Genomic DNA, 56,534 nt, shown 5'->3' with positions numbered 1-56,534 from the left:
CCCTTCCGCTGACCCAGCCACCCCGGACGGCCTATTCCCACCACAGCAGGCAACCACCCCGTCCTCTGGTGTGAACTTCGTTGCCCAGGCGGTGAGCTGCGCCGCAGCCCCGGCGATGGAAGCATGGTCCGAATGACCTCGGATCGATCTGGTGCGCACCCCCGTCCCCGGCGCCCGGCCTTTTTCAGTCCGGGGGTGATGGACACCTTCCCTGGAGACCCTGACCCGATCCAGCGCATCGAGGCGGCCCATCGCACCGCAGCCGCCCTGGTCGACCACGCTCGCGGCGGGGGAGACCCGGAAGCCACCGCCCGGATCGTGGCCCTGGCCGACATCTACGGCCTGGACGAGATCGCGGAGCTCTGGTCGGCCCGCCCCGCCGAAACCCTGCCCGGGGCGCTCTGGCGCATCTACGCCCTCCAGGCCGGCATCCGGCGCGACGCAGTAGGCATGGCCCGGGCCTTCGACATCGGGCGGCACCGCGCGCCGGTGCACGAGGCCGTAGCGGGGGTAGCAGATCCGCCGGGGCCGGCCGAGGTGCAGGACATGTCGGACGCGATCCTCGGCGGCGCCTTCACCGGCGACCTGGCCGACGCACTGGAGCGGGCGGCCGCGTTCTGCCACGTGGTGGCCACGGGCTGGGCCCTCCACGCCGACCTGGAGCCCTCCCTGGACGCCGACGCCACCCCCGGGAGCGAGCTGACCCGCAGGGCCGGGGGACTGGCCCGTACCGGCACGGAACTGGAGCTCGCGGCCAAGATGTGGCGCAACGGCGAACTGAGCTAGGGCAAGCCAACACGCCCCCGGGACGGGTCAGGGAACACCTGTCCGGCAAACATGAGTTAATAGACCTTGGTGACGCCCTTCGGGGTCTCACCGGGCGTCGGGCCGCGGTAGCCCCGGGTCCCACTTGAAGCCGCCTCGAGCGGCCGTTGCACCGAGAGGTGCTCCCGGTCCGGCGCCTCAAGAACCGCAGGTCGAGGGTGGTGCCACTACGGCATCACCCTCGATTTTTCTCATTTGATCCAAAAGCTCTGCAGCGCAGTGGATCACATCCGACACCGGGCTCCTGCCGGGCTCCTGACCTCGCGCTCCGCGGCCGGAATCATTACGATCCGGTCACGCATAGCCCCCAGTCCGTGACGTCTACTCTCCGTTGCCAAGAAGTCGTTCCATGAGGCCGTGAAAGGTCCCGAATCCGGTCGAGTCGGTCAGGATGGCTCACGGAGCGTGGTTTGCTTTTGCTCTCCCCGGGTGGCGTTCACTTGGAAGTCGTTCGCCGGTCGAGGTGCCTTTGCCTGATGTCGAAGGTTCGTTTGGCGCGCGTTAACCATCGTCCGCAGATCGCTTCACCTCGCCTGCCTACGGTCTGTGGCGGGCATCCAACCGTGCCCCGGCGCCGCGCCGATCGCAGCGCCTGCAGAACTGGCTGGGCTTCGATCCCGGCTCCATGAAAGGGAATCCTCTTGAAGCTCCCCAAGCACGTTGCACTGACCAGCGTGGCGCTGGCCGGCGCCCTGGCGCTGACCGCCTGTGGCTCGGACAACAACAGCGGCGAGGGTGACACCGGCTCTGACACGGGCAGCTCGGTCAGCGGCACCCTGAACGGCGAGGGCTCCTCGGCCCAGAAGAACGCCATCGACGAGGCCATCGCCAGCTTCAGCGCGAACAACCCGGACGCGACGGTCAACTACAACGCCACCGGCTCCGGCGACGGCGTGAAGAACTTCATCGCCAAGCAGGTCGACTTCGCCGGTTCCGACTCCGCGCTCAAGGACGAGGCCGTCGACGGCGTCGTCGAGACCGACCAGGCCGCCGAGCGTTGCGCCGGCAACCCGGCCTGGAACCTCCCGCTGGTGGCCGGCCCGATCGCGATCGCCTACAACCTGCCGGGCGTCGAGGGCCTCACCCTCGACCCGACCGTGCTGTCCGAGGTCATGCTCGGCAAGATCAAGAACTGGAACGACCCGAAGATCGCCGCCCTCAACGAGGGTGTCGAGCTGCCCAGCACCGCCATCTCGGTGTTCTTCCGTTCGGACGAGTCGGGCACCACCGACAACTTCCAGAAGTACCTGTCCGGTTCCGCCCCGGAGGCCTGGACCGCCGAGCCGTCGAAGGTGTGGCCGGGTACCGCCGGTGAGGGCCGGACCAAGTCCGACGGTGTCGCCCAGGGCGTGAAGAACGTCGAGGGTGGCATCACCTACGTCGAGTGGAGCTACGCCACCGACAACCAACTGGGTGTCGCCCAGATCGACAACGGCGCCGGTGCCGTCGAGCTGACCGGTGAGTCCGCGGGTAAGGCGCTGGCCGCCGCCGAGGTCGCCGGTGAGGGCAACGACCTCAAGCTGTCGCTGGACTACGCCACCAAGGAAGCGGGCACCTACCCGATCGTCATGGTGACGTACGAAATCGTCTGCTCCAAGGGCCTCGACGCCGACAAGACCACGCTGGTCAAGTCGTTCCTGAAGCACTTCGCCAGCGACGAGACCCAGGGCACCCTGGAGGAGGCCGGCTTCGCGCCGATCCCGGCCGAGATCGCCACCAAGGTCAACACGGCGATCGACGCGATCTCCTGAACCTGAGCTCCCAGCGTCACGTAGCACCACAGTAAGGACTGACGCCCCACGCCTCCGGTTCCGCCCATTCGTGGGTGGACCGGGGACGTGGGGCTGACGTTCGTTCGGATCGGGCACCTCAGAGCCGGTGGAAACGGCTTGGTACCGTCCCCCGTTCGTAAGCCCCCTAAACCCCCGAGGATCCGCGGATGTCCACCATCACCGGCCATTCCGAGCTAGACGCCGAACCTTCCGGCGACAAGGCCTCCACCGGTAGGCGGGGCGACCGCATCTTCGGCGGTCTCGCCACCGGTTCCGGCATCTTCGTCGTCGTCCTGGTCATCGCGGTCGGTGGCTTCCTGCTCAGCCAGGCCGTCCCCGCCCTGCTCAAGAACGATGCGAACTTCCTGTTCGACCGGGTCTGGGAGGTCAACGACAGCGGCATGCGCTTCGGTATCCCCGACCTGCTCTACGTCACCGTCGTCTCCTCACTGATGGCGATGATCATCGCCGTCCCGATCGCGGTCCTGGTGGCGCTGTTCCTGACCCAGTACGCACCGAAGCGTCTGGCCTCGCCGGCCGCCTACCTGGTCGACCTGCTGGCCGCAGTGCCCTCGATCGTGTACGGCATCTGGGGCTTCTACGTGTTCCGGCCGTACACCACGGGCTTCCAGGACTGGCTCGCCGAGCACTTCGGCTGGACCGTCCTGCTGGAGGGACCGGTCTCGCTCGGAACCGTGTTCCTGGCCTCGATCGTGCTGGCCATCATGATCCTGCCGATCATCACGGCGATCTCCCGTGAGGTCTTCGCCCAGACCCCTTCCACCCACAAGGAAGGTGCGCTGGCCCTCGGCGCCACCCGCTGGGAGATGATCCGCACCGCGGTGATCCCGTTCGGGACCCCCGGCGTGATCTCCGCCTCCATGCTCGGCCTGGGCCGGGCCCTGGGTGAGACCGTCGCGGTGATGATCATCGTCGGTACCAACCCGGGCATCTTCCGGTTCTCGCTCTTCGCCGGTGGCGAGACCTTCGCCTCGAAGATCGCGAACAACTCGGCCGAGTTCGGGTCCTCGTCCAAGGTGGGGGCCTTCATCGCGGCCGGTCTGATGCTGTTCATCCTCACCTTCCTGGTCAACGCCGCGGCCCGGGTCATCATCGAGCGCAGGAAGGCCTTCTCCGAGTGAGCACGCTGACGCAGGACACCGTGTCCCCCGCCCCGGCTTCGCCGATCGACAAGCCGAACACGATGCGGGCGGTCAAGGACAAGCTCGCCACCGTCGCGGTCTACACCGCGTTCCTGATCGCGGTCATCCCGCTGGTCTGGATCCTCTACACCGTGATCAGCAAGGGCGCCGGGGCGCTGCTGAACCCCGAGTGGTGGACCAACTCCCAGCGGGGGATCACCGCCCGCACCGTGGGTGGGGGTGCATACCACGCGATCATCGGCACGCTGATCCAGGCCGCCATCACCGCGGTGATCGCGGTGCCGATCGGGGTCTTCACCGCGATCTACCTGGTCGAGTACGGCCGGGGCAAACTGGCCCGCGCGGTCAGCTTCATGGTCGACATCCTGACCGGTGTGCCCTCGATCGTGGCCGCGCTGTTCATCTACACGCTGTGGGTGACCACCTTCGGCTTCGAGCGGGTCGCCTTCGCGGTCTGCCTGGCCCTGGTGCTGCTGATGATCCCGGTGGTCGTCCGCTCCACCGAGGAGATGCTCAAGCTGGTGCCGAACGAGCTGCGTGAGGCCTCCTACGCGCTCGGTGTGCCGAAGTGGAAGACGATCATGAAGGTGGTCCTGCCGACCGCCTTCAGCGGCATCGTCACCGGCGTCCTGCTCGGCCTGGCCCGGGTCATGGGTGAGACCGCCCCGCTGCTGATCCTCGGCCCGCCGTCCAAGGCGATCAACATGAACCCGTTCGAGGGGTTCATGGCGGCGCTGCCCACGATGATCAACGGTGAGCGCGACCAGGTGGTCCAGGCCGCCTACGACCGTTACTGGGGCGCTGCGCTGACGCTGATCATCCTGGTGATGGCGCTCAACATCGCCGGTCGCCTGATCTCCCGCTTCAACAAGGTCTCCCGCTAGGGCCACCGCCCCCTCCACGAGTTAGGAAGTGCATCTGATGGCCCAGCGCATCGATGTGAAGGACCTGAACGTCTACTACAGCGCGTTCAAGGCGGTCGAGGGCGTGTCGATGTCCGTCGACCCGCGCACCGTCACCGCGTTCATCGGCCCCTCGGGCTGCGGCAAGTCCACGTTCCTGCGCACCCTCAACCGCATGCACGAGGTCATCCCCGGCGGCCGGGTCGAGGGCAGCGTCCAGCTCAACGGCCGTGACCTGTACGGCAAGGACGTCGACCCGGTGGCCGTGCGGCGCACCGTGGGCATGGTGTTCCAGCGGCCGAACCCGTTCCCGACCATGTCGATCTTCGACAACGTGGCGGCCGGCATGCGGCTGAACGGCGAGAAGAACAAGAAGGTCCTGCAGGAGCGGGTGGAGAAGTCGCTGCGCGGCGCCAACCTCTGGAACGAGGTCAAGGACCGGCTGGCCAAGCCCGGTGCGGGCCTGTCCGGCGGTCAGCAGCAGCGTCTGTGCATCGCCCGGGCGATCGCCGTGCAGCCGCAGGTGCTGCTGATGGACGAGCCCTGCTCGGCCCTGGACCCGATCTCCACGATGGCCATCGAGGACCTGATCAACGAGCTCAAGACCGAGTTCACGATCGTCATCGTCACCCACAACATGCAGCAGGCCGCCCGGGTCAGCGACCGCACCGCGTTCTTCAACCTGGCCGCCACCGGCAAGCCGGGCAAGCTGATCGAGATCAACGACACCGACAAGATCTTCAGCAACCCGGCCGAGAAGGCGACCGAGGACTACATCTCGGGTCGCTTCGGCTGATCGGCGTCCCTGGCGCGCTGCTCGTCAGGAAAGATCACCAGCAACGGACGGTGCCGGCCCCTCGGGAGGGGACGGCACCGTCCGTCGTTTGCGGTTTAGGCGACGGGTGTCGTCCAAAGTCCTGTCCAGGGGGTGGAGGATCCGGGGCAGTGGCGGTGCAGCAGGAAATGCCAAAAGACTCCATTCTAAACAGCCGCTAACACCCGGCTGCATCGACTCCCGTGACCGTTAGTAATTCGTCGACCGCGTATAGACATCGAAATTCCCGTGAAGATCGATGAAATGTCGCCTTTGCCTTTGGGTATGACAGAACGTATTGCACAGTTGACCTTGTGTTGCTCCATTTGGGCACTTGCGAGCAAGGTGGGCGCGCCTTTACCGTGCTACAACAAATACTCCATTCGCGGCCTGCTGCGACCCTTTCGGTGGTATTTATCCATCTGAAGCTTGAGCTCTGCCCCGCGCCCGCCGAATCCCGTGCCCGGCCGCAAATGCTTGCTTCGGACAGTTCAGGTGACGCCGTTCCGATCAGGGAGTAGCGAAGATGCGAGGGCAGTTCGGTGGCTAGCGACATCATGGGCCGCCGTCAGATCATGCAGCAGCGGCTGGACCGGGTCCGGGATCTCGAGCTGGCCATCCGCGAGCAGGTCGCGATCATTGCCGACAGTGCCGGGATGACGGTCGAGCAGCTCGATTTCGACGGGTCCTTCCGCGCCTCACTGGCCTCGCTCGCCTCCCTGGCGGCGCGACGGCCCACGTTCGACGTCGTCCTCGCGCTGCCCACCGCTCCGGCCGGCGTACGGATCCAGCAGCTGCACAACCAGGTCCGGGTCCAGGTCATCGCGCACGAGGACGGCCCCTACCGGCCTGCCGAGGCCCCGCCCCAGCCCCCGGTGTCGATGACGATGCCGGCCCCGCAGAACCCGGTCTCACCGGTCAACGGCACACCGGTGCCGCCCGCCCCCGGCGCTCCCGGTCTGTTCGACACCGCCCCGGTCTCGATCACCCAGATCGCGGCCGCGACGACGCTGCCGCCCTCTCCTGCCGGTGAACCGGAAGAGGAGGACCTGGTGGCGTCCGACCTGGCGGCCCTGCTCTGGGAAGGCTTCTCCGACCCGCCGTACGACGAACGGGTCTGATCCACCCCGCTCCCGCACCTCCCCGTCCCCTGCCCGGGTCCACCCCCGCCCGGGCACCCATGCAACGCCCGATCCCGGCGCCTACCGGCGCAACAGGAGTTCATCGATGAAGATCGCACAGAAGCTCGGCCTACTGGTCGGTGCGCTCCTGGCGGCGGTTCTGGTCACGATCCTCGTACTGTCGGCCCAGCTGGCGTCGACCTCCAAGGAGTACCAGGACCTGATCGACGGCAACATCGAACAGCGTGAGGCCTCCCGCACCATGCTGGTCGAGTTCGGCAAGCAGGTGTCGGCCTTCCAGCAGATCCTGCTGCAGGCGCGTACCAAGGCCGACTACGACCGGCTGCGGGCCACCTACGACGAGCAGGTCGAGGAGGTCTCCCGCCTCAACGACGAGCTGCTGGCCAACGTCGAGGCCGAGGACCCGCGTCTGCGCACCATGCTGGTGCAGTTCCAGAGCACCCACGACGCCGTCAACACCCAGTACCGGGCCGCCTTGGACGCCTTCGTGCAGTCCGACTACCAGCGCAGCGAGCAGATCAGCACCTCGGTCGAGGGCCTGGACCAGTTCCCCAACGACCTGGTCAACGTCATCGCCGACTACCGGACCCGTTCCGCCGCCGAGCTGATCGCCGACCAGAACGCCTCCACCGACGCCCGGCTGACCCAGATCTACATCGGTGGGGTCCTGGTCTTCCTGCTCGCCACCGTCACCGCCTTCCTGATGGTGCGGGGCATCACCCGCCCGGTCCGCTACCTGACCGAGGCCGCCCTGGGCGCCGCCAACGAACGTCTGCCGCAGGCCGTGGCCGAGATCGGCAGCATGCCCGCCGACTCCCCGGCCCCCGAGCTGCCCAAGTTCAAGGTCACCACCCGCGACGAGCTGGCCACCCTGGCCAGCGCCCTGAACACGCTGCAGGACAGCGCCGTCGACCTGGCCCTGGAGCAGCGGCGTAACGAGCAGGCCAACGCCGAGACCCTGGTCAACCTGGGCCGCCGGAACCAGAGCCTGATGACCCGCATGCTCGGCTACGTGACCGAGCTGGAGCGTGACGAGTCCAACCCGAACGCCCTGGACAAGCTGTTCCGCCTGGACCACCTGACCACCCGTATCCGGCGTAACGCCGAGTCGCTGCTGGTTCTGGCCGGTGCCAAGCAGACCCGTACCTGGTCGCACCCGATCGCCATGCAGGACGTGCTGCGCGCCTCGCTCTCCGAGATCGAGGAGTACAACCGGGTCACCGTGCACCACATGGACCACGCCAAGGTCTCCGGCTCGGTCGCGGCCGACCTCACCCACATGCTGGCCGAGCTGCTGGAGAACGCCACCCGCTTCTCCCCGCGCGAGCGCCAGGTCCAGGTGGTCGGCCGGCTGATCCCGGGCGGCTACCAGTTCGACGTGATCGACGCCGGCCTGGGGATGAACGACGAGGACCTGCAGGAGGCCAACGACCGGATCTCGCAGGCCGGTCAGCGCCGTCCGGACGCCAAGGTCCTGGGCCTGCACGTGGTCGGCCGGATCGCCGGCCGCCGCGAGATGGTGGTCCGGCTGCTGCCCTCCGACCAGGTCGGCCTGACCGCGCAGGTGCTGGTGCCGGCCGCGGTGATCAGCGACGCCAAGCTGCCGGCCACGTTCCACGACGTGACCGAGGTGCCGATGCTCACCTCGGCGCCCGCCCCGGCCGCCAGCCCCGCCTCCGCCGCCCCGGCCTCGATGGCGCCCACGCCGCGGCGTAACGCGCCGGCCGCCGGCAGCCGCTCCGGGCAGAACCTTCCCGCGGTGCCGAGCCTGCCCGGCTCCGGCAACTCCTACCCCGAGCAGCCTGCGGCTGGGGTGGTTGCGCCCTTTCCCGCCGCTGCTGCAGCCGGATCAGCGCACAGTCCGGGAATGCCGCCCGTAAGCCCGGCGGCCGGCCCGAGCCGGCGGGTGCGCGGCGCCCAGCTCGGCGACCTGGCCCCGAACGCGGCCGACCAGGCCCCGCGCCCGGTCGACCCGAACCTGGTGCGCTCGCAGATGTCCTCGCTGCAGTCCGGCCAGGCCGCCGCCCGCCGCAGCCCCGCTCCGGCCACCGGCCCGATGCAGATGCCCGAGCTGCCGGCCCGGCCCTCGTCCGTGTCCCAGTCCGTGTCGCCGATGAAGCCGACGGGGCAGCAGAACCCGGGTCCGGTCCGCCGGGTCCGTGGGGCGCAGCTCGGAGACCTCGGTCCCGCCTCGGCGGACCAGGGTGCTCAGTCCGTCGATCCGAATCGCGTGAGGTCACAGATGTCTTCTCTTCAGTCCGGAGTGGAAGCCGCCCGCCGGGGGCCCGCCACCGAGGCTGAGGTCGCGCCGCAGCACCAGCAGCAGCACGCACCACAGGCACAACCGCAGAACCCGTCCGCCCCGGCGCCGGTCCGCCGGGTGCGCGGCGCACAGCTCCACGAGATCGAGACCGACACCGGCGGGGCCTTCCGGGGTCTTCCCCGCGACGCCCAGGGCATCGGCCGCCAGCTGTCCAACCTGCAGGCCGCCACCAACCGGGCCACGCAGGAGACCGGCCGGATCCACGCCACTGACGAAGACACCACTGGGAGCTACTGATGAGCCCGAACGGATACGGGGCCACGACGATGCTGAGTCCTGCCGCGCAGAACGTGAGCTGGATGCTCGACAACTTCGTCCGCGAGACCGCGGGCGTCGAGCAGATCATCGGGGTCTCCTCCGACGGTCTGCTGATGGCGATGTCGGTCCGGATGGAGCGGGGTGACGCCGACAAGCTGGGCGCCACCGTCTCCGGCCTGACCACGCTGGCCCAGAGCGCCAGCCGGCTGCTGAACAAGGGCGGCCTGACCCAGGTCATCATCGAGTTCTCCGGCGGTTACCTGCTCTGCTCGATGATCAACGGCCGGGCCTGCCTGGGCGTGGTCACCGCCCAGCAGTGCGACCTGGGCCTGGTCGGCTACGAGACCGCGATGCTGGTCGAGCGGGTCGGCGTGCTGCTGACCCCGGAGCTGATCACCGAGCTCAAGGCGAACCTGGCGCTGTGAGCGGTTACGACGACTACGAGGACGAGCCGCAGGAGAGTTTCGGCCGTCCCTTCCTCGGCCGGGAGATCCGCCTCGAGAGCGAGGAGCGGTTCCACAACACCGCTGACGACACCCCGGGCGGGCACAACCGGCCGTACCTGATCACCGGCGGCCGGACCGGGGGCGGCGCCGCCAACATCGGCATCGAGACCCTGCTGATCTACGAACGTCAGGTTCAGCCGGACCGCACCTGGTCCACCGAGATGATGATGATCGTGCGCGCCTGCGACCGCCCGGTCGCCTGCGCCGAGGTGGCGGCCCGGATCGGGCTGCCGATCGGGGTCGTCCAGGTTCTGGCCGGTGACCTGGTCGCCGCGGGGGTTCTTCAGCAGTCGGCGTCCTCGGCCTCGCTGGCCGACGACGTGGCCTTCATCGAGAGGTTGATTCACGGTGTCTCTGCACTCTGACGCCAGGCCGATGGGCCAGCCCCCGGCCAAGCGGCCGCCGATCCCGGTCAAGATCCTGATCTCCGGCGGCTTCGGCGTGGGTAAGACCACCACGGTCGGTGCGCTGTCCGAGATCGACCCGCTGAGCACCGAGGCGCCGATGACCTCGGCCTCGGTCGGGATCGACGACGCGGGCGTGGCCAGCCAGAAGACCACCACCACGGTGGCCATGGACTTCGGCCGGGTGACGATCGACGAGAGCATCATCCTCTACATGTTCGGCACGCCCGGGCAGGACCGCTTCGGCTTCATGTGGAACGACCTGGCCGACGGTGCCCTGGGCGGCGTGGTCCTGGTCGACCCGAGCCGGCTGGAGGACTGCTTCGTCGCGCTCGACTACTTCGAGAGCATCAAGCTCCCGTACGTGGTGGCGGTGAACTCGTTCGCGGGCCGCCCCACGATGACCCTCGACCAGGTGCGGCACGCGGTCAACGTCGATCCCGACGTCCCGGTCGTGGCCGTCGACGCGCGTGACCGCGAGCAGGTCAAGGCCGTGGTCCTGACCCTGCTGCGCCGGATCCTGGCCCGGGCCAAGGCCCGTAGCCAGCGCTGAGACCAGGAGACGAAGCAGTGCGGAAGATTCTCGCGGGCATGGTGAGCGCCGGTCTGGCGCTCGCCCTCACCGCCTGCGGCTCGGACGAGATCCCGGCCGACAGCGTGTACGCCAACCAGGGCGCCACCATCGGCATCTCGATGCCGACCACCACCTCGCCGCGCTGGGTCGCCGACAGCGACGCGATGATCGAGCAGTTCGAGGCGATGGGCTACAACACCGAGCGGGAGTACGCCGAGAACAAGCCCGAGGACCAGGCCAAACAGATCCAGGGGATGATCGACCGGGGCGACAAGCTGCTGGTGATCGCCGCGGTCGACGGTTCGGCGCTGACCGAGCAGCTGAAGGCCGCCGAGGCCAAGGGCATCCAGGTGATCGCCTACGACCGGCTGCTCACCGGTGAGTCGGAAGTGGACTACCAGGCCACCTTCGACAACGTCCGGGTCGGCCAGATGCAGGCCCAGTTGCTGGTGGACCGGCTGGATCTGGACGCGGACGACGACAAGACGTACAACATCGAGTGGTTCGCCGGTTCGTCGACCGACAACAACGCCCAGGACTTCTACGACGGCAACAAGGCGATCCTGCAGCCGTACCTGAGGTCCGGCAAGATCAAGATCGTCAGTGGTGAGCGCAGGTTCAACCAGATGACGACCAAGGACTACCTGCGGGAGGTCGCGCAGGAGCGGATGACCCGGCTCCTCGACGAGAACTACCAGAACCAGCAGGTCGACGCGGTCCTGTCGCCCTACGACGGTATGTCGCTGGGCATCATCGACGCCCTGAAGGAAGCCGGCTACGGCACCGACGACAAGCCGCTGCCGGTGGTCTCCGGCCAGGACGCCGAGCTCGACTCGGTGAAGTCGATCATCGCCGGTGAGCAGGCCGGGACGATCTTCAAGGACACCCGTGAGCTCGCCAAGGTGGCGGTGGAGCAGGGCAACGCGATGCTGACCGGCACCAAGCCGATCGTCAACGAGGAAGAGTTCTTCGAGAACGAGCTGGGCAAGGTACCCACGTACCTGCTGTACCCGGTCGCGATCGAGGCCTCGAACTACAAGACGCTGCTGGTCGACAGCGGCTACTACGAGGCCGAAGCCCTGATGTCCTAACCGGTCTCGGCCCGCAGTCGCTCCACCGCGACGATCTCGGCCGTCCCCTCCTCGGCCCCGGCGATGTGCGCGATCAGCGCCTCGCCGGTGCCGAGCCAGGGGTTGGCCGCGGGCAGGTCCTCCCGGGCGGCCGGGCTGCAGGCCTCGGCCAGCGTCCCGACCACCGACTCCAGCACCGGCCGGTGGGTGCAGATCAGCCAGCTCCCGGCCTGCCGGAAGATGATGTCCCGCAGCAGTTCCGGCACCCGCTCCGGATCGTTGCGCAGGCCCTGCTCGGACAGCAGCGGCAGCACCTCCACCCCCTGGTAGGGATCCGCCGCGGGATTTCGCACGCGCAGGTAGGGCAGCAGCGTCATCATGCATCGCGCCCAGGGCGAGCTCAGCACGTTGTCCGCGTTCCAGGCGGCCAGCAGCCCGGGCAGAGCGTTCGCCTGGGACCGGCCGACCGAGGTCAGCGGCCGGTCTCCTTCGGTACCGGGCCAGTTCGCCCTCGACCGGGCCTTGGCGTGGCGCAGGATGATCAGCGCCCGGGTGTCCAGCTCCCCGGCCACCGAGTACTGCAGCAGCGATTCCAGCGGGGGCAGGTCACTCGGCCGGGTCAGTCGTTTGCGGGCATCGGCCACCGGCAGCCAGGCGACCTCGGCGATCTCGTCGGCGTCGGCCGTCCGCACCGAGGTGTGCAGCACCTGCGCGGCCCAGTACGCCACCGTCTTGTCCCGCCCGTCCGGCAGGACGTAGCCGACCGAGGGCAAAGGACGTCCGAGCAACGGACGCACGCCGGTCTCCTCCTCGACCTCCCGCACGGCACACTCGGGCAGCGTCTCGCCGGGCTCGATCTTGCCCTTCGGCCACGACCAGTCGCCCCAGCGGGCGCTGCGGACCACGAGCACCTCGAGGACCCCCTCCCGGCGGCGCCAGCACAGGGCGCCGGCCGAGACCACCGCCGCGGGGGCCGGGGGAGCCGGAGAGGACGGGCGGCGGCTGCGGCGGGGGGCATGGGCCGGCTTGTGCGCCTTCCTCTTGCCCTTCGCCGAGCGGGGTGACGAGCGGGTGGGGCGGCGACTCACCCTGTGACTATGGCAGATCATCCCGGGCGGGGCGCGTCGGCCCCGGAGGCCGAAGATCACGGGGGCGCAGAGCGTTTCGGACCTATACGGAGGGGTCTGAACGGAAGGAGACCGGAACCTGTGCGGGCAGGCTCACATTGGGCAAACCTTGTTCAAAGTCGCGCATCGGCACAAAAAGTTGCGCAGATGGCTATGGTGGCGGATCGTGCGCAGGTTAGGTTCCGGGGCAGTTCTGCTGTCGGCCGGTGTAGCAGTCGGTGTCGTGGTCAGCGGTGGATTCCCCGCGGGGAACGGCTCCGCTGCAGTGGCAGCGCCACCCGCCGTCACCATCACCTCACCCGCACCGGCCACGCCCGCCGCGAGCGAGCCCGGCTTCTCATCGGCTGAAGCCGCGCCCACTCAGACCGGGACAGGCACCATCCCCGCCGAAGCCACCCCTGGCGAGACGCTGGAAGGCACCACTGCCGCCATCGGCGAGAAGGCCCGCCAGGCGGCCGAGCGCGCGGCCTCCACCGACAGCGGTGTCATCACCTTCGGCGGGCAGAGCCTGCCCGACCTGATCGTCGCCCCACCGGAGCGCACCGACGGCCCGCTCCGGCTCACCGTGGGCCTCGGCGACTCGATCACCTACCGGGCCGGTTCCTGGTTCCGCCGGGTCTGCGGCGCCGGTGTGCTGCACACCTGCCGCGACGCGGGCATCCGCGGCGACACCACGGCCGGCATGCTGGAACGCCTAGACACCGACGTGCTGGCGCTGAAGCCGCAGGTGGTCACCGTGATGGCGGGCACCAACGACATGAACTACGGCACCAGCACGGCCGAGACCATGAGCAACCTCGACCAGCTGGTCACTCGGATCGCCGACAGCGGCGCCCAGGTGGTGCTGTGCACGGTCGCGCCCCGGCACCGGACTCCGAAGCAGGCCCTGGCGCTGAACACCGCGATCCGCAAGTACGCCAAGGCCCACCGCGTGCCCCTGCTGGACACCTACACCGTGCTCGGCACCGCCCAGGGCCGCTTCAAGAAGGGCCTGACCAAGGACGGCGTGCACCCCAACGCTGCCGGCATGGCCGCGATGGCCACCTACGCCGAGGCCCGCCTGCCGAAACTGCTGGCCGCTCAGTCCTGAAGCCGCAGGCCCGATTTCCTCTGCTCGAGCAGCTGCAGCTCTTCGGCCGAGAACCGCGCCGCATCGTCCAGCTCGTCGGGCGCATAGATCCCGATCCCGCTCTCGACCGCGTTGACGATCACGCCGTCGTACGGCAGGAACTCCAGAACGACAGCGGCTTCCGGGGGCTGCTCGTCCTCCGGGATCCCGCTCGTCCGGACGAACTGCCCCGGCCTCAGCCAAGGCGGTGCCGGGTTGCGCGCCCAGGAGATCTCCGCCGCGGTCTTGCCGGTCAGCAACGTGGCCAGCGAATCAGCGGTGCGCCCGGTCTCTTCCATCTTGGCGAACGGCTCGCTGACCAGCGTCCGCCCCCGCGCACTCACCACCACCTGGTACTGCCGGTCGGCGGTGTAGCGGAACTCGGCCCTGATCCCGGTCATCAGTACTGGATCTGGCCGAACGGCACCCGGTCGTCGAAACGCTGGGAAAGCCGTCCGGCGTTGCGCCACAGCCGGGCCACGTAGTCCTTGTCCTCTTCCAGGACCAGGTTGCCCATCACCCGCAGCGCGATCGTCATCAGGTAGTTCGAGCGCATCCCGACCGGCCCGCCGAACTTCAGCACCCCGGGCACGGTGAGCAGCGTGGCCAGCCGGCGGGCGATCGAGAACGAGGTGCCGTAGTGCTCCTGCAGCGTGGCCGGCCAGGCCTTGTTCAGGTCGGCGTAGCTGCGCCCCGTACCCCGCCCGGTGCCGGCCCCGGCCGCGAACAGCTCGGCCACCAGCCGGCCGGTCTCCAGGCCGTAGTCGATACCCTCACCGTTCAGCGGGTTCACGCAGCCCGCGGCATCGCCGATCAGCGCCCAGTTGGACCCGGCCACACCACTCACCGCGCCACCCATCGGCAGCATCGCCGAGCGCACCGCCCGCGGCTCGCCCTCGAGTTCCCAGTCGTCGCGGCGCAGTCCGGCGTAGACGCCGATCAGGTCCTTGAGATGCACGTCGGCGGGCCGCTTTTCGGTGGCCAGCGCACCCACTCCGATGTTGACCTCGCCGTCGCCCAGCGGGAACACCCAGCCGTAGCCGGGCAGGAGCTCGTTCTGCGCCCCCCGCAGTTCCAGGTGCGAGGTGATCCACTCGTCCTCGCTGCGGCCGGACTTGATGTACGCCCGGGCGGCCACCCCGAAAGCGGTGTTCTGGTGCCATTCCCGGCCCAGCACCCGGCCCAGCTGGGAACGCACGCCGTCGGCCACCACCAGGCGGCGGCAGCCGATGGTGAAGTTGGGCTTGTCCTTCCCGCCGGCGAAGACCACGCCGATCACCCGGTTTCCGTCGCGCAGCACGTCGATCGCGCGGGCGTTCTCCACCCCGCGGGCGCCGGAGGCCAGGGCCTCTTCGCGGATCCGGTTGTCCAGAACGGTGCGCGGCACCGCCGAGCCCCGGCCCGGCAGCGATCCGCCCGGCCAGGGCAGCTGCAGCTCCTGGCCGAAACCGCAGGCGCGCAGGCCGCGGTTCACCGGGAAATCGGCCAGCCATTCGGACAGCCCGAGCCGGTCCAGCTCGGCGATCGCGCGGGGGGTCAGGCCGTCCCCACAGGTCTTGTCGCGGGGGAACGTCTCCTTGTCGGCCAGCACCACGTTGAGCCCTGAGCGGGCGGCCCAGGCCGCTGCGGCCGAACCAGCCGGGCCGGCCCCGACGACGAGCAGATCGGTGGACGTCGGCAGCTGGTCAGTCATGCCCTAAGTGTGCCCCCAACGCAGGCGTGAGCCTGCGTCGGGGGCACCCCGGTCAAGACAGACATAGGCGACGGTTCAAACGTCCCCAGTTGGCCCTTGACGTGACCTCAGCGGCGGCGCCCGGAACGCTTGGGCGGACGGCTGGCGATGATGTACGACTGCAGGTCGCGCAGCGGCTTGCCCTCGGCGTCGTGGTGATGCCGGGTCCACACGCCCTCGGCGTCCAGGTGCCAGGAGGCCGTCCCCGGGTCCATCGAGAGGATGAGCAGCTCGTCCAGCTCGGCGATGTCGCGCGGGTCGCGCAGCCGCAGCATCGCCTCGACCCGGCGATCCAGGTTGCGGTGCATCATGTCCGCGCTGCCGATGTAGACCACCGGCTCCCCGCCGCCGGCGAACCAGAACACCCGGGAGTGCTCCAGGAACCGGCCCAGGATGCTGCGCACCCGGATGTTCTCGCTCAGCCCGGGAACCCCCGGCCGGATCGCGCAGATGCCCCGGACCACCACGTCCACGTCCACCCCGGCCTGCGAGGCCCGGTAGAGCGCGTCGATGATCACCTCGTCGACGATCGAGTTGACCTTGACCTTCACCCCGGCCGGGCGCCCGGCCTCGTGGTTGGCGATCTCCCGCTCGATCCGGTCGACCAGACCGGTGCGCAGCGAGCGCGGTGCCACCAGCAGCCGCCGGTAGGCGGTCTTCGGGGCGTAGCCGGAGAGCTGGTTGAACAGCCGGCTGAGGTCCTCGCCGACCTGCGGATCACAGGTCAGCATGCCCAGGTCCTCGTACAGCCGGGCGGTCTTCGGGTTGTAGTTGCCCGTGCCCACGTGGCAGTAACGGTGCAGGCCGTCGGACTCCTGCCGGACCACCAGGCTGAGCTTGGCGTGCGTCTTCAGCCCGACGATCCCGTAGACCACGTGCACCCCGGCGCGCTCCAGCTTGCGCGCCCAGGAGATGTTGGCCTCCTCGTCGAACCGGGCCTTGATCTCGACCACGGCCAGCACCTGCTTGCCCGCCTGGGCCGCGTCGATCAGCGCGTCCACGATCGGCGAGTCACCCGAGGTGCGGTACAGCGTCTGCTTGATCGCCAGCACCCCCGGGTCGTCGGCGGCCTGTTCCAGGAACGCCTGCACGGTGGTGGAGAACGAGTCGTACGGGTGGTGCAGCAGCACGTCGCGGCGCTTGATCGCGTCGAAGATGTTGGTCGGCTTGGAGCTCTCGACCTCGGAGAGCTGGCGCGGGGTGGCGGCCACGTACTTGGGGTAGCGCAGTTCGGGGCGGTCCAGGTCGGCGACCAGGTTCAGCCCGCGCAGGTCCAGCGGCTCCGGCAGCGGGAACACCTCGGACTCGCTGACCCCCATCTCGCGCACCAGCAGGTCACGCATGTGAGGTCCGATGTCCTCGGCCACCTCGAGCCGGACCGGCGGGCCGAACTTGCGCCGCAGCAGCTCCTTCTCCAGCGCCTTGAGCAGGTTCTCGACGTCGTCCTCCTCGACCTCGAGATCCTCCTGGCGGGTCACCCGGAAGGTGTGGTGCTCCAGCACCTCCATGCCCGGGAACAGCTGGTCCAGGTGCGAGGCGATGATGTCTTCCAGCGGCACGAACCGGGCCCGCGGGAACTCCTCACCGTTCGGCTCGGAGTCGGCGTCCACGTTGACCAGGCGCGGCAGCAGCTGCGGCACCTTTACCCGGGCGAACATCTCCTTCTCGCTGACCGGGTTGCGCAGCACCACGGCCAGGTTCAGCGAGAGCCCGGAGATGTAGGGGAACGGGTGGGCCGGGTCGACCGCCAGCGGGGTCAGTACCGGGAACACCTGCTCGCGGAAGAACGTGTGCAGCCGGGCCTGTTCGGGCTCGGCCAGCTGTTCCCAGCGCACGATGGTGATGTTGGCCTCGGCCAGCGCCGGGGCGATCTCGGCGGCGAACACCTTGGCGTGCATGGCCTGCAGCTCGTGCGCCCGGGTGCGGATCCGGCCCAGCAGGTCGCGAGGCTCCAGCCCGCTGGCCGCGCGCACGGCCAGCCCGGTGGCGATCCGGCGCTTCAGCCCGGCCACCCGGACCATGAAGAACTCGTCCAGGTTGCTGGCGAAAATGGCCAGGAAACGGGCTCGTTCGAGCAGCGGCAGGTCCGGGTCCTGGGCGAGTTCCAGCACCCGCTCGTTGAACGCCAGCCAGCTCAGCTCGCGGTCCAGGAAGCGGCGCACCTGCGGCTGGTCGGCCTCGCGGATCAGTGAGGCCAGCCGGTCCTGGGTGTCCTGCGCGGCCGCCACCAGGGCGTTCGCCGAGGCGGAGCGGTTCTGTTCGGCGGTGGCGGTGAGATCTGGGGGAGTCACGTCGTCCTTACTGGCCACCACCTCGGCGGGGGCGATGGGTTCGTCGGGGGTCACCAGAGCATCGGGAAGATCAACAATTATGGACGTTTGCGGCCCGGAAAGCTCGCCGGTCACGTTGGTTCCGGCGAACCTCGGAGTCGGTGGTGCGGTCTCGTCGCTGGTGTAAATCTTTCCCGCAGCGTCCGTTTCGCCGTGAAGGGTCGCCGCGGTCGAGTCGGCCCCCTCGGTCGGGAGAGCGCTCTGCGGCGGCAGGGTTTCCTCTGTCGGGAGTGGTTCCTGCGCCGCGAGACTCTTCCTGGCCAGGGGTGTCTTCTTCACCGGCAGAGCTTTCTTCGCCGGTAGAGCCTTCTTTGCCGGCGGAGACTTCTTCACTGGCAGAGCCTTTTTGGCCGTGGCCTTCTTCGCGGTGGGGCGGCCGGCCGGTGCTGTCTTCTTGGCCGCGGTGCTCGTGGTGGCCGTGTTTGTGGTGGCGGTCTTCGTGGGGGAGGCCTTGACCGGGGTGGTCCCGGACTGTGCGGTCTTGATCGGTGTGGCTCGGGACGGTGTGGCCTTGCGCGGCTGACTGCTGCCCGCGACGGAGCCGTTCTCGACCAGACCGTTCTCGACCAGACCGTTCCCGACTGAGTTGTTTCCGGCGGAGCTGTCCTCGACCGGGCCGTTCTCGACCGAGTTGTTTCCGGCGGAGCTGTCCTCAACCGAGCTGTTCCCGACGGAGCCATTCCCGACGGAGCCGTTCGCGACTGAGATGTTCTCGACGGAGCCGTTCGCGACTGAGGTGTTCTCGACGGAGCCGTTCGCGACCGAGCTGTTCTCGACGGAGCCGTTCCTGACTGAGGTGTTCTCGACCGAGCCGTTCTCAACCGAGCCATTCCCGACTGAGCTGTTCTCGACGGAGCCGATCTCAACCAGACCGATTCCAACCGAGTTGTTCTCAGCCTGGCCGCTGTCCGCCCGACTGCTCTCGGTCGCCGACGTCTCGACCGACGCCGGACCGCCCACAGCACCCCCGCGAGCCGACGCGGCCTTCTTGGCCGCCGCCCGTTTCACCGGCGTGCCCGTGACCGGTTTCGCCGCAGCGCCGGTCGCCCGCTTCACCGGAGCACTCGCCGCGCGCTTCACAGCGGGACTCGAGGCCGAACCCTTGATCGCAGGACGTGAGGCCGGACCTTTGACCGTGGGACGTGAGGCTGAGCCTTTGACCGCAGGGCGTGAGGCTGAATCCTTGACCGCAGGGCGTGAGGCTGAGCCTTTGACCGCAGGGCGTGAGGTTGAGCCTTTGATCGCGGGACGTGAGGCTGAGCCTTTGACCGCAGGGCGTGAGGCTGAATCCTTGGCCGCAGGGCGTGAGGCTGAGCCTTTGATCGCGGGACGTGAGGCTGAGCCCTTGACCGCAGGGCGTGAGGCTGAACCCTTGACCGCGGGACCTGAGGCTGAACCCTTGACCGCGGGGCTCGAGGCAGTCGCCTTCTTCACCGCGGCCTTCTTCGCCGCGGGACCGGTGGCTGCCCGTTGACCGGCAGCGCCTGAAGTCGCAGTCTTCTTCGTCGCGGTGCCTGGTCCGGCAACCTTCTTCACCGCAGCTTTTCGCGGTGCCGCAGCCTTCTGCACCGGAGCACCGGCCGCCGCGTTCGCCCGGACCGCCGAAGCAGCCCTCGTGCCCGTGCTCTTGCCGGCTCCCTTCTCGGGAGCCGCAGCATCCTTGGCCGTCACCGGCTTGCGCAGGGTGGCCTCGGCCGAGCTCGCCAGGTCGGCGTTCCGACCAGCCCGGTTCTGACCGGCCCGGCTCTGACTGGCCTGACCATCTCGTCCACCTGGTCCGGCCGACGCCGCACCCGCGTCGGACTTCTTGGCGTCCTTCTTGCCGGAAGCCTTTCCAGAAGCCTTCCCCGACGTCTTGCCCGACCCGGTGGACACCGTGGCCGTCGCCTTACGGTCACCCTTGGCCGCAGCCACCCGCTTGACCGGAGCTCGCTCCGGCTCCGAGCCGCCGGCCGGTACCTGGGAACTCAGATCCGCCGAAGCGCCTGAGTCCACCGAAACACCCGAGTCCACCGAAACACCCGAGCCCTCGGACCCGGCGTCGGCGACCGCACGCGTCTCCAATTCTGGTTTGTCACGGGTGCTTGCGGTGGCCGGGGACGAGGTGGACGAGGGGGACGAGGCGGATTTCCGGGTGCGCGAACTGGCCGCGCTGGTCTTCCGGGTGGCCGCCGGTGAGGAGGAAGGGCCCGCCGAGCTGGTCATGTCCGCCATGCTCTCACTGTCCTGGTCTCGCGCTCGGTGTCCCGGTCTCGGCCAGTTTGCTGGCGAACGGCCGCCGGTACTGGTCAGGTGGTGCGATGAAACGGTGGTGCTGAGCGAAAGTCCACCCGCCTGCCTTGATTCGGCGTTGCGGGCCGGTAACTTCAGTGCTGGGCGCTCGCCGGGTAGGGGCCCTCGTGCACCACGTCGATGGCGAACTGCCCGAATCCGAGCCGGTGGTAAACCTTCAGCGCCGCCGCGTTGTCGGCCTCGACGTACAGCGTCACCGCCGGCAGCCCCAGCCCGGCCAGGTGCCGCAGCCCGGCCAGGGTCAGCGCGGTGCCCAGCCCGCCGCCGTGCCGGTCCGGATCCACGCCCACCACGTAGACCTCGCCGTGCCCTTCGGGATGCACCTTGGTCCAGTGGAAGCCGATCACCTCGCCGTCGGCCTCGGCCAGGAAGAACCCGGCCGGGTCGAACCAGGGCTCGGCCTTGCGGGCGTCCAGGTCGGCCTGGGTCATCCGGCCCTGCTCCGGGTGCCAGCTGAAGGCCCGGGAGTTCACCCGCAGCCAGGCCGCGTCGTCCGCGCCGGGCCGGAAGGTGCGCAGCTGCACGCCCTCGGGCAGGACCGGGTCGGGCAGACCGTCGAGCCCGTTGGTCGGCCGGCGCAGCTGCAGCAGTTCCCGCACCACCCGGTAACCCAGCTGGGCGCCGAGCGCACGGGCCGCGGGGTGGTCTCCGTGCGACCAGATCCGGGCCAGCGTGCTGCCCTCGGTGATCTTCTCGAGCAGTTCGCGTCCGATGCCCTGACCCCGATGTTCCGGTGCGATCACCGCTTCGGCGCCGACAACCGTCCTCTGCTCCTCGGGCTCTGCATCCTCGGTGTGGGCGTACCCGATCACCGCGCCGGACTCCTCGCGCACCACCAGATGCCGCCCGCCCGGGACGGCTGCGCCCATCGCCAGCAGCACCTGCTCGGAGACCGGGGCGACGGCGTCGGCGGCGGTGGCCGCATCCAGCACGGCGTGCACCGCCTGGGCGTCGGTCTCGGAAAGCTGGTCGAGGACGTCGATCTTCACGCGGGAGGTCACCGTTCGCAGCATAGGCGCTGGCCCTGAGACAGCACCCGGGCGATCAGGCCGCTCAGGCGTCGACGGTCTCCTCGACCCCGACCCGCTCGCGGCCGGGCGGGACGAACCGGTAACCGACGTTGCGGACCGTGCCGATCAGCGCGTCGTGCTCCGGGCCGAGCTTGGCCCGTAGCCGCCGCACGTGCACGTCCACCGTGCGGGTACCGCCGAAGTAGTCGTAGCCCCAGACCTCCTGCAGCAGCTGGGCGCGGGTGAAGACCCGGCCCGGGTGCTGGGCCAGGAACTTCAGCAGCTCGAACTCCTTGTAGGTGAGGTCGAGCGCGCGCCCACGGACCCGGGCGCTGTAGGTGACCTCGTCCACGATCAGGTCGCCGGCCCGGATCTCCGGCGTCTCCTCGGACTGCTGCGCCTCGGCCAGGCGACTGCGACCGGCAGCCAGCCGCAACCGGGCCTCGACCTCGGCCGGGCCGGCGGAGTCGAGCAGCACGTCGTCGGCGCCCCAGTCGGCCACCACCGCGGCCATCCCGCCCTCGGTGAGCACGAGCAGCAGCGGGGAGGACAGGCCGGTGGTGCGCAGGAGGCGGCACAGCGAGCGAGCGCCGGCCAGGTCACGGCGGCCGTCCACGATCACGGCATCGGCGGGGGGCGCGTCGACCAGGACAGCGGCCTCGGCGGGCAGCACCCGGATCTGGTGCGGCAGCAGGCCGAGCGCGGGAAGTACTTCTGCGGACGGGGCCAGGGCATTCGTCAGGAGAAGGAGTGATGCCATCTGTTGAACCTCCGCGTCGTCCGACCGACCGTGCAGGTGGCGAGCCCCCGTGTTGCCGCGTCTTTGCGGAGTGCAACCCGCTCAGGGTATGTGACGAGGCGTTGTTGTCACAGGGGTCATCCGGAATTTGTCACCACGCAACGTCACAGTTCAGCGACGTGCGCCCGAATCCGAACGTGAACGCGGCCTCACCGGGACGTTTCCGGGCGGTGTCTGCAGTGAATCCGGTTCGGCCGGGTCCCGCCAAGAGGGGTGAGATGTGACTCTCACGGCATCTTCGCCCTGCTCGGGCGGGCAGAAGAGGCGCTCGGAGGCGGGCTCTGGCCGGGGATCTGTCAGGATGCGGGCGTGACCGCCCCGCTTCCCGCCGGCCTGGCCCTCGTGGCCGCCGCCGTCCTCGCCGTGGCCGGTTACGCCGGAGGAACGGTGCTCGCGGCCGCTGCCGGCCTGACGGTTCTGGGCCTGGCGATCGGCTGGGGCGAGCTGCTGCGGCTGCCGCACCGGGCCGGCACCACCGTACTCGTTCTGGTACTCGGAGTAACCGGGTTGGTGGCCGGCGTCGTGGCGATCTCGCCCGAGGTCGACGTGGACCAGCCGCTGTCGGTGTTCTCCGGGGTGATGGCCGGGGCAGTGCTCAGCACCTTCGCCCACGAGCTGTTCCGCCGCGACGGCCGGCACAACCTGGTCGAGTCCGTCACCGGCACCCTGGCCGGCCAGTTCGTGGCCGTGCTGGCGGCCGGCTGGATCCTGGTCGGCGACACCCAGGCCGGATCGGCTGCGGTGGTGGTGGCAGCGGCCGGGACCGCGGTGGGCCGCCTGGTCCTGACCCTTCCGCTCGCCGCCTCGATGCTCACCTGGGTGGGGATGGGCGCCGGCCTGGTCGCCTCGGTGGTCGCGGCCGTGGTGGTGGGCGAGGTGCCGCTGGGTACTGCGGCCGCGGTCGGGCTCGCGGTCTCGGGCGTCGGCATCGCGGTGGATCGGCTGGTGGATGCGGAAGGTGCCTCGGCCGGCCTGCAACCGGCCACCCTGGCCCGGGCGGCCGCCCCGGTCGCCGCCGCCGGGACCGCGGCCTACGCCATCCTGCGCATCGGCATCGGCTGACGTCGTCTACTGAGGCCTCAGTACACGACGACCTGGGTACCGTCCCGCAGGATCCGCTCCACGTAGCTGGCCGCCCCGCCGATGGTGATCGGCTCGATCAGGTCGTCCAGCGAGATCCCGCGCCGGGTGGCCGCCTGCGTGCACACCCGGACCCGGCCCACCTCCAGCACGATCTCGAGCAGCTCGCTCAGCGGGGTGGTGTGATCGAGGGTGAGTTCGCCGGCCCGCCCGGGCAGACCCAGCCAGGCGGCCTCACCGCTCAGCCACACCTCGACCGGCACCCCACCGGCGCAGGCGGCGGCCGCCACGGTGAAGGCCTGGTTGCAGCGTTCCGGAGCGTCCGCCCCGACGGTGACCTCGATGACGAGCGAGTCGGCCATGCCCGGGACGCTACCGTCCGGCGAGCGCATACGATCGTGTCGTGGCGTTCCAACTAGACATCGACCTGCCCCCCGCGCTCGCCCCTGTGGCCTGGCTGATCGGCCGCTGGGAGGGTGCGGGCGTGATCGGCTACCCGACCATGGACGAGGCGCAGTTCGGCCAGGAGATCGAGTTCTCCCACGACGGCCGGCCCTTCCTGACCTACACCTCGCGGATGTGGCGGCTGGACGACGAGGGCAACCAGGTCGAGCCGCTGGCCACCGAGAGCGGCTTCTGGCGCCCGGTGCCCCCGCCGGCCGACGCCGAGGACGAGCCGGAGGACAACACCCCCTCCACCGACCTCGAGGTGCTGATCGTGCACCCGACCGGCATCTCGGAGATCTACCTGGGCCGGGCCAAGGGCCCTCGGATCGACCTGCAGACCGACCTGGTCGCCCGCACGGTCACGGCCAAGGAGTACACGGCCGCCACCCGGCTGTACGGCCTGGTGGAGTCCGACCTGCTCTGGGCCCTGGACATGGCCGCCGAGGGGCACCCGCTGCAGTCGCACGCCTCGGCCCGGCTCAAGCGGGTCTGAGCCGGATGGGGCAGGTGAGCGCCGAAGCACTGGACGCGGCCCTGCGCGAGCGTGGCCTACGGGCCACTCCGCAGCGCCGCTCCGTGCTCCGGGCGGTCACCGAACTCGGCCACGCCACCCCGGAGCAGGTCTGCGACTTCGTCCAGCAGTCGGGCTCCGAGGCCGGCGCGGTCAACCTCTCCACGGTCTACCGGGCCCTGGAGCTGATGGAGAAGATCGGCGTGGTCAGCCACACCCATCTGACCCACGGTTCGCCGACCTACCAGGTCGCCGACCACGTCAATCATCTGCACCTGGTCTGCCGGGACTGCGGAGCGATCACCGAGGCCGACCTGGAGCTGGCCCGGCCGCTGGCCGAGGCGGTGCGCGCCCGGTCCGGTTTCGACACCGACCTGGCCCACCTCTCGCTGCACGGCCGGTGCGCCGACTGCCTGGCCCGAGGGGAACAACAACCGTGAGCGAACCGCTGCAGACCAGCATGAGCGAATACCGCAGCCCCCTGCTGCAGCGCCCGGGCGCGGTCCCCGCCGAAGGCATCGACGAGGGCCTGGCCTGGCACTTCGGCAACCCGGTGGCGGAGCAGCGGCGGCTGGAGGCCGGTACCGCCAAGGCCGACCTGTCCAACCGCGGGGTGGTCCGGATCGAGGGCCCGGACCGGCTCACCTGGCTGCACTCGATGACCACGCAGCACCTGTCCGGCCTGGCCCCGTACACCTCCACCGAGGCGCTGCTGCTCACCCCGAACGGGCACGTCGAGCACGACCTGCACCTGGTGGACGACGGCACCGCCACCTGGATCACGCTGGAGCCGGGCGGCGCCCCGCAGTTGACTGCGTTCCTCAAGAAGATGCAGTTCATGCTGCGGGTCGAGGTCACCGACGTGAGCGCCGAGTGGGCAGTGATCGGTGAGCCGGCCGACCGCGAGGGCTCGGCCGAGGAAGGGCTGGCCTGGCGCGACCCGTGGCCCGAGGTGGCCAGCGGCGGCGCGCTCTACACGGCGGCCGAGATCGAGGTGGCCGGGCATCCGCGGTGGGCCTGGCGCGAGGTGCTGATCCCGCGCGCGGAGTTCGAGAAGCGGGTGGCCGAGGGCGAGTTCGACGACGCGGCGGGCACCTGGGCGGTGGACGCGCTGCGGGTGGCCGCCTGGCGTCCGCGGCAGGGGTTCGAGACCGACCACCGCACCATCCCGCACGAGCTCGACTGGCTGCGCACCGCCGTCCACCTGAACAAGGGCTGCTACCGCGGGCAGGAGACCATCGCCCGGGTGCACAACCTCGGTCGCCCGCCCCGCCGGCTGGTGATGCTGCACCTGGACGGCTCGATGAGCGAGCTGCCCGAGTCCGGCGCCCCGGTGCTGAACGGCTCGCGTGAGGTCGGCCGGGTCACCACCGCCGCCCGCCACCACGAACTCGGCCCGATCGCTCTGGCCGTGCTCAAGCGTTCCACCCCGGTGGATGTGCAGTTGCTGGCCGGAGGGGTCGAGGCGGCGCAGGAGATCGTGGTGGACGCGGCTGCGGGCCCGGCCGCGGACGTCCCCAAAATGCGTCGCCTTCCGCAGAGTTAGCCGCAAACTTTCCAGCAGAGGACGGGTGTCGGTGGCCGATTCTCCGGCCACCAGTCACGATGGCGGGATGAGCCGGACGCTGATCACCGTCGCTCCCACCGGCGCCGAGGTCGACAAGGCGAGCTGGCCACAGCTGCCGACCACCCTGACCGAACTGGTGGCCGAGGCCAAGGCCTGCGAGTCGGCGGGCGCGGCGATGATCCATGTGCACATCCGGGACGACGAACACCGCCCCACGCTGGACCTGGGCCGACTGCGCGAGACCGTTGCCGCGCTGCGGGAGAACACCGGGCTGATCGTGCAGCTGTCCACCGGCGGCAGCGTGCACGATCCGCTGGACGCCCGGCTGGCGGTGCTCGACGCCGCGCCCGACTCCTGCTCACTGACCTGCGGCACGGTCAATTTCGGGGACGACGTGTTCAGCAACCCCTGGCCGTTCATCACCGAGCTGTACCGCCGCACCCAGTTCGAGAAGGTGGTGCCGGAGTTCGAGCTGTTCGACCTCGGGCACGTGGCCACCCTGGAACGCCTGCTGGACAAATACGGCCTGCCCGCCGGCGGAAAGGTCCACGCCGACCTGGTTCTGGGCGTGCCCGGCGGCCTCCCGGCAACCGTCCCGGCCCTGGTCAACGCCGTGCAGGCGCTGCCCGAGGCGGTCACCTCCTGGTCCGCCACCGGGATCGGGCGCGGCCATCTGCCGATCCTCGCCGCCAGCCTGGCGATGGGCGGCCACGTGCGGGTCGGCCTGGAGGACAACCTGTTCTTCGCCCCGCGCCGGCCAGCCACCGCGAACGCCGAGCTGGTGGCCCGCGCCGCCGCGCTGGCCAACCATCTGCAGCGCCCGGCAATGAGCCCGGCCCAGGCCCGGGAACTCATCGGCCTGTGACCTGACTCATCGGGAACTCGCCGGAACAGGACCTACGGCAGCTTGCAAAGTGCTAACTGGAGCAAGCACAGTGGGCGGGTGGCAACCCTCAAAGTGCCCGACCGGGTGACCGACCTCGGGGCGTACGTCAAGGAGCAGCGCGAGAACGCGAAGCTGTCGCTGCGCCAGCTCGCCAACGTCGCCGGGGTGAGCAATCCCTACCTCAGCCAGATCGAGCGGGGGCTGCGCAAACCCTCGGCCGAAGTGCTCACCCAGATCGCCAAGGGCCTGCAGATCTCCGCCGAGGCGCTGTTCCAGCGGGCCGGCCTGCTGGAGGAGTCGGTCGGGGTCGAGGTCGAGGTGGCGATCCAGAGCGACGTGCGCCTGACCGCCCGGCAGAAGCGGGTCCTGCTCGACATCTACTCCACCTTCCGCGCCGAGAACGCCCGCGACGACGCGGACAGCGAGGCCCAGGCCGATGCCGTGGCCGCCGCGGTGGAGGGCACCGTGGTCCCGCTGATCGCCAAGAGCAAGGCCAAGAACGGCCTCAAGTCCCGCCGGCGCAGCACCGAGTCGTCAACCGCGTCGGCTTCACCGGCGGCGCAGGCCGAGTCGGTGGATGCGCACCCGGCCGGCACCGGGCGCCCGGGGGCAGCCCGGCGCAACGCCCGTAAGCGGGTCGGCGGCCAGCGTTCGGCGTCGCTACGCCAGGTCCGGACCGAGGACCAGAGCACCGACTGACATTCCAGCCGTCCGGCAGCGCCGCCGGGGGTTCGCCAGGAAGCACGAACGAACCGGCCCGCATCAGGAGGACACGATGACCACCACCGATCAGGAAAAGCGTCCCTCACTGCCCACCACCCCGCTGTTCGCGGTGGTCGGCGCCACCGACCTGGCCGTGCAGCAGGTGCGCGCCGCCGCGGCCGGGGCCTCGCAGGTGCAGCAGCGTTTCCAGTCCGACATCGAGGCCCGGCTGGCCGGTGTGGAGAAGCGGATCGGCGAGTTCGACCCGAAGACGCTGCGCAGCCAGGCCGAGGCCGCCTACGAGGAGCTGGCCCGCCGCGGCAAGGACCTGTTCGACCGGGTCTACACCCAGCCCGACAGTCAGGCCTTCGTCAGCCAGGCCGGCAACACCCTGAACAAGGGCAAGGCCGCTGTCACGGTCGCCCGCCGGGCCGCCGACGACACTGCCTCGGCGATCCGCGGCACCCTTTCCCTGGGCCGCGCCGAGGCCGGCAAGGCCGCCGAAGAGGAGCTCCGGCTCGACCAGGAAGCCGTGCAGAAGGCGGTGGAGGTCGGCGACGGGGGTAACCAGGTTCCCGGCGAGCCCACCGATCAGGCAGTCGCCCGCACCCGTACCTCGGCCCGCAAGACCGCTACTACGGCCCGCAAGAATGCCGCCGCCACCAAGACCGCGGCCAAGGGCACCCGCACCAGCGCCCGCAAGACCACCGCGGCCGGTACCCGGGCGGCCCGGTCGGCGGCCAAGAAGGTCGGCGAGTAGCGACCCGGCTCGTGATCAGGCTGCCCGGTTCGCCTGGTCACGAGGGGCTGGTCACGAGGAGCTGGGCCGGGCGGGCGAAGCCGCGTCCGCCCGGTGGCCCTGATCCTGAACCGCCTCTTGTGCCTGGCCAGGGCGACAGGGGAACCTACTCGCGTCCCAATCGTTGTCATCTCAGACCATCCTCCGGGGGGACCGGGGGCAACCTCGAGGCCCTAAGGTAGACGTATGAGCGCGCTGGGTAGTTTTCAGAACCTGCTGTCGCTGACCATCGGCGTCCTGGCTCTCGGCGTGATGGCCTTCGCCCTGGTCGACGCGTTGCGGCAGCGCACCGACGCCTTCACCGCGGCGGGCAAGCTGACCAAGCCGATCTGGCTGGCCATCCTCGGTGTCGCCACGGCGATCGGCGTGATCTTCGTCGGCTACCCGTTCAACGTGTTCAACCTGATCGCCTTCGTGGCCGCCGGTGTCTACCTGGCCGACGTGCGCCCGGCGATCAAGTCGATCACCGGCGGCGGCAACAGCGGGCCCTACGGCCGCTGGTAAGGCTCTCTGACAGCGCGACCTGAAAGCGCGACTCGTTGCGGAACGCGGTCGCGTGGTCACGCAAAGGCATCATCGAGCCGCTAGGCTCGCAGTAGTCACCGCGCTCGCCCGGCGGTGCGCATCCACGCAGATGGTGCCTGAGCAGCGCCGCTGAATGCCGGCGGGACAGGGAGGGCCGATGGCCGAGTACATGCCCGGAGGGCGCCGCCGGATCGACCGGGTGCTCGCTCCCGGTTATCTGGAGGGCATCGACGTCCTGGATCTCGAGGAGATCCGGGTGCGCCGCGCCGAGGCCGACCAGGAAGAGGTCGACCTCTCCTACGCTCGCCGGCTGCTGCAGGGCCGGATCGACCTGCTGCGCGCCGAGCAGAACCGGCGCAGCGGCGAGGGCTCCGACCAGCCGGTCTTCGGCAACCGCACCGACGAGGCGATCGCCGAGACGCTCAAGCGCATTCTCGGCGCCGAGAAGCGCACCGACCGGGGGCTGGGCCGGCACATGGCGGCCACCCCGAGCCGGGTCGGCGAACACCGCCGCGAGGCCGAGCGTGCAGTCTCCGACGTGGGCGTCTCCGACCTGGACATGCCCGACGCCGAGCTGAGCGCGGCGATCGAGAAGCTGGTCGGGATCGAGAGCAAGGTCTCTCGCTCGCGCAAGCAGGTGCAGCAGGTGGTCGACACCCTGACCGCCGAGGTGGCCCGGCGCTACCAGCTCGATCAGGTGAGCCTGGCCGACCGCTTCTGAAAAGCCCTACACCTAGGGACGGGGACCTCACCTTTGAAAGGTGAGGTCCCCGTCCCTAGTTGGTTGGCTTGGCACGTAGGGCCTGTCCTGTGGATCTTTGCCTAGTGCGGGGCCCCCGGGGCACCTCCTCGCTACGGCCCTGATCCACAGGACAGGCCCTAGGATCGGGCGCCGTGAGAGCAGTGGTGCAGCGAGCGTCCTCCGGCCGGGTCAGCGTGGACGGCGAGGTGGTCGGCGCGCTCGACGGGCCCGGCCTGGTCGTGCTGGTCGGGATCACCCACACCGACGGGCCGGATCAGGTCGCCACGATCGCCAAGAAGATCGCGACCCTGCGCATCCTGCACGACGAGAAGGCCGCGGTCGACGTCGCCGCCGGAGTGCTGCTGATCAGCCAGTTCACCCTCTACGCGGATACCGCCAAGGGCCGTCGCCCGTCCTGGAACCAGGCCGCCCCCGGCCCGGTGGCCGAACCGCTGATGGAGGCGCTCGCCGAGGCGGTGCGCGGTCACGGGCTGAAGGTCGAGACCGGCCGGTTCGGCGCGAACATGCAGGTCGAGCTGGTCAACGACGGGCCGGTCACGATCCTGCTCGAGGCCTGACGCTCTCCCAGGCCACGGTGATCTCGCCCAGCCGCCAGCGGGCCGAGGTGTCCAGCACCGGCCAGCCCTCCTGCTTCAGCGCCGCCACCGTGGCCAGCCAGCGCTGCCGAGCCCCGAACGAGCTCAGCGGCGAGTTCCGGGCCCAGGCCGCATCGAGCGCGTTCAGGTAGTCGTGCACCCGCTCACCAGGCACGTTGCGGTGGATCAGGGCCTTCGGCAGTCGCTCCGCCACGTCTGAGGGCTTGTCCATCCCGCCCAGCCGCAGCGAGATGCTCAGGCTGACCGGCCCTTCTTGCGCGCCGACCGCCACCCACGTCGAGCGCCGGCCGATCTCGTCGCACGTGCCGTCGACCAGCAACCCCTGCGGGGCCAGCCGCTGTTGCACCAACTGCCAGGCCGGGGGTACCTCGTCCTCCGCGTACTGCCGAAGCACGTTGAACGCCCGGACGATCACCGGCCGACGTCCGTCCAGCGGCAGCTCGAACCCGCCCACCCGAAAGCTCAGACCCGGCTTCTCCAGGGGCTTGGCCACCGCCACCCGGGCCGGGTCGATCTCGATGCCGACCACCTCGACGTCGGCCCGGACCACGCTCAGCCGATGATGCAGCTCCACCGCCGTGATCGGGCTGGCCCCGTACCCCAGGTCCACCACCAGCGGATCGGCCGCCTGCCGCAGCCGGGCGGCGGCCGGCCCGGCGAGCCAGCGGTCGACCCTGCGCAGACGATTGGGGTTGGTCGTGCCCCGGGTGATGGTGCCCTGCACGGCACCGCGGCGGGGCGGAGTCACGGGCTGCAGCCTAGCCAGCCGTTCCCGCGCTGCTGGTTGTCGCACCTGGCGGCTGGTTGTCGCAGTTGGCGGCCGCTGGTAGCAAATTGCAGCGCTGCAAGCCCCCTTTTCTGCGACTTACGGCCGCCAACTGCGACATCGGGCGAGGCTGCCCGGGCTGGGCGTGAACCCACGCCTGAACCCCGCCGCCAACCGCGACTTACCGCCGCCAGTTGTGACACCGGGCGAGGCGCCAGAGACGGGCGTGAACCCAGGCCGGGCCGGGCAGCGTGACAGGACCGTACGTCGACGTGACCGCGTGGTGACGATCACCCCGGCCAAAGTCGGGAAGAGCGGCCTGGGTCGGTGAGTTAGCTTCTTTCGGGGGTTTTTCAGGACCCTGCCGGAACCGAGCAAGGAGGACGCATGGGGCTGAGGCCGGACGGAACGCCCGGACGAGTCGCGATGGTCTCCGTGCACACCTCGCCGCTGGAGCAGCCGGGCACCGGTGATGCCGGGGGTCTCAACGTGTACGTGGTGGAGACCGCCAAGCGGCTGGCCCGCGCCGGCACCGAGGTGGAGATCTTCACCCGGGCCACGGCCGGAGACCTGCCCCCGGTGACCGAGATGCTGCCCGGCGTCCTGGTCCGCAACATCGTCGCCGGCCCCTACGACGGTCTGTCCAAGCACGATCTGCCCGGTCAGCTGTGTGCCTTCAGCGCCGGCGTGCTGCGCACCGAGGCTCGCCTGGCGGCCGGCTGGTACGACCTGATCCACTCGCACTACTGGCTCTCCGGGCAGGTCGGTTACCTGGCCGCGGAGCGCTGGAACGTGCCCCTGCTGCACACCATGCACACCATGGCCAAGGTGAAGAATCTGTCGCTGGCGGCGGACGACAAGCCCGAGCCGGCCGGCCGGGTGATCGGCGAGGAACAGGTGGTGGCCGCGGCCGACCGGCTGATCGCGAACACCGACCTGGAGGCGCGCGACCTGATCGGCCTGTACGACGCCGACCCGGAGCTGGTCACGGTGATCCCGCCGGGGGTAGACCTCGACACCTTCACTCCGGACGAGAAAGCGGGGGCGAGGCAGCGGCTGGGGTTGTCCCAGGACGCCGAGATCATTCTGTTCGTCGGCCGGATCCAGCCGCTGAAGGCCCCGGATGTTCTGCTCCGGGCGGTCGCCGAGCTGATCCGCCAGAACCCCGGCCGACGGGAGAACCTGGTCGTGGCCGTGCTGGGCGGGCCCAGCGGGTCCGGGCTGGAACGGCCGGAGGAGCTGCAGAAGCTGGCGGTGGAGGAGGGTATCGGCGACCTGGTGCAGTTCCACCCGCCGGTCGAGCGCCCGGTGCTGGCCGACTGGTACCGCGCCGCCGATCTGGTGGCGGTGCCGTCCTACAGCGAGTCCTTCGGGCTGGTCGCAGTAGAGGCTCAGGCCTGCGGTACCCCGGTGATCGCGGCACGGGTGGGCGGCCTGGCCACGGCGGTGCGCGACGGTCGTACCGGGCTCCTGGTCACCGGGCACGAGCCGAGCACCTGGGCCCAGGCACTGGACGACCTGTTGCGCGCGCCGCACGTACGGGCGCGGATGAGCCGGGCGGCGGTGCGGCACGCGAACATGTTCAGCTGGGACCACACCGTAGATGCCACCCTCGAGACGTACGCGGCCGCCTGTGCCGCTCACGCACGTCCCAAATTGGTGGTTGCCGCAGGCTGATCAGGGGTAGGGGCTTTGAAGCAAGAACGTAAGGACGCGGAACTCGCCGTCCGTAGTTGGCTCGCCGAGGCAGGGGTCGAGTCGGTACCGGGAACCCGGGCCGGCGAGTACGTGGTCGAACTGCCAGGGGAGGCGAAACTCCGTACCGGGGTCTCGATCCTGGTCACCGACCGCGCGCTCAGCGTCTCCGCGTTCGTGGTGCGCCGCCCGGACGAGAACCACGAGGCGTTCTACCGCTGGCTCCTGCAGCGCAACACCCGCCTGCCGGGCATCGCCTTCGCCCTGGACTCGCTCGGCGACGTCTACCTCACCGGCCGGATGCCGCTGGCCGGTGTGAACACCGACACCATCGACGACCTGCTGGGCGCGGTGCTGTCCGCCTCCGACGGCTCGTTCAACGAGCTGCTCGCGCTCGGATTTCTCAGCTCGATGCGCCGGGAATGGGCGTGGCGTACCGATCGTGGCGAGTCCACCCGCAACCTGGAGGCCTTTCGTCACCTCCTGGATGACGAACGGGCCGGGTGACCAGGAACAAGAGTCCACTAGTCTGCGAGGTATGGCGTACACCCTCGTGCTGCTCCGCCACGGCGAGAGCGAATGGAACGCGAAGAACCTCTTCACCGGCTGGGTCGACGTGGCCCTCTCGGAGAAGGGCCGCGAGGAGGCCGCGAAGGGCGGGCAGCTGCTCGTCGACGCCGGCGTGCTGCCCGACGTGGTGCACACGTCGCTGCTGCGCCGCGCGATCACCACGGCCCACCTGGCGCTGGACGCGGCGAACCGGCACTGGATCCCGGTCAAGCGCAACTGGCGGCTGAACGAGCGTCACTACGGCGCTCTGCAGGGCAAGGACAAGAAGCAGACGCTGGCCGAGTTCGGCGAGGAGCAGTTCATGCTCTGGCGTCGCTCCTACGCCACGCCCCCGCCGCCGATCGAGGAGAAGAACGAGTTCTCCCAGGCCGGCGACGCGCGCTACGCGGACCTGGGCGACGACATGCCGGCCACCGAGTGCCTGCAGGACGTCGTGGCCCGGATGCTCCCGTACTGGGAGAGCGACGTGAAGCCCGACCTGGTGGCCGGTAAGACGGTTCTCCTGGCCGCGCACGGCAACTCGATCCGCGCCCTGGTCAAGCACCTGGACGGGATCTCCGACGACGACATCGCCGGGCTGAACATCCCGACCGGCATCCCGCTGGTCTACGAGCTCGACGACGAGTTCAAGCCGGTCGTCAAGGGCGGCAAGTACCTCGACCCGGACGCTGCCGCGGCCGCGGTGGCAGCGGTCGCCAACCAGGGCCGCTGAGTCTTCCTACAAACAACGGACGGTGTGGTCACCAGCGCTGGTGACCACACCGTCCCTTGTTTGGGGCTTTCAGAGCTGGTCGCTCACCGGCTCACCGTGGGCGGCCGCGTGGTCGCCGGTGACCAGGAAGACCACCCGGCGGCAGACCCCCACGGCGTGGTCGCCGTAGCGCTCGTAGTACCGGCTCAGCAGGGTGATGTCGACCGCCGTCTCCACCCCGTGCTTCCAGTCCGGGGCGAGCAGCTTGGCGAACATCTCGCGATGGATCCGGTCCATCTCGTCGTCGTCGGCCTCGAGTTCCTCGGCCGCCTTCAGATCCCGGTTGGCGATGATCGTGCCGGTCTTGAGCACCAGCCGCTCGGCGATGTGCCCCATCTCGACGATGTACGAGCGCAGCTCGGCCGGCACCGCCGAGTTCGGGTAGCGCAGCCGGGCCAGCTTGGACACGTGCCGGGCCAGGTCGCCCATCCGCTCCAGGTCGGCGCTCATCCGCAGCGCGGCGATCAGGGTGCGCAGGTCGGTGGCGACCGGGGACTGGCGGGCGATCAGCACCAGCGCCCGCTCCTCCAGGTCGTGGTGCAGCGCGTCGACCTGCTCGTCGGCCGCGATCACACTCTCGGCCAGGGGAAGGTCGGCGTCGAGCAGGGCGGTGGTGGAACGGGCCATGGCCGATCCGACCAGACGGGTCATCTCGACCAGCTGGTCGTCGATCGACTGCAGGTCGATCTCGAATTGCTCGCGGATTCCGCCGCTCACGGTCACTCCTGGGGGCTGAGGCCTGTATCGGGCCGGGCTGACTTCACCTCGAACGGCATACTTCTTCACCGCAAGTGACTGATCAACGGCGAATCGTGGCCCACCGTCGCAGTGACCCATGAATAGATGCCGATCTGAAGGTGAACACGCGCCGAAGGGTTGGCCCGGTGAGTACCCTCCGGCGCATAACTGCCCGGGAGGCAGCTTACGCTGACATGGTGAGCACGCCCCTGGCCTTTGCCATCGCCATCGGGATCGGCCTGGTCGTCGGGTTGGTCCTCGGTGTGCTGAGTGCGGCCGGGCGCGGTCGCCGGGCCCCCCAGCCGCTCACCACCCCCGTCCTGGCCGGCCCGCTGCCCGAGGGCGCCGCCGACGTGCTGAACGTGCTGGCCTCCGCCTCGGTCGTGCTCGGCACCGACGGCCGGCTGATCAAGTCCAGCCCCGCCGCGCACGCCTTCGGCCTGGTCCGCGGCCGTGAGCTGGTGCACGCCGAGCTGCGCGAGATGGCCGCCGAGGCCGGCACCCTGGGCCTGGTCCGCGAGCGTGAGCTGGAGCTGCCCCGGGGCCCGCTCGGCCGGGGTCGGCTGATCGTCTACGCCCGGGTCGCCCCGTTGCGGCCCGACCTGGTCCTGGTCCTGGTCGAGGACCGGACCGAGGCCAAACGGGTGGACGAGGTCCGGCGCGACTTCGTGGCCAACGTCAGTCACGAGCTGAAGACCCCGATCGGTGCGCTCAGCCTGCTGGCCGAGGCGGTGGCCGACGCCGCCGACGACGCCGACGCGGTGCGCCACTTCTCCGGCCAGATGCAGCGGGAGTCGGTCCGGCTGACCAAGCTGGTGCAGGAGATCATCGACCTGTCCCGGCTGCAGGTGGCCGACGCCCTGCACCCGCCCGAGCCGGTCGGGATCGACGACGCGGTCTCCGACGCGGTGGACCGCTGCGCCATGGCCTCCCGGGCGAAGAACATCGAGGTGGTGGTCGGCGGCGACCACGGTGCGGTGGTCTACGGCGACCACAACCTGCTGGTCACCGCCATCCGCAACCTGGTCGACAACGCGATCTCCTACTCGCCCGAGAACACCCGGGTCGGGGTCGGGGTGCGCCGGGTCGGCGGGATCGTCGAGATCGTGGTCAGCGACCAGGGGATCGGCATCTCCGGGGCCGACCAGGACCGGATCTTCGAGCGCTTCTACCGGGTCGACCCGGCCCGTTCCCGGGTCACCGGGGGCACCGGCCTGGGCCTGAGCATCGTCAAGCACGTGGCCGCCAACCACGGCGGCGAGGTGATGCTCTGGAGCCGCCAGGGCCAGGGCTCCACCTTCACCCTGCGCCTGCCCGAGTCGGTGCAGCCGGCCGGTTCGCACGCCGAGCACGCGGCGGCCGAGACCTGGGTCGAGAACCCGACCCACCCGAGGACCGGCGAACTGCCGCCGGCCTCGCCCCCGACCGCACCACCCGGCTCGGCCGCCCCTGGGGCCGCCGAGCCGCACGGCCCGGCTACCGGGCCTGCTGACACAGGACTCCCGCAGGACGCGGGGTCCGAGCTGAAAGGAGCAACCCCGTGACCCGCATCCTGGTGGTGGAGGACGAGGAGTCGATCAGCGACCCGCTGTCCTATCTGCTGCGCCGAGAGGGCTACGAGGTCGCGGTCGCCGGCGACGGGCCGGCGGCCCTGGACGAGTTCGACCGCAACGGCGCCGACCTGGTCCTGCTCGACCTGATGCTTCCCGACCTGCCCGGCACCGAGGTCTGCCGCCAGCTGCGCACCCGCAGCAAGGTGCCGGTGATCATGCTGACCGCCAAGGACAGCGAGATCGACAAGGTGGTCGGCCTGGAGCTGGGCGCCGACGACTACGTCACCAAGCCGTACTCCTCCCGCGAGCTGGTCGCCCGGATCCGCGCGGTGCTGCGCCGGGGCACCGAGCCGGAAGCGGTCGAGGGCGCCACGGTCGAGGCCGGCCCGGTCCGGATGGACGTGGAGCGGCACGTGGTCACGGTCAACGGCGACGCCGTGCCGATGCCGCTGAAGGAGTTCGAGCTGCTGGAGCTGCTGCTGCGCAACGCCGGGCGGGTGCTCACCCGGATGCAGCTGATCGACCGGGTCTGGGGCTCGGACTACGTGGGTGACACCAAGACCCTCGACGTCCACGTCAAGCGCCTGCGCGGCAAGCTGGAGCCCGACCCGGCCAGCCCCCGCTACCTGGTGACGGTGCGCGGCCTGGGCTACAAGTTCGAGGCCTGAGAACGACGCAAACGACGTAGAGGGCGGCTTCCCCGGTGGGGAAGCCGCCCTCTACTGTGTTGTGGTCCTAGTTGGCCGACTCTTCCTCGGCCGCAGTCTCGTCCTCAGACTGGTTCTGCTTGCGCTTGCTGTTGTTGGTGGACGTCGGCGTGGACTCCTCGCCGGCCTCCTCGGTGGCCGTCTCGTCGCCGGTGGCCGCCTCGTCCTCGGTGGCCGTCTCGCCCTGGCCGGCGGTGGCGTCCTCGGTGGCGCCTGCGCTGCCGGTCGGGCTGGCGGCCGGCGTGACCGAGGCGTAGTCGCCCTCGGGCGGCAGCACCGGAACATTGAGGTCGATGCGGCCCCCGCTGGAGGTGGAGGCGGTCAGGCCGGTGATGTTGCCCGGGGGCACGGCCAGCGCGCTGATCGAGACCGGGGTCTGGTTGCTGCCCGGTCCGAACTGCACGGCCTGGCCGGCGGCCACGGCCACGGTGGTCTGGCTGGGCTGGCCGGTCTCCCCGACGGCGGCCTGGATGCTCACCCGGGCGTCCTCGGTGCCGTTGTTGATCACGGAGCCGATCAGTTCGGCCTCGGCGCCCTGCTCAGCACCGATCACGATCAGGTTGCGCAGCAGCACCTGGGTGCCGGGAAGATCGGCGTCGATGCCGTCGGACGCCGGGTACGGGTCCTTGATCACGGCTGGGTTGGTCACCGAGCAGCCGGTCAGGCCGAGGGCGACGACGCCGGCGGCAAGGGCGGTCTTGGCGGCGACAACACGGGTGCGCTTCACGGCGCTGGCCTCCTGCGGATTCGTAAGTGCGGTCGAAGCCTATCGGGCGCCGGTGAGCCGTCTGAGGCACCCCACGCCAACCGGCGTCCGGATACTTCTTCGGCCGGAGCGGGCCCGGCCCGGAGCCCGCCGACCGGTGGTCCTGACCCGTGCGGAGACCCGCGAAGGCAACTCAGAGTGATCGGACGAAACCACGCTGTGTTGCTTCCTTTCCTCCTGTCGTATCATTGCTATGCCTCTGACCTGCGAAAATACTGAAGTTCCTCTGGTCCCTGCCTGGCTGGACGTGGTAGTCTGTAGTTGGGAAAGGGGATACTTACACATGGCTTTCACGGTCGGCGAGACTGTCGTTTACCCCCATCACGGGGCGGCGCTCATCGAGGAGATCAAGACCCGCACGATTAAAGGCGAGGAGCGTCAGTACCTCGTCCTGAAGGTTGCTCAGGGAGATCTGACCATCGAGGTGCCGGCGATGAATGTCGACCTCGTCGGTGTCCGGGACGTCGTGGGCCAGGAAGGCCTCGACCGGGTGTTCGAGGTGCTGCGCGCCCCCTACGCCGAAGAGCCCACCAACTGGTCCCGGCGGTACAAGGCCAACCTGGAGAAGCTCGCCTCGGGCGACGTCGTCCGGGTCGCCGAGGTCGTCCGCGACCTCTGGCGCCGAGACCAGGATCGTGGCCTTTCCGCAGGTGAGAAGCGCATGCTGGCCAAGGCGCGGCAGATCCTGGTGTCGGAACTGGCGCTGGCCGAGCACACCAACGAGGACAAGGCCGAGGCCCTGCTCAACGAGGTCCTCGCCTCCTGAAACACCTAGGCCGCTGCACTCCGGCGGCCGACGGGCCGGCCGGCCCGGCAGATCTTGGTAAGGCATTGAATCCGGCGTCCTCGCCGAAATCGGATCTCCTTGGTTCTGCGTGGAACCGGATCCGGTCTTCGACGAGAGCGCCGGATTTGTTTTGCCCATTTCACGATCCGGTAAGGTGCGCTGCGAATTGATCCGGCATTCGGATCGGGAAGATCGTGGACCCGTCCGGGTGAATAACCGCCGAAACTCCCACCGAATCCCCTCCGCCGTGATTTCGAAGATCATCGCCCGCAGAATTTTCCCCCTTCCCGCAGAGGTGCCCGTCCGATGCCCACGGCATTTGTCGCAGTGATCCAAACCGGCCGGATTCCCGACGATCTTTCCGGCGCGACGGCCGTGCACACCCTGCGCGACCTGGCCGCCTGCCCCCAGCCCGACGACGCCCCGGCTGTGCTGCTGGACCCCGCCTCCGACCAGTCCGCCCAGGTCACAGCGCTGCTACAGACCCTGGAAACGGTAGACGCGGGTGATGCGGCGGGCGGACTGGTAGTCACCAGCGTGCGCCCGGTCACCGACACCCTGAAGCGAGTAGGAGCAGGCGGCGCCCTCGCCGGTACGGCCGACCGCGAGAACCACCGCTTCGTCACCGCCCCGATCGCCACCCGCCTCGGGCTGCTGCGCGCCGCTGTGGAACGGCAACCCCAGGCCAGCACCGCCGGCGAGATCCTCGCGTCCCTGGTCGCCGTCGGCGCGACCGTGGTGACCAAGGGCGCCTAGGCCGCTTTTCAGGCGTCGTGCCTACTGCTGGGCACCCGGGGGGCCTGGACCGCGCCGTTGGAACGGCCACGCAGAACACCGCTACATGGGCGTTCCGACGGCTCGCCAGGTGACCATCGGGCACTTCCTCGTTACGGCTGCGACTCCCAGAACGCTCCCCAACGGCAGCCAGTCACTCAGGCGGTGAGACGACTAGGCGCCAACGAGGGCAGAAGATCAGTTGGGCAGGCGGCCGGGCGGGCGGATGAACAGTTGGTAGGCGCGGTCCAGATGGCCGCCCAAGCCGACTGCCTGCCCACCCATGCTGGCTGTTCACTCGTCTCACGCCTCTGCGCCCACGGCGTGCGAGGGCACCTTTGAGCACCGCTGTCGCATCGCTCGACTGTCTGCCGCCGCCCCATCGCTGCCGGCCGCGTCTCCTTCCCGCCGGCTTGTGGCCGCATCGGCCGCTACAGTCCCAGGCGCCCGGCCGAGGAGTGCCGAAGTGTGTGCATCCGGTACATGAGGGCCCGTGTGTACACATAATCGAGGTACGGCTAGCGGCGGCGGACCTGACCGAGTCGAATCAGTAGCGCGGCCCGTGCGCGGACGAGCAAGCGCCCAGAGCGTCGCTGCCGACGATCAGCCAAGTGCGAGGCCCACGCTTGCCACCTCGGAGCAACGCTGATCGGGCAGACAAAGCGACGTCATAGCGTGCTTTGTCTGCCCGATCAGCCCAGTCGAAGTGGACCCGTCTACGTCGGGGACCGCACGACGGGTGAGGGGAGCGCGGGAGGTGCGCACCCCGTCTCTAGTTAAAAGTCAGCGCGGCAGGAGCGATTCGGCGCGGCTCATGTCCTCGGCGAAGGTGACCTTGAGGTTCTCGTGGCTGCCGGGCACGGCCACCACGCGGACGCCAGGACGGCCCTCCATGGCGGCGGAGGTGTCGGTGCCCTCGGTGCCGTCGCGCAGGGCCTGGGCGTAGGCCTCGAGCAGCGGGGTAGCGCGGAAGGCCTGGGGCGTCTGGACGCGGTGCAGCGTTTCGCCGGCCGGGGGAGGGCTCAGGCGACCGGCCTCGTCGACTGCCCAGGCGTCGGTCTCGGGCAGCGTAGGTACGGCGCCACCGTTGACCGCGGCGGCCTGGATGACGGTGCGCAGCAGATCGGGGCCGGCCAGGGGGCGAGCGCCGTCGTGGATGGCCACCACCTGGAGCGAGCCTGCGCAGATCGGCCAGGACAGGTGGTCGAGCGCGTTCTGCTCGGAGGCGTGACGGGTGACGCCGCCGTGGATGATCTCGACGGGGAGCCGGATGCCGGCCGCGGCCACTGCTTCCTTGGCCTGGGCCTCGTCCTGCGGGCGGATCACCAGGATCACGCGGCCGACCTCGGCCACCGCATCGGCCCAGGACAGTGCCCAGGAGACGACCGGGCGGCCACCGAGCGGCAGGTAGACCTTGTTCTGGCCGGCGCCCACCCGGGTACCACTGCCTCCGGCCAGCACCACGAATGCCGCGGCGCCAGGGGGGCACTCAGACCCGGCGGGAAGGGTGGTTACGGGCTCGGTCACGGTTCTCGATTCTAGATGGTCCACACTTGCGCCCGTGAGTGAACCTTCAGCCAACGACCGGTTCGGCCCCCCGGGACCGGGGCCGAACGCCCCTGCAGCGGTGCTGCCGCGTACCGGTCTGGGCGTGGACGTACACGGTTATGCGCCGCCGGAGTCGCCGCGAGTGCTGTGGCTGGCCGGGCTGGAATGGCCTGGGGAAAGGGCTTTGGACGGGCACTCGGACGCCGACGTGGCCGCCCACGCCGCCTGCGACGCGCTGCTGTCCGCGGCCGGGCTGGGCGATCTGGGCTCGCAGTTCGGTACGTCACAGCCGGAGTGGGCCGGGGCGGCGGGAACCACTTTGCTGGCCGAGACCGCGCGCCGGCTGGGCGAGGCCGGGTGGCTGATCGGCAACGTGGCGATCCAGGTGGTGGGCAACCGGCCCAAACTCGGCCCGCGGCGTCAGGAGGCCCAGGCGGTGCTCTCCCAGGCCTGCGGGGCACCGGTCACGGTCTCGGCGACGACCACCGACGGCCTGGGTCTGACCGGGCGTGGGGAAGGGGTTGCGGCGATCGCAACCGCACTGGTCGTCCCGCGGGGTTGAGAGCCCGGTAACCTTGACAGGTGAGCCTCAGACTGTATGACTCGGCAACCCGGCAGGTACGGGACTTCGTCCCCGTCGTCCCCGGCAAGGCGGGCATCTACGTCTGCGGCCCCACCCCGCAGAGCGCACCCCACATCGGGCACGTCCGGGCCCAGGTGAATTTCGACGTCCTGCGCCGCTGGCTGATCCACCAGGGTCTGGAAGTCAGCTATGTGCGCAACGTCACCGACATCGACGACAAGATCCTGGCCAAGTCGGCCGAGGCCGGGCAGCCGTGGTGGGCCCACGCGTTCCGCTTCGAGCAGGAGTTCACCGCCGCCTACGACACGCTGAACGTGCTGCGCCCGACCATCGAGCCCCGGGCCACCGGGCACATCACCGAGATGCTCGAGCTGATCGAGCGGCTGATCGCGGCCGGGCACGCCTACCCCGCGGCCGACGGCTCCGGCGACGTGTACTTCGACGTGCGCTCGTTCGCCGCGTACGGCTCGCTGACCCGGCAGAAGGTGGACGACATGGAGGCCGCGGCCGACGCGGACCCCAACGCCCGCAAGAAGGACCCGCGCGACTTCGCCCTGTGGAAGAGCACCAAGCCGGCCGAGCCCGCCACCGCGTCCTGGCCCTCGCCCTGGGGCCGGGGCCGGCCGGGCTGGCACCTGGAGTGCTCGGCGATGGCCACCCGCTACCTGGGGGCCGAGTTCGACATCCACGGCGGTGGGCTGGACCTGCGCTTCCCGCACCACGAGAACGAGCTGGCGCAGTCGGCGGCCGCCGGTGACCCCTTCGCCCGCTACTGGTTGCACAACGCCTGGGTGACCATGTCCGGCGAGAAGATGAGCAAGTCGCTGGGCAACACCATGACCATCGCCGCGCTCACCGAGAAGGTGCGCCCGGTGGTGCTGCGCTACGTGCTGGCCACCCCCCACTACCGTTCGAACATCGAGGTCAGCGAGGAGTCGCTGGCTGATGCCACGGCCGCCTACGAGCGGATCGAGAACTTCGTGCACCGGGCCGCCGAGCGCTTCGGGCCGAACTTCCTGGTCGGCCTCGAGGTGCCGGCGGCCTTCGCCGCCGCGATGGACGACGACCTGGGGGTACCGGCCGCCGTGGCGGTGCTGCACGAGACCGTCCGCGAGGGCAACAAGGCTCTGGCCGACGGCGACACCGAGCGGCTGAAACAGGCCTGGGCCGAGGTCCTGGGGATGACCGACGTGCTGGGCCTGAGTCCGCTGGACGAGGCCTGGAAGAGCGCGGGGGCGGCCGGTAGCCGGGAGTCGCAGGCACTGGACGTGCTGGTGCGGGCCGAGCTGGACGCCCGCGCGACCGCCCGGAAAGAAAGAGATTTCGCCACCGCGGATGCCATCCGCAACCGGCTCACCGAAGCTGGAGTGGTAGTCGAGGACACGCCGGAAGGCGCCCGCTGGAGTCTGGAGGCCGGCAGTGCCGGGTAATTCATCGCGCAAGGGGGCCACACGAAGGCCCGGATCCAAGAAGGGCGCGGTTGTCGGCTCCGGCGGGCAGTCCCGAAAGCGCTTGGAAGGCAAGGGGCCGACGCCGAAGGCAGTCGACCGGGACCACCATCCGGCGGCGCGCCGGGCTCGGGCTGCGGCCAAGCAGACCGGGTCGTCGCGGCCTTCGACCGGAGGCAACCGCTCCAACGCCAAGCGCTCGTCCAACACCGCCGAGATGGTCGCCGGGCGTAACCCGGTGGTCGAGGCGCTGCGGGCCGGGGTGCCGGCCAAGGCGCTGTACGTGGCGGCCCGGATCGACAGCGACGAGCGGGTCCGCGAGGCGATCAAAACGGCTGCGGACGCTGGTCTTCCGCTGCTCGAGGCCTCCCGTACCGACCTGGACCGGCTGACCAACGGCGCGGTCCACCAGGGTCTGGTGCTGCAGGTCAACGCCTACGAGTACGCCCACCCGGACGACCTGCTCGAGCTCGCCGCGCAGAGCGGAAGGCCGCCCCTGCTGGTGGTTCTCGACGGGGTGACCGACCCGCGCAACCTCGGTGCGGTGGTGCGTTCGGTGGCCGCGTTCGGTGGTCACGGCGTGATCGTGCCCGAGCGTCGGGCGGCCGGGATGACCGCAACCGCCTGGAAGACGTCGGCCGGTGCGGCGGCGCGGACTCCGGTGGCCCGGGTCTCGAACGTCAACCGGGCGATCGAGTCGCTCAAGGCCGCAGGCTGTTTCGTGGTCGGCCTGGACGCCGGCGGCGACGTCCAGCTGCCCGGGCTGGATCTGGCCACCGGGCCGCTGGTGCTGGTCGCCGGGGCCGAGGGCAAGGGCCTGTCCCGGCTGGTCCGGGAGAACTGCGACGCGATCGCCTCGATCCCGATGATCGGCGGCACCGAGTCGCTCAACGCCAGTGTGGCGATGGGGGTCTCGCTGTACGAGGTCTCGCGTCTGCGGGCCGAGTAGACCAAAACTGATGAGAGTCCCCCGGCCCTAAAGGGCCGGGGGTGCCCCCAGCCCGTGGTCACCACGGGCGTCCCTCATTCTGTTCTCAGGGCAGCGGGTCCACCACGACCGGCATCTCCTGGGTGTCCACACCCAGCACCGCCTGCTCGTCCGGCCGGTGCACCAGCACGTTGCGGATGTAGCTGGCCACCGCCTCGTCCAGACCGGCGTCCCGTCCGCTGTTCTCGGACAGGTACCAGCCGTGCTCCAGCACCTCGTGGAAGATCTCGGCCGGGGCCAGTTTTCCGCGCATCTCCAGCGGCACCGCGCGGACCACCGGCTCGAACCGGCGGGCCAGCCACTCGTGCGAGATCACGTCCTCGTCCACGCCCTGCCGGTCGGTCGCGGCCCGGTAGGTGTCCAGGTCGTTCAGCAGCCGCCGGGCCTGGTTCTCCTCCACGTCCAGCCCGGTCAGCCGCAGCAGCCGGCGCCGGTGGTGGCCGGCGTCGACCACCTTGGGCTGGATCTCCAGTGAGGTGCCGGTGACGTCGGTGTTGATGTTCAGCTCGCCGACGTCGAAGCCCAGGTCGTTGAGCCGGCGGATCCGGGCGTCCACCCGCCAGCGGTCTCCGGTGCCGAAGGCCTCCTTGGCGGTCAGCTCGGCCCACAGGGTGCGGTAGCGCTCGATGAACGCGTCGCTGGTGCGCACCGGGTCCAGGCTCTCGTCGAGCAGGCCGCCGGCCTCCAGGTCCATCAGTTCACCGGCGATGTTGGTGCGGGCCAGGTCCAGGTCGTGCTCACGCTGGCCGCGCGAGAGGGTGTCGTACAGGTCGCCGGTCTCGGCGTCCACCAGGTAGGCCGCGAAAGCGCCTGCGTCCCGCCGGAACAGGGTGTTCGACAGCGAGACGTCGCCCCAGTAGAAGCCGCTCAGGTGCAGCCGGACCATCAGCACGGCCAGCGCGTCGATCAGCCGCATGGCCGGCTCGGGGCCCATGGTCTGCGAGAACACCGCGCGGTAGGGCAGCGAGAACTGCAGGTGCCGGGTGAGCAGCACCGGGTCCAGGTCCTGGCCGTCGGCGTCGGTGCGGCCGGTGATGATGCCCAGCGGCTCGACCGCGGGCAGGCCCAGGCGGCGCAGCAGCCGCAGCAGCCCGTACTCGCGCCGGGCGAACTCCTCGGTGATCTCCTTGGCGGCGATCACGTTGCCGGAGAGCTGGACGAAACGTACGACGTGCCGCGATATACCCCGCGGCAGGGTGGCCAGCCGGTTGGCCGGCCAGTCCTCCAGCGGTACGTCCCAGGGCAGATCCAGCAGAGCCGGATCCGGTGCCGCGGAAGTGATCTGGAGCGTTCGTGTGACAGTCATCAGTCCCAACCCCCGCTCGGGCGCCGTCCGGCCGGTTCGGCCGGGACCGCAGTGGATCCCGGCCGAACCGGTTCAGTCGTGCTGAGCAGTGCTCGAGATCAGGCCTCGATGCGCTCGCCCGACTCGGTGTTGAACAGGTGCGTGTGGCCTTCCTTGGCCTTGAGGTGGACCGTCTGGCCCTTCTCCGGGGGACGGCGGCCGTCGACGCGGGCGATGACCGGCAGGTCGGTGCCCTCGCTCTTGAGCGTGCCGTGCAGGTAGGCGTCGGCCCCCAGCACCTCGACCAGCTCGACCTGGACCGGCAGACCGTGCTCGGCCAGCGAGAGGTCCTCCGGGCGCACGCCCAGGGTGACCTGCTTGCCGCCGGTGCTCAGCGCCTCCCGGGAGATCGGGTAGGTGGTGTCACCGAAGACCACGCCGCCCTCGGAGACCGGCAGGTTGAGCAGGTTCATCGCGGGCGAGCCGATGAAGCCGGCCACGAACGCGTTGTTCGGGTGGTCGTACAGCTCACGGGGCGAGCCGACCTGCTGGAGCAGACCGTCCTTGAGCACCGCGACCCGGTCACCCATGGTCATGGCCTCGGTCTGGTCGTGGGTGACGTAGACCGTGGTGACGCCCAGGCGGCGCTGCAGCGACGCGATCTGGGTACGGGTCTGGACGCGCAGCTTGGCGTCCAGGTTGGACAGCGGCTCGTCCATCAGGAAGACCTGGGGCTGGCGGACGATCGCCCGGCCCATCGCGACCCGCTGCCGCTGGCCACCGGAGAGGGCCTTCGGCTTGCGGTCGAGGTATTCGGTCAGGTCGAGGATCTTGGCGGCCTCGGCCACCCGCTGCTGGATCTCGGACTTGCTGACACCCGCGATCTTCAGGGCGAAGCCCATGTTCTCGCCGACGGTCATGTGCGGGTAGAGCGCGTAGCTCTGGAACACCATCGCGATGTCGCGGTCCTTCGGCGGCATCTGCGTGACGTCGCGGTCACCGATGAGGATGCGGCCCTCGTTCACGTCTTCCAGACCCGCGAGCATCCGCAGGGAGGTCGACTTACCGCAACCAGAAGGTCCGACCAGGACCAGGAACTCGCCGTCCTCGATGTGGAGGTTGAGCTTGTCCACGGACGGCTTGGTGGCACCCGGGTAGACGCGGGTTGCCTGATCAAATGTGACGGTGGCCACTTTGCCACTTCCCTTCACCGGCAGGAACGTGCCGGACGATCCGAGTGGAGGGTCGACCTGCCGGCGGCAGGTCTTACCGGTTGTGCCGGACCCGCATGGGTCCGGATGGAGCTATGACCAGGCGACGCGGGGGCGCCGTCGGCCACGGAGTACATCTAAGACTGTCGAACGGCCCGGCGCATAGGGGTAGTTGGTGTCATCTGCATCCCACTCGATCAGGGGTCCGTCGTCCGTGCGGGGACGGTGGCGACTGCGGCACAGTGGGTCAGCGTCCGGAACGGGGCGCGTTATGACACAAATGTCTGTTCTCATGTAACCCCGACCGCGGATCCGCAGGAGACCGGCCTATGGCGACAGCCCCCCGCGCCCGACTCGCCGACATCGCCGTGCAGGCGGGGGTCAGCGAGGCCACCGTCAGCCGGGTGCTGAACGGCCGTTCCGGCGTCGCCGAAGCCACCCGGGAGGCCGTGCTGACCGCGCTGGACGTGCTCGGCTACGAGCGCCCGGTCCGGCTGCGCCAGCACTCGGCCGGGCTGATCGGGCTGATCGTGCCCGAGCTGGACAACCCGATCTTCCCGGCCTTCGCCCAGGTGATCGAGTCGGCCCTGGCGCACCACGGCTACACCCCGGTGCTGTGCACGCAGACCCCCGGCGGGGTGCGCGAGGACGAGTACACCCAGATGCTCACCGAACGCGGGGTGGCCGGGATCATCTTCGTCTCCGGCCTGCACGCCGACACCTCGGCCGACCCGGGCCGCTACGCCGCGCTGCGCCGCCGGGGCCTGCCGATCGTGCTGGTCAACGGCTATGTCGAGGGCCTGGACGCGCCGTTCGTCAGCAACGACGACGTGACCTCGATGGACCTGGCGGTGAACCATCTGGTGGCCCAGGGGCACCGGCGGATCGGCCTGGCCCTGGGCCCGCCGCAGTACGTGCCGGTGATCCGCAAGATCGACGGATTCCGCCAGGCGATGCGCCGCCACCTCGGCCGGACCGATCTCGACGGGGCGATCGAGTGCTCGCTGTTCAGCGTGGAGGGCGGGGCGGCGGCCGCGCACCGGCTGATCGACGCCGGGTGCACCGCGGTGGTCTGCGGCAGCGACCTGATGGCACTGGGGGCGATCCGGGCGGTGCGCGAGCGCGGTCTGGACGTGCCCGCCGACGTCTCGGTGATCGGGTACGACGACTCGCCGCTCATCGCATTCACCGATCCGCCGCTGACCACCGTGCGGCAGTCGGTCCAGGCGATGGGGGCGGCCGCGGTCCGGGCCCTGCTGGACGACATCCACGGCGGCTCGCGCGGTGCGCACGCCACGTTCGCCCAGCGCACCGAGTACCTGTTCCGCCCCGAGCTGGTGGTGCGCGGTTCGACCGGATCTGTCGCCCAGAGGCCTGCTCCGGGGGAGTGAGGGTGTGATCCCGGACACGTCCGGGGGTTCCCCTTCGGGCAGTGCTCACCTACCCTGAGTGAAGATTCCGGCTGCCTCGGGTGTGCCGCGTCCGCCCCGGAGGCATCCCCCGACATCCGGGAGGTACTGCGCATGCGGATCAGTGATCTTCTCCGCCGGAAAGGCAGTCTGGTCGTCACGATCAGGCCCGACCAGAGCGTCACCGAACTGCTCGACGCACTGGCCACCAACGGGGTCGGCGCCCTGGTGGTGTCGGCCGACGGCGAGCGCATCGACGGCATCGTCAGTGAGCGTGACGTGGTGCGCAGACTCCAGCGCTTCGGTCCGGACCTGCTCACCGAGCCGGTCAGCGAGATCATGAGCAAGCACGTGCGCACCTGCCGGCCGGACACCGAGCTGGACGAGCTGATGCGGATGATGACCAAGGGCCGGTTCCGGCACGTCCCGGTCCTCGACGGAGACCGGCTGACCGGCATCGTCAGCATCGGCGACGTGGTCAAGCACCGGATCGACGAACTCGAGGGCGAGCGCGATCAGCTGCAGGCCTACATCACAAGCTGATCTCAACCTGAGCCCAGCTGATTCCCGGCCTCGTGCAACGGCTACGAGTTGTCGTGCGTTTGGCCTACCGTGGTCATCATGCCGCGCGATGCAACCGCCCGTGCCGCTGGAGAGGGGCGGATCGGTCAGTACCGCCTTGTCCAGCGCCTGGGCGAAGGCGGGATGGGCGTTGTCCATCTCGGACTCGACGCCAACGGTAAGGCCGTCGCCGTCAAGGTGCTGCGCCCGCACGTGGCCGGAGACCCGGATGCCCGGCGTCGTCTGGCCCGTGAGGTCGCCACCCTGCGGCGGGTCCGTCATCCCCGGGTGGCCGGGGTGCTGGACGCCGACGTGGAGTCGGACGTGCCCTACATCGTCACCAGCTTCGTGCCGGGCAAGACCCTGGAGAAGCACGTGCGCGACCACGGGCCGCTGCCCCGCGGCCACGTGGCCCGGATCGGCAAGGTGATGGCCGACGCGCTGCGCACCGTGCACAGCGCCGGGGTGGTCCACCGCGACGTCAAGCCGGCCAACGTGATGCTGCTGGACGGCGAGCCGGTGCTGATCGACTTCGGCATCGCGCACGCCGCCGACGAGTCCCGGATCACCCATACGGGCCTGGTCATGGGCACCCCCGGCTACCTGTCGCCGGAGATCATCGGCGGCGACCCGGTCAGCGCGGCCACCGACTGGTGGGGCTGGGGCGCCACCCTGGCCTACGCCGCCACCGGCCGCCCGCCCTTCGGCACCGGCCCGATCGAGGTCGTCCTGGACCGGGTCCGGCGCGGCGCCACCGACCTGGACGGGGTGGACGAGGGGCTGCGCGCCACGCTGACCTCGGCGCTGTCGGTCGACCCGCGCACCCGGCCTACTCCGGAAGCGCTGATCGCCGGCCTGGCCGCGCCCGCTCCGGCCCGGCCGACCACCGGCCCGCAGCCGCAGATCCCGGCCTGGGGCACCAGTGGGGTCTACGTCAGCCCGGACGAGGAGACGGTGCGTACTCCGGGGCCCGGCGAGGAGATCCGCAAGCAGGTCAAGCCGACCGACTCCACCGAGATCCGGATCCCCGGGCCCGACGAGATGGCGACCATGCGCACGCCTCCGCCGAGCTTCGCCGACGCCCAGACCTCGGTGATCCCGCCGACCGGCGGCGGCAGCAACGACCCCACGTCGGTGCTGCCCCCCTCGGGCCGGGGCAATGCCCGTACCTCGGTGATCCAGCCCAACGCGACGGGCGGTAACAACGACCCGACCTCGGTGATCCCGCCGTACCACCAGGGCGGCGGCAGCAACGCGGCCACCTCGGTGATCCCGCCGGCCGACGGCCCCAAGGCCACCCGGCGGTTCGACCACCCGGGCCAGAACGGACCGAACCAGCCGAACCAGCAGCAGAACCAGGGCCCCGGGCACGGTTACCAGCACCAGCCCCAGAACGGTTTCGAGAACCGTCCGGGGCAGCGCGGCCCGGTCCTGGCCAAGGGCCGGCCGATCGGCGACGACCCGGACCACCCGCAGGAGCACTACGACCACGACGAGCACCGCGAGAGCGTGCTCGACCGGCTGCCGCTGGGCTCCATGCCGCTGTTCCTGGTCGGCCTGCTCGCGGCGCTGGCCGGGATGGCCGCGGTCGCCCCCTACGGCGCGGTGCTGGTCGCCGCGGTCGGCATGGTCGCCGCCCGCGTGGTCGACCGCACCAACACGGCGCTGCTGATGCGCCGCGACGTGCACGGCCCCCGGGCCAGCGACGGCATGGTCACCGTGCTGTCCATGCCCTGGCGGATTCTCGGCGCGGTGATGTCCACCGTGTTCTCGATGATCCTGCCGCTGCTGATCGGCGTCAGCGTGGCCTTCATCGCGGCCGCTGCGCAGAGCGGCGGCACCCCGTCGGCGGCCATCCCCGGTGCTCCGATCCCGCTCGCCGCGGGCATGGTGGCGCTGGTCCTGACCGGTTGGTGGGGCCCGGGCGGGGGTCCGGTGCGGCGCGGTACCGAGAAGGCGGTCGCCTCGATCACCAGCAACGCGCAGATCCGGCTGGTCGCCTGGGCGGTGCTCGTCCTGCTGCTGCTGAGCTGCTTCATGATCCTGCGTAACCCCGATCACGATCCGGACTGGGGCCCGCTGAAGGGCAGCCGCCTGGTCAACCAGCTCACCACCTGAGCCGGACCACTGCGAAGAACCCACCAGAGGACGTCCTCTGGTGGGTTTTTCGTTTACACCGGCTGAAGTTCGTAGCGCGGGCTGGGCTTGCCGAACAGGTACCCCTGGGCGTGCCGCACCCCGATCCCGGCCAGCCACGCGCTCTGCTGCTCGGTCTCCACCCCTTCGACGATCACGTCGATGCCCAGCCCGTTGCCCAGCCCGATCAGCGCCTCCACGATCCGGTCGCACTGCTGGTCCTCGCCCAGGCCGGAGGTGAAGCTGCGGTCCACCTTGATACCGGAGACCGGCAGGTCCCGCAGGTAGGACAGGGCCGAGAAGCCGGTGCCGAAGTCGTCCACCACGATCCGCACGCCCAGGTTGTGCAGCTGCTCGATCTCCTGCCGGGCCGCCGGGGCCGAGCTCAGCATCACCGACTCGGTCAGCTCCACCACCAGCTGCGAGGCCGGCAGCCCGGATTCGGCCAGCACCTTCTCCACCTCGTCGGAAAAGCCCGGCCGGATCATCTGGTTCGGCGAGACGTTCACCGCCACGTACCCCGGATCGGCGCTGGAGGCGGCGGCCCGCACGGCATCGCGCAGCACCCAGGCGCCGAGTTCGACGATCAGCCCGGACTCTTCGGCCACCGGCAGGAAGGTGATCGGCGGCATCAGCCCCCGGTCCGGATGCCGCCAGCGCACCAGCGCCTCCCGGCCGATCACGTCGCGCCCGTCCAGGCCCACGATCGGCTGGAAGTGCAGTTCCAGCTCGCCGTCGGTGATCGCCGCGCGCAGCTGGTGCTCCAGGTCCAGGCGCTCGGTGGCAGCCTTGCGCTGGAAGCTGTCTACCGTGTCCCAGCGATCCCTACCCCGGCTCTTGGCTTGGTAGGTGGCCATTTCCGCGTCCCGAAGGAGCAGGAGCGGATCGCCCATCGGATCGCCGGACAGGGCGATGCCGACGCTGACCGTAGGCCGCAGCGTGCGACCGCCGAGAACAAGCGGCTCGTTCACGGCTGCGCGCACCCGGTCGGCCACCACGCCGGCCTCGTCCTCGTCGGCGACGTCGTCGCAGACCACCACGAACTCGTCGCCGCCCAGCCGTCCGGCGGTGTCTCCGGGGCGTACCGCGGCGGCCACCCGCCGGCCGATCTCGGCCAGGACCTCGTCACCGTCCTCGTAGCCGGCGTTGTCGTTGACCACCCGGAAATGGTCCACGTCGCACTGCAGCACGGCCACCCGCAGCCCGCTGAGCCGGGTCCGGTCCAGCGCCGCCTGGATCCGGTCGAGCACCAGCGGCCGGCTCGGCAGCCCGGTCAGCCGGTCGTGCAGCGTCATGTGGGTCATCAGGCCCTGGGCCTGGTACAGGTCGCTGCGGTCCTCGACCTGGACGATCAGCTGCACCGGGTGCGAGGCGGAGTCACGGATCGGGGTGAGCACCAGCGTGCCCCACAGATGCATGCCGCCGTGCCCGACGAAACGTCGCTCCAGCCGCAGCGCGTCCTCGTCCCCGCTGACCAGCCCGGCCAGCCGGGCCCGCAGCACGTCCACGTCCTTGGGGTGCACCACGTCGGCCAGGGTCAGGGCCTGCAGCTCGTCGGCGCGGTAGCCGAGCATCCGGCACAGCGTCCGGTTCACCCGCAGGAAGCGGCCGTTCAGCGCGGTGACCGCGATCCCGATCGGGCTGTGCTGCATGGTCCGGCGGAACAGGTCCTCGCCCCCGGCGGGTAGCGGCGGCGGGTCGAGGACCGGGGCCGGGCTGATCGAGCTGGCCACCGCCCGGGCCCGGCCGTCGTCGCTGAGCAGCGGGATCGCGGTGACCTGAAGCCGGCGCGGCCGGCCGTCGATCAGCACCGGATCGGTCAGGCCACTCTGCATCTGTCCGGTCCGCACCGCCGCCGCGCTGATCCGGTCCACCTCCGCGACCAGGGCCGGGCGGGCCTGGGTGAGGTCGATCGTGACGGTCTCGTCGGTGCGCCGCGGGGCCGGGATGCTCGGGCGGGAGTCCGCCGGCAGGGTCAGGCCGAGCAGCTGCCCGGCCCGGGGGTTGGCCAGCAGAACGGTGCCGTCGGCGTCCTGGAGCAGGACCCCGTCCGGGAGCGCGCCGAGCAGGACCCGGTAACGGGCCTGCGATTCGGCGACGGAAACGCCGTCCGGATGGCGCCGGGCGCGCCGGGACTGGCGAACATCTCCTCGCGGCATGTCTCTCCTCATCGCCTCCCGCCGCCTCGCAAACTGCGGGCCCGGCGTGGTTCACCGGCAGTGTATGAACCCTCACCCCACGTCCTCAGGGGCGACACGGGCCGGGTCCGAGGAGATGACACTTTCTGATGTCTACCTCGTCATGCTTTCGCCCCGGCCTTGCCAGGTGTTGCCAAAAGTCCTGTCCGGAGCATGTTCCCGGGTAGTGGCCGGTTGATCCCTGAGCGGTGGTTCCGGTCCGGCTTGGGCGTTTCCCCTAGCTCGGATGGGGGTGCGGACCAGGGGATTCCCGGATCCCTCGGGACGGGGTGCTGCGCATACTCAGGAGGCGTCGGGGCATGGGGGACATGCCGACCTGGGGACATCGGAGCCGTGATGAAGAGCATCGCCACGTCCGTCGTGAGACATCGCTGGTGGGTGATCGGCTTCTGGCTGGTCGCCCTGGTCGCCGGGGGAGCGGCCGCCTCCGCAGTGCCCGATCGGCTGACCTACGACTTCTCGCTGCCCGGTCAGGAAGGCTGGGAGACGTCGCTGGAACTGCAGGAGGCGTACGGCATCAGTGGCGAGCTGAGCTACGTCCCCGTCTACACCGCACCTGAGGGCGAGGGCATCGCCGAGCACCGGGACGACCTGGCCGGGATCGATCGGGCGCTGGAACAGTTGCCGGGCGCTCAGGTGGTCGGTTACGCCGGCACCGGGGACGAGCGATTCCTGACCGACGACGGCCGGAGCGCCTTCAGTCTGCTGATCCGGCCCACGCCAGAGGGTTTCGAGGATCCGCTGGCCGCGCAGATGGAGCAGATCCTGACCCGGAGCGCCGAGCAGACCGGCCTGGGCGTGGAAATCACCGGCTACCAGCAACTTGCGGCCGACTCGGCGCAGGACTCCGAGGGCCCGAGCGTGCTGGCCGAGACCCTGATCGGTGGTTTCGGTGCCCTGATCGTGCTGCTGTTCGTCTTCGCCTCGTTCCTGGCCTTCGTGCCGTTGCTGGTGGCCGCCGTGGCGATTCTGTCCACCTTCCTGGTCGTGCTCGGCCTGACCTACGTCACCGACGTCTCGTTCGTGGTGCAGTTCCTGATCGCGTTGATCGGGCTGGGCGTGGCTATCGACTACTCGCTGCTGGTGGTCTCCCGTTGGCGAGAGGAGCGGGCGCACGGCGCGGGGAATGACGAGGCGGTGATCACCGCGGTTCGCACGGCTGGGCACGCCGTGCTCGCCTCCGGCGTCACCGTCGCGATCAGCCTGATCGCGCTGGTCGTGGTGCCGGTGCCGATGCTGCGCAGCATGGGTTTCGGCGGCATGCTGATTCCGCTGATCAGCACCCTGGTCGTGCTCACCCTTTTGCCCGCGCTGCTCAGTCTGGCCGGTCCCCGGGTGGACTGGCCGCGCATCCGTAAGGAGAACCACGCCTCCTCGGGCTGGGCGGCCTGGGCCCGCGGGGTGGTCCGATACCGCTGGATCGCCGCCGGAGTGGGGTCGGCCGCCCTGGCCCTGGCCATCGTCCCGGTCTTCGGTCTGCAGTTCGGCCTGACCAGCTCGGAGTCGTTGTCGGACTCCGGCCAGGCGCACGACACCTTGGTGACCCTGGAGGAGCAGGGCGTCGGTAGCGGCGTGCTCTCGCCGATCACCGCCGTGGTGGACTCCGCGCAGGATGTCCCGGCCCTGGTGGCCGCCGCCGAAAAGGTCGACGGGGTAAGGATGGCGGTCCCGTTGGAGCCGTCGCCGTCCGGGGCGACCGGGGTGGTTGTGGTGCCCGAACTTGAGACGGTGGACAACAGTTCGGTGGCGATCGCGGACGATCTGCGTGAAGCGGTTGCGGAACTACCGGGCTACGTGGGGCTGGCGGGGGCCGGACCGACCGTTCAGGACTACCAGGCAGCGGTTTTCGACCGGTTCCCGTACGTACTGGCGCTGATCGCGGTGATCACCTTCGTGCTGCTGGTGCGCACCTTCCGGTCGGTGCTGCTGCCGTTGAAGGCGGTGCTGCTCAACCTGTTCAGTCTGGCCGCGGTGTTCGGGCTGGCCACCTGGTTCTGGCAGGAGGGCAACGGGTCCGAGGCGATCTTCGGGGTGGGCGCCACCGGGGCCATGGAATTCTGGTTACCGGTACTGATTTTCGCCTTCCTGTTCGGACTTTCGATGGACTACGAGGTCTTCCTGCTGGCCCGGATGCGAGAGGAGTACGACCGCACCGGATCCACCGACCGCGCCATCGAAGAGGGCCTGGGCCGCACCGGGCGGCTGATCACCTCGGCCGCGCTGATCCTGTTCTTCGCCTTCGCCGCCCTGGCCGCCACCCCCGACACGGCGATCAAGGTGGCGGCCACCGCCCTGGGTGTGGGCATCCTGCTCGACGCCACCGTGGTGCGCATGCTGCTGGTGCCGGCCCTGGTCTCGCTGTTCGGCAGGTACAACTGGTGGCTGCCGGCCGGGCTGGCCCGGATCCTCATGGTCGAGCCCTCACCGTTGCGGCCCGAAAAGCTTCAGGGCACAACTGAGGACGATCGTCGGCCCGCCCGGGTAGGCCAGTAGGAAGATCAGTCCACGCGTTCGAGGCCGGCCTGACGGGCGGCCTCGATCGCGGTGCTCAGGCCGAAGGCGCTGACCGGACCGATCGCCCCGGCGATGGTGGGCTCGCAGTTCGGCACCGCCGCGGCGTGGTGGGCCAGCAGCCGCGCGGTCAGGTCGTAGGGGTTCGGGCCGGTCAGGGTAACCCGGGCCAGGGTGTTGCCCCCGGCGTCCTGCGCCTCGGCGATCACCATGCTCACCATCGCGGTGCGGCCCAGCGAGTCCGGGCCGTCGTCGGCGGCGCGCACCATCTGCCGGTGCTTGCGCTTGGTCAGCGCCCGGCCGATCGACAGCCGGGCGCCGCCGGTGGCCGACTTGGGCAGCAGCGACTGGCCGTTCGGGTCGGGGCGCAGCCAGCCGATGTACACGTCCACGTCGCGCACCCGGGGCTGGAACTGGGCCAGGGTGAAGTGTTCCGGCCCGCCGATGCTGGTGGCGATCCGCTCCACCCCGTCGATCGTGTAGCTGCGCTCGCGCAGGCCGGGCATCTCGGACTCCACCACGCCACCGCGGCGCACCAGGCCCGGCTGGAAGAGCGCCCCGGTGATCGAGTCCAGCACCCCGGCGCTGAACGAGCCCTGCTCGAAGTCGCCCAGCACGAAGTAGCCGATCTGGACCTTGGTGGCCTGCGGCCCGGCCTCCTGCAGGGCGGCCGCCCCGGCGATGCTGCCCGGGCTGAAGCTGAAGCCGACCGAGGGCATCACCACCACGCCGGCCTCCCGGGCGGGGCGGCCCCACTTCTGGAACACCTGCTGGATGAACGGCGGCTCGATGGCCACGTCCAGATAGTGCGCGCGACGGGTGACAGCGGCCCGCACCACGGATTCGCCCGCGGTCCGGAACGGGGCGATCGTGCTGATCACCACGTCGCCCGGGCTGATCAGGGCGGCCAGCGAGCTGCGGTCGGCGGCGTCGGCGATCCGGAAGTCGAGCCCTCCGAGCTCGGTCGCCAGCTGCGACAGCTCGCCGCCGTTGCGGCCCGCCAGGACCGGGAAAATGCCTCGCTCCACCAAGGCCCGGGCCGTCACCCGGCCCAGATAGCCGTTGGCGCCGAGAAGTACTGTGCGCGCTCCATCTGTCACACGGCGAAAGCTAGACACTTGCGTCGCTAATGCACCAGTCGAAAGCCGGGGCGGCTAGGCCTTTTGCGGTCCGGAGTGAGGTAAGTCATAAGAAGGAAAAGGACTTTCGGAACACGGCACGCAGAACGGGCGCGCAATGTTATTGCAGAGTCATCTACTTCTGTCTCTGAGTGCCAGGCAATTCCGGACGCCTGTCCAGTTTCCGGATCGAAAGCCTGCTCGGCAGTGGTGATCTTGAGCCGATCGTCCGGCATTACTGCCACTTGCTCGTGTCGGCTCAGATGCCGACCGGCGTCAATTCCGGAATGCGCAATACCGGCAAGTCGGGCTTCGGTTATGCTCCGGTAATACCCGCCCAATTCACCCGGAGAAGACAGCGATGTCTCGGAAGCTGGTGCTGATCCTGTGGGCCGCGCTCGCGG

At 70.0% G+C, this 56,534-nt stretch carries 53 protein-coding genes; 38 read left to right on the top strand and 15 right to left on the bottom strand.

Features of this window, described 5'->3' with window-relative positions; genetic code table 11:
* The first annotated feature begins 132 nt into the window (after positions 1–132).
* From LR394_RS00265 to LR394_RS00215, 11 genes are all read left to right on the top strand, one after another.
* Positions 133–786: a hypothetical protein gene (locus LR394_RS00265; RefSeq protein ID WP_231438244.1), complete on the top strand. Its 654-nt coding sequence runs from the start codon at positions 133–135 to the stop codon at positions 784–786.
* Positions 787–1,466: 680 nt separating this feature from the next.
* On the top strand, positions 1,467–2,576 hold the full coding sequence (gene pstS / locus LR394_RS00260; protein ID WP_231438243.1) for a phosphate ABC transporter substrate-binding protein PstS: 1,110 nt from the start codon (positions 1,467–1,469) through the stop codon (positions 2,574–2,576).
* 188 nt (positions 2,577–2,764) lie between these two features.
* On the top strand, positions 2,765–3,739 hold the full coding sequence (gene pstC / locus LR394_RS00255) for a phosphate ABC transporter permease subunit PstC (protein ID WP_231438242.1): 975 nt from the start codon (positions 2,765–2,767) through the stop codon (positions 3,737–3,739).
* A gap of 5 nt (positions 3,740–3,744) precedes the next feature.
* Positions 3,745–4,644 carry a phosphate ABC transporter permease PstA gene (pstA, locus tag LR394_RS00250; RefSeq protein ID WP_269328506.1) on the top strand — a complete coding sequence of 300 codons (900 nt, stop codon included), beginning with the start codon at positions 3,745–3,747 and terminating at the stop codon, positions 4,642–4,644.
* Positions 4,645–4,681: 37 nt separating this feature from the next.
* A complete protein-coding gene (gene pstB / locus LR394_RS00245; RefSeq protein ID WP_231438240.1) occupies positions 4,682–5,458 on the top strand; it encodes a phosphate ABC transporter ATP-binding protein PstB in 777 nt (258 codons plus the stop codon).
* 560 nt (positions 5,459–6,018) lie between these two features.
* Entirely contained in the window at positions 6,019–6,597 is a 579-nt protein-coding gene (locus LR394_RS00240; protein ID WP_231438239.1) for a hypothetical protein, read from the top strand.
* 106 nt (positions 6,598–6,703) lie between these two features.
* Complete coding sequence (locus LR394_RS00235) at positions 6,704–9,178, top strand: HAMP domain-containing sensor histidine kinase (RefSeq protein ID WP_231438238.1); 2,475 nt, start codon at positions 6,704–6,706, stop codon at positions 9,176–9,178.
* Positions 9,178–9,624: a roadblock/LC7 domain-containing protein gene (locus LR394_RS00230; RefSeq protein WP_231438237.1), complete on the top strand. Its 447-nt coding sequence runs from the start codon at positions 9,178–9,180 to the stop codon at positions 9,622–9,624. The genes LR394_RS00235 and LR394_RS00230 overlap by 1 nt, the downstream gene beginning before the upstream one ends.
* The gene (locus LR394_RS00225; protein ID WP_231438236.1) at positions 9,621–10,070 is read left to right on the top strand and encodes a DUF742 domain-containing protein; all 450 of its coding nucleotides are present in this window, start codon (positions 9,621–9,623) and stop codon (positions 10,068–10,070) included. The genes LR394_RS00230 and LR394_RS00225 overlap by 4 nt, the downstream gene beginning before the upstream one ends.
* Positions 10,054–10,662, top strand: a complete 609-nt coding sequence (locus LR394_RS00220; RefSeq protein WP_231438235.1) for a GTP-binding protein — start codon at positions 10,054–10,056, stop codon at positions 10,660–10,662. The genes LR394_RS00225 and LR394_RS00220 overlap by 17 nt, the downstream gene beginning before the upstream one ends.
* Before the next feature lie 17 nt (positions 10,663–10,679).
* Positions 10,680–11,774, top strand: coding sequence for a substrate-binding domain-containing protein (locus tag LR394_RS00215; protein ID WP_231438234.1), 1,095 nt, complete (start codon positions 10,680–10,682; stop codon positions 11,772–11,774).
* Here the strand turns inward: LR394_RS00215 and LR394_RS00210 are convergent.
* Positions 11,771–12,841, bottom strand: coding sequence for an NUDIX hydrolase (locus LR394_RS00210; protein WP_231438233.1), 1,071 nt, complete (start codon positions 12,839–12,841; stop codon positions 11,771–11,773). The genes LR394_RS00215 and LR394_RS00210 overlap by 4 nt on opposite strands.
* A 205-nt stretch (positions 12,842–13,046) precedes the next feature.
* Between LR394_RS00210 and LR394_RS00205 the strand changes: the two genes are divergently transcribed.
* Entirely contained in the window at positions 13,047–13,970 is a 924-nt protein-coding gene (locus LR394_RS00205) for an SGNH/GDSL hydrolase family protein (RefSeq protein ID WP_231438232.1), read from the top strand.
* Here the strand turns inward: LR394_RS00205 and LR394_RS00200 are convergent.
* The 3 genes from LR394_RS00200 to LR394_RS00190 form a co-directional block, all read right to left on the bottom strand.
* The gene (locus LR394_RS00200; protein WP_231438231.1) at positions 13,961–14,389 is read right to left on the bottom strand and encodes a hypothetical protein; all 429 of its coding nucleotides are present in this window, start codon (positions 14,387–14,389) and stop codon (positions 13,961–13,963) included. The two genes, LR394_RS00205 and LR394_RS00200, sit on opposite strands and share 10 nt — an antisense overlap.
* Positions 14,389–15,681 carry a geranylgeranyl reductase family protein gene (locus LR394_RS00195; RefSeq protein ID WP_231438230.1) on the bottom strand — a complete coding sequence of 431 codons (1,293 nt, stop codon included), beginning with the start codon at positions 15,679–15,681 and terminating at the stop codon, positions 14,389–14,391. The genes LR394_RS00200 and LR394_RS00195 overlap by 1 nt, the downstream gene beginning before the upstream one ends.
* A gap of 107 nt (positions 15,682–15,788) precedes the next feature.
* Positions 15,789–18,011 carry an RNA degradosome polyphosphate kinase gene (locus LR394_RS00190; protein WP_407936965.1) on the bottom strand — a complete coding sequence of 741 codons (2,223 nt, stop codon included), beginning with the start codon at positions 18,009–18,011 and terminating at the stop codon, positions 15,789–15,791.
* 391 nt (positions 18,012–18,402) lie between these two features.
* Here LR394_RS00190 and LR394_RS00185 point away from each other — a divergent pair, with 391 nt between their 5' ends.
* The gene (locus LR394_RS00185) at positions 18,403–18,573 is read left to right on the top strand and encodes a hypothetical protein (protein WP_231438228.1); all 171 of its coding nucleotides are present in this window, start codon (positions 18,403–18,405) and stop codon (positions 18,571–18,573) included.
* Between the two features lie 63 nt (positions 18,574–18,636).
* Positions 18,637–19,524, top strand: coding sequence for a DUF4573 domain-containing protein (locus tag LR394_RS00180; protein WP_231438227.1), 888 nt, complete (start codon positions 18,637–18,639; stop codon positions 19,522–19,524).
* Positions 19,525–20,416: 892 nt separating this feature from the next.
* Here the strand turns inward: LR394_RS00180 and mshD are convergent.
* On the bottom strand, positions 20,417–21,355 hold the full coding sequence (gene mshD / locus LR394_RS00175) for a mycothiol synthase (RefSeq protein WP_269328459.1): 939 nt from the start codon (positions 21,353–21,355) through the stop codon (positions 20,417–20,419).
* Between the two features lie 40 nt (positions 21,356–21,395).
* A complete protein-coding gene (locus LR394_RS00170) occupies positions 21,396–22,112 on the bottom strand; it encodes a winged helix-turn-helix transcriptional regulator (protein ID WP_231438225.1) in 717 nt (238 codons plus the stop codon).
* Between the two features lie 348 nt (positions 22,113–22,460).
* On the opposite strand from LR394_RS00170, the gene LR394_RS00165 reads away from it, so the two are divergent.
* The gene (locus LR394_RS00165; RefSeq protein WP_231438224.1) at positions 22,461–23,213 is read left to right on the top strand and encodes a hypothetical protein; all 753 of its coding nucleotides are present in this window, start codon (positions 22,461–22,463) and stop codon (positions 23,211–23,213) included.
* Between the two features lie 17 nt (positions 23,214–23,230).
* On the opposite strand, the gene LR394_RS00160 is transcribed toward LR394_RS00165, so the two are convergent.
* Complete coding sequence (locus LR394_RS00160; RefSeq protein ID WP_231438223.1) at positions 23,231–23,593, bottom strand: DsrE family protein; 363 nt, start codon at positions 23,591–23,593, stop codon at positions 23,231–23,233.
* A 41-nt stretch (positions 23,594–23,634) separates the two neighbouring features.
* On the opposite strand from LR394_RS00160, the gene LR394_RS00155 reads away from it, so the two are divergent.
* From LR394_RS00155 to dtd, 9 genes are all read left to right on the top strand, one after another.
* Positions 23,635–24,171 (top strand): FABP family protein, encoded by a 537-nt coding sequence (locus LR394_RS00155; protein ID WP_231438222.1) that lies wholly within the window; start codon positions 23,635–23,637, stop codon positions 24,169–24,171.
* 5 nt (positions 24,172–24,176) lie between these two features.
* A complete protein-coding gene (locus LR394_RS00150; protein WP_269328458.1) occupies positions 24,177–24,629 on the top strand; it encodes a Fur family transcriptional regulator in 453 nt (150 codons plus the stop codon).
* A gap of 20 nt (positions 24,630–24,649) precedes the next feature.
* Positions 24,650–25,735 carry a CAF17-like 4Fe-4S cluster assembly/insertion protein YgfZ gene (gene ygfZ, locus LR394_RS00145; RefSeq protein WP_269328499.1) on the top strand — a complete coding sequence of 362 codons (1,086 nt, stop codon included), beginning with the start codon at positions 24,650–24,652 and terminating at the stop codon, positions 25,733–25,735.
* Between the two features lie 67 nt (positions 25,736–25,802).
* Positions 25,803–26,621, top strand: a complete 819-nt coding sequence (locus LR394_RS00140; RefSeq protein WP_231438219.1) for a BKACE family enzyme — start codon at positions 25,803–25,805, stop codon at positions 26,619–26,621.
* Between the two features lie 78 nt (positions 26,622–26,699).
* The gene (locus tag LR394_RS00135) at positions 26,700–27,341 is read left to right on the top strand and encodes a helix-turn-helix domain-containing protein (protein ID WP_231438218.1); all 642 of its coding nucleotides are present in this window, start codon (positions 26,700–26,702) and stop codon (positions 27,339–27,341) included.
* A gap of 76 nt (positions 27,342–27,417) precedes the next feature.
* A complete protein-coding gene (locus LR394_RS00130) occupies positions 27,418–28,104 on the top strand; it encodes a hypothetical protein (protein ID WP_231438217.1) in 687 nt (228 codons plus the stop codon).
* 225 nt (positions 28,105–28,329) lie between these two features.
* On the top strand, positions 28,330–28,647 hold the full coding sequence (locus tag LR394_RS00125; protein ID WP_231438216.1) for a DUF2516 family protein: 318 nt from the start codon (positions 28,330–28,332) through the stop codon (positions 28,645–28,647).
* A 178-nt stretch (positions 28,648–28,825) separates the two neighbouring features.
* Complete coding sequence (locus LR394_RS00120; protein ID WP_231438215.1) at positions 28,826–29,389, top strand: RsiG family protein; 564 nt, start codon at positions 28,826–28,828, stop codon at positions 29,387–29,389.
* Positions 29,390–29,562: 173 nt separating this feature from the next.
* Entirely contained in the window at positions 29,563–29,988 is a 426-nt protein-coding gene (dtd, locus tag LR394_RS00115) for a D-aminoacyl-tRNA deacylase (protein ID WP_231438214.1), read from the top strand.
* On the opposite strand, the gene LR394_RS00110 is transcribed toward dtd, so the two are convergent.
* Complete coding sequence (locus tag LR394_RS00110) at positions 29,966–30,775, bottom strand: polyamine aminopropyltransferase (RefSeq protein ID WP_231438213.1); 810 nt, start codon at positions 30,773–30,775, stop codon at positions 29,966–29,968. The genes dtd and LR394_RS00110 overlap by 23 nt on opposite strands.
* A gap of 405 nt (positions 30,776–31,180) precedes the next feature.
* Between LR394_RS00110 and mshA the strand changes: the two genes are divergently transcribed.
* Genes mshA through LR394_RS00095 form a run of 3 tightly spaced genes read left to right on the top strand, consistent with a single transcriptional unit; the run spans position 31,181 to position 33,770 of the window.
* Positions 31,181–32,470 (top strand): D-inositol-3-phosphate glycosyltransferase, encoded by a 1,290-nt coding sequence (gene mshA / locus LR394_RS00105; protein ID WP_231438212.1) that lies wholly within the window; start codon positions 31,181–31,183, stop codon positions 32,468–32,470.
* 15 nt (positions 32,471–32,485) lie between these two features.
* On the top strand, positions 32,486–32,995 hold the full coding sequence (locus LR394_RS00100) for a type III secretion system chaperone family protein (RefSeq protein ID WP_231438211.1): 510 nt from the start codon (positions 32,486–32,488) through the stop codon (positions 32,993–32,995).
* A gap of 31 nt (positions 32,996–33,026) precedes the next feature.
* Positions 33,027–33,770, top strand: coding sequence for a phosphoglyceromutase (locus LR394_RS00095; protein ID WP_231438210.1), 744 nt, complete (start codon positions 33,027–33,029; stop codon positions 33,768–33,770).
* A gap of 69 nt (positions 33,771–33,839) precedes the next feature.
* Here the strand turns inward: LR394_RS00095 and phoU are convergent, their stop codons facing one another.
* Positions 33,840–34,514 carry a phosphate signaling complex protein PhoU gene (phoU, locus tag LR394_RS00090; protein ID WP_407936964.1) on the bottom strand — a complete coding sequence of 225 codons (675 nt, stop codon included), beginning with the start codon at positions 34,512–34,514 and terminating at the stop codon, positions 33,840–33,842.
* A gap of 227 nt (positions 34,515–34,741) precedes the next feature.
* Between phoU and LR394_RS00085 the strand changes: the two genes are divergently transcribed.
* Both LR394_RS00085 and LR394_RS00080 read left to right on the top strand, forming a co-directional pair.
* Positions 34,742–36,091: a sensor histidine kinase gene (locus LR394_RS00085; protein WP_407936955.1), complete on the top strand. Its 1,350-nt coding sequence runs from the start codon at positions 34,742–34,744 to the stop codon at positions 36,089–36,091.
* Entirely contained in the window at positions 36,088–36,768 is a 681-nt protein-coding gene (locus LR394_RS00080; protein ID WP_231438207.1) for a response regulator transcription factor, read from the top strand. Before LR394_RS00085 ends, LR394_RS00080 begins: the two co-directional genes overlap by 4 nt.
* A 67-nt stretch (positions 36,769–36,835) precedes the next feature.
* Here LR394_RS00080 and LR394_RS00075 read toward each other — a convergent pair whose 3' ends face one another.
* Positions 36,836–37,534, bottom strand: coding sequence for a hypothetical protein (locus LR394_RS00075; protein WP_231438206.1), 699 nt, complete (start codon positions 37,532–37,534; stop codon positions 36,836–36,838).
* 322 nt (positions 37,535–37,856) lie between these two features.
* Between LR394_RS00075 and LR394_RS00070 the strand changes: the two genes are divergently transcribed.
* Both LR394_RS00070 and LR394_RS00065 read left to right on the top strand, forming a co-directional pair.
* On the top strand, positions 37,857–38,339 hold the full coding sequence (locus LR394_RS00070; protein WP_231438205.1) for a CarD family transcriptional regulator: 483 nt from the start codon (positions 37,857–37,859) through the stop codon (positions 38,337–38,339).
* 327 nt (positions 38,340–38,666) lie between these two features.
* Positions 38,667–39,116, top strand: a complete 450-nt coding sequence (locus LR394_RS00065; protein WP_231438204.1) for a 2-C-methyl-D-erythritol 4-phosphate cytidylyltransferase — start codon at positions 38,667–38,669, stop codon at positions 39,114–39,116.
* An 801-nt stretch (positions 39,117–39,917) separates the two neighbouring features.
* Here the strand turns inward: LR394_RS00065 and LR394_RS00060 are convergent.
* Positions 39,918–40,661 carry an IspD/TarI family cytidylyltransferase gene (locus tag LR394_RS00060; protein ID WP_231438203.1) on the bottom strand — a complete coding sequence of 248 codons (744 nt, stop codon included), beginning with the start codon at positions 40,659–40,661 and terminating at the stop codon, positions 39,918–39,920.
* Between the two features lie 100 nt (positions 40,662–40,761).
* Here LR394_RS00060 and ispF point away from each other — a divergent pair, with 100 nt between their 5' ends.
* The 3 genes from ispF to rlmB are packed head-to-tail and all read left to right on the top strand — an operon-like array spanning position 40,762 to position 43,662.
* Positions 40,762–41,244, top strand: a complete 483-nt coding sequence (ispF, locus tag LR394_RS00055) for a 2-C-methyl-D-erythritol 2,4-cyclodiphosphate synthase (RefSeq protein ID WP_407936963.1) — start codon at positions 40,762–40,764, stop codon at positions 41,242–41,244.
* Between the two features lie 20 nt (positions 41,245–41,264).
* Positions 41,265–42,695, top strand: a complete 1,431-nt coding sequence (gene cysS, locus LR394_RS00050; protein ID WP_231438201.1) for a cysteine--tRNA ligase — start codon at positions 41,265–41,267, stop codon at positions 42,693–42,695.
* Complete coding sequence (rlmB, locus tag LR394_RS00045) at positions 42,685–43,662, top strand: 23S rRNA (guanosine(2251)-2'-O)-methyltransferase RlmB (protein ID WP_407936954.1); 978 nt, start codon at positions 42,685–42,687, stop codon at positions 43,660–43,662. The genes cysS and rlmB overlap by 11 nt, the downstream gene beginning before the upstream one ends.
* 85 nt (positions 43,663–43,747) lie before the next feature.
* On the opposite strand, the gene LR394_RS00040 is transcribed toward rlmB, so the two are convergent.
* Entirely contained in the window at positions 43,748–45,007 is a 1,260-nt protein-coding gene (locus LR394_RS00040; protein WP_231438199.1) for a DUF4032 domain-containing protein, read from the bottom strand.
* A 98-nt stretch (positions 45,008–45,105) separates the two neighbouring features.
* A complete protein-coding gene (locus LR394_RS00035) occupies positions 45,106–46,179 on the bottom strand; it encodes an ABC transporter ATP-binding protein (RefSeq protein ID WP_231438198.1) in 1,074 nt (357 codons plus the stop codon).
* A 347-nt stretch (positions 46,180–46,526) separates the two neighbouring features.
* Between LR394_RS00035 and LR394_RS00030 the strand changes: the two genes are divergently transcribed.
* The 3 genes from LR394_RS00030 to LR394_RS00020 all read left to right on the top strand — a co-directional run bounded on the left by LR394_RS00030 (position 46,527) and on the right by LR394_RS00020 (position 50,285).
* Positions 46,527–47,588, top strand: coding sequence for a LacI family DNA-binding transcriptional regulator (locus LR394_RS00030; protein ID WP_231438197.1), 1,062 nt, complete (start codon positions 46,527–46,529; stop codon positions 47,586–47,588).
* Positions 47,589–47,720: 132 nt separating this feature from the next.
* Positions 47,721–48,149: a CBS domain-containing protein gene (locus LR394_RS00025; RefSeq protein WP_231438196.1), complete on the top strand. Its 429-nt coding sequence runs from the start codon at positions 47,721–47,723 to the stop codon at positions 48,147–48,149.
* Positions 48,150–48,227: 78 nt separating this feature from the next.
* Positions 48,228–50,285: a serine/threonine-protein kinase gene (locus LR394_RS00020; protein WP_231438195.1), complete on the top strand. Its 2,058-nt coding sequence runs from the start codon at positions 48,228–48,230 to the stop codon at positions 50,283–50,285.
* Between the two features lie 53 nt (positions 50,286–50,338).
* Here the strand turns inward: LR394_RS00020 and LR394_RS00015 are convergent, their stop codons facing one another.
* Positions 50,339–52,462 (bottom strand): putative bifunctional diguanylate cyclase/phosphodiesterase, encoded by a 2,124-nt coding sequence (locus LR394_RS00015; RefSeq protein WP_231438194.1) that lies wholly within the window; start codon positions 52,460–52,462, stop codon positions 50,339–50,341.
* A gap of 375 nt (positions 52,463–52,837) precedes the next feature.
* On the opposite strand from LR394_RS00015, the gene LR394_RS00010 reads away from it, so the two are divergent.
* Positions 52,838–54,994 carry an MMPL family transporter gene (locus LR394_RS00010; RefSeq protein WP_231438193.1) on the top strand — a complete coding sequence of 719 codons (2,157 nt, stop codon included), beginning with the start codon at positions 52,838–52,840 and terminating at the stop codon, positions 54,992–54,994.
* Between the two features lie 5 nt (positions 54,995–54,999).
* Here LR394_RS00010 and LR394_RS00005 read toward each other — a convergent pair whose 3' ends face one another.
* Positions 55,000–56,112 (bottom strand): saccharopine dehydrogenase family protein, encoded by a 1,113-nt coding sequence (locus tag LR394_RS00005; protein WP_231438192.1) that lies wholly within the window; start codon positions 56,110–56,112, stop codon positions 55,000–55,002.
* Between the last annotated feature and the right edge of the window lie 422 nt (positions 56,113–56,534).

Origin of the sequence: Kineosporia babensis (genome assembly GCF_021129305.1) — a bacterium.
GTDB classification, from domain to species: domain Bacteria; phylum Actinomycetota; class Actinomycetes; order Actinomycetales; family Kineosporiaceae; genus Kineosporia; species Kineosporia babensis.
Note: the sequence above shows the minus strand (reverse complement) of the source record. Positions and strands in the feature narration are given on the sequence as shown.

What these genes read in the sequence shown, in the direction of transcription:
- LR394_RS00095 (WP_231438210.1), top strand. Translation starts at nt 33,027, where the DNA reads ATGGCGTACACCCTCGTGCTGCTCCGCCACGGCGAGAGCGAATGGAAC.
- LR394_RS00125 (WP_231438216.1), top strand. Translation starts at nt 28,330, where the DNA reads ATGAGCGCGCTGGGTAGTTTTCAGAACCTGCTGTCGCTGACCATCGGC.
- LR394_RS00160 (WP_231438223.1), bottom strand. Translation starts at nt 23,593, where the DNA reads ATGGCCGACTCGCTCGTCATCGAGGTCACCGTCGGGGCGGACGCTCCG.
- mshA (WP_231438212.1), top strand. Translation starts at nt 31,181, where the DNA reads ATGGGGCTGAGGCCGGACGGAACGCCCGGACGAGTCGCGATGGTCTCC.
- mshD (WP_269328459.1), bottom strand. Translation starts at nt 21,355, where the DNA reads ATGCTGCGAACGGTGACCTCCCGCGTGAAGATCGACGTCCTCGACCAG.
- LR394_RS00130 (WP_231438217.1), top strand. Translation starts at nt 27,418, where the DNA reads ATGACCACCACCGATCAGGAAAAGCGTCCCTCACTGCCCACCACCCCG.
- LR394_RS00170 (WP_231438225.1), bottom strand. Translation starts at nt 22,112, where the DNA reads ATGGCATCACTCCTTCTCCTGACGAATGCCCTGGCCCCGTCCGCAGAA.
- ygfZ (WP_269328499.1), top strand. Translation starts at nt 24,650, where the DNA reads ATGAGCGAATACCGCAGCCCCCTGCTGCAGCGCCCGGGCGCGGTCCCC.
- LR394_RS00230 (WP_231438237.1), top strand. Translation starts at nt 9,178, where the DNA reads ATGAGCCCGAACGGATACGGGGCCACGACGATGCTGAGTCCTGCCGCG.
- LR394_RS00195 (WP_231438230.1), bottom strand. Translation starts at nt 15,681, where the DNA reads ATGACTGACCAGCTGCCGACGTCCACCGATCTGCTCGTCGTCGGGGCC.
- pstB (WP_231438240.1), top strand. Translation starts at nt 4,682, where the DNA reads ATGGCCCAGCGCATCGATGTGAAGGACCTGAACGTCTACTACAGCGCG.
- LR394_RS00150 (WP_269328458.1), top strand. Translation starts at nt 24,177, where the DNA reads ATGGGGCAGGTGAGCGCCGAAGCACTGGACGCGGCCCTGCGCGAGCGT.
- LR394_RS00030 (WP_231438197.1), top strand. Translation starts at nt 46,527, where the DNA reads ATGGCGACAGCCCCCCGCGCCCGACTCGCCGACATCGCCGTGCAGGCG.
- LR394_RS00200 (WP_231438231.1), bottom strand. Translation starts at nt 14,389, where the DNA reads ATGACCGGGATCAGGGCCGAGTTCCGCTACACCGCCGACCGGCAGTAC.
- LR394_RS00040 (WP_231438199.1), bottom strand. Translation starts at nt 45,007, where the DNA reads ATGACTGTCACACGAACGCTCCAGATCACTTCCGCGGCACCGGATCCG.
- LR394_RS00020 (WP_231438195.1), top strand. Translation starts at nt 48,228, where the DNA reads ATGCCGCGCGATGCAACCGCCCGTGCCGCTGGAGAGGGGCGGATCGGT.
- LR394_RS00065 (WP_231438204.1), top strand. Translation starts at nt 38,667, where the DNA reads ATGCCCACGGCATTTGTCGCAGTGATCCAAACCGGCCGGATTCCCGAC.
- pstC (WP_231438242.1), top strand. Translation starts at nt 2,765, where the DNA reads ATGTCCACCATCACCGGCCATTCCGAGCTAGACGCCGAACCTTCCGGC.
- LR394_RS00070 (WP_231438205.1), top strand. Translation starts at nt 37,857, where the DNA reads ATGGCTTTCACGGTCGGCGAGACTGTCGTTTACCCCCATCACGGGGCG.
- LR394_RS00010 (WP_231438193.1), top strand. Translation starts at nt 52,838, where the DNA reads ATGAAGAGCATCGCCACGTCCGTCGTGAGACATCGCTGGTGGGTGATC.
- LR394_RS00235 (WP_231438238.1), top strand. Translation starts at nt 6,704, where the DNA reads ATGAAGATCGCACAGAAGCTCGGCCTACTGGTCGGTGCGCTCCTGGCG.
- LR394_RS00120 (WP_231438215.1), top strand. Translation starts at nt 28,826, where the DNA reads ATGGCCGAGTACATGCCCGGAGGGCGCCGCCGGATCGACCGGGTGCTC.
- LR394_RS00265 (WP_231438244.1), top strand. Translation starts at nt 133, where the DNA reads ATGACCTCGGATCGATCTGGTGCGCACCCCCGTCCCCGGCGCCCGGCC.
- LR394_RS00025 (WP_231438196.1), top strand. Translation starts at nt 47,721, where the DNA reads ATGCGGATCAGTGATCTTCTCCGCCGGAAAGGCAGTCTGGTCGTCACG.
- LR394_RS00015 (WP_231438194.1), bottom strand. Translation starts at nt 52,462, where the DNA reads ATGCCGCGAGGAGATGTTCGCCAGTCCCGGCGCGCCCGGCGCCATCCG.
- LR394_RS00085 (WP_407936955.1), top strand. Translation starts at nt 34,742, where the DNA reads ATGGTGAGCACGCCCCTGGCCTTTGCCATCGCCATCGGGATCGGCCTG.
- LR394_RS00140 (WP_231438219.1), top strand. Translation starts at nt 25,803, where the DNA reads ATGAGCCGGACGCTGATCACCGTCGCTCCCACCGGCGCCGAGGTCGAC.